This window comes from Ferrovum sp. PN-J185, from assembly GCF_001581925.1.
GTDB lineage: Bacteria > Pseudomonadota > Gammaproteobacteria > Burkholderiales > Ferrovaceae > PN-J185.
Genome location: NZ_LQZA01000001.1, coordinates 576,713 through 634,383, shown reverse-complemented (window position 1 = coordinate 634,383; position 57,671 = coordinate 576,713). Strand labels below are relative to the sequence as shown.

Sequence of the window (57,671 nt, the reverse complement as noted above, 5' to 3'; positions counted from 1 at the left end):
GAAATTTAGGTTGCGTCAGCGTTACCACTGGGCTCGTTTCAGTCATGCCCCAGCCTGGTAATACTCGGACATTACGCTTTTCAAAGTAGTGAATAATGGGTTCTGGACATGCCGATCCCCCTACCCCAAGACGCTTTAAAAAGGGTAATGATGTTTGACTGGTTTGCAAATATTGAATTAAACCATGCCAAACAGTCGGCACTCCCGCAGTAACACTTACCTCTTCTTGGTTTAACAGTTGTGATAAGTTCGCACCATCTAGCTGGTGTCCAGGTAACACGAGTTTGGCCCCAACCAGCGCTGCTGCATAGGGGATACCCCAAGCATTCGCATGAAATAAAGGTACAACAGGTAATACACTGTCACTGGCTGATAGGGCCAAGGAGTCAGGTAACGCCACCGCAAAAGCATGTAACAATGTCGAGCGATGACTATATAACACCCCCTTGGGCATACCTGTAGTGCCTGATGTGTAACACAAACTGGATGCTTGATTTTCATCAAATTGTGGCCAACACCAGATTGATTCGGCCCCTTCATTCAATAAATCTTCGTAATACAAAGTACGGTATTTAGTCGACTCAGAGGATCTATCTTGATCCATTACGATAATAGTTAACTCATTGACATATAAGGTTAATTCATCCAACAAAGGAATGAATTGTTGCTCCGTAAAAATGATCTTATCCTCTGCATGATTGATAATACTGGCTATTTGTTCTTTGAATAAGCGGGGGTTAATGGTGTGACAAATGGCTCCCATACCTGAAATGGCATAATAGGCCTCGAGATGTCGATGGGTATTCCAAGCAAGAGTTGCAACTCTATCCCCCGTTTTAATACCAAAACGAATTAAAAACTGTGCTAACCATTTTGCACGTTGGTTTACCTGCGCCCAATTGGTACGATAAATTGACCCGTCAGACTCACGCGACACAATAGGCGTGTTGCCATGGTGTTTTTCTGCATGTTCTATCAAAGAACTAATTAACAAAGGTGAGCGCATCATCAAACCAAACACAAAACCTCTCCTCTAAAAGACAAATCCAATCAATTAAGCGCAATCAAGAGTTATAATACTGAACTATGAATGATAACCGTTTACCCCACACTTTGGTTGATCAATTACAACGTCCACTCCAGGATCTACGGATATCCGTAACGGATCGTTGTAATTTTCGTTGTACGTATTGTATGCCTCGGGCGGTGTTTGGCAAGGATTATGACTTTCTACCTCGCCCTGAAATTTTAACTTTCGAGGAAATTACACGTACAGCAAGAATTTTCAGTAAATTGGGTATCAAAAAAATTCGTTTGACTGGTGGCGAACCTTTATTAAGAAAAAATCTTGAGCAATTAATAGAGCAACTCTCTGCCATTCAACCCATTGAAGTTGCTCTTACAACCAACGCCTCTATTCTCGCCAAAAAAGCGCAGGCCTTGAAAAACGCTGGATTAAATCGAATTACAGTGAGCCTAGATGCGCTAGATGATCCAACATTTAAACTAATGAGCGACGCTGATTTTAGCGTCAAGGATGTGTTAGAAGGCATTGAGCAAGCGCTTCATGTTGGCTTTGAAGATATCAAGGTGAACTGTGTTATTAAACGTGGCACCAATGATCATGCATTACTTGATTTAGTCCGCTACTTTAAAGGTACAGCTGTTACTGTTCGCTTTATTGAATTCATGGATGTGGGCTCGACCAACAACTGGCAACCAGTAGCAGTGGTTCCAGCAAAAGAGATGAAAGATACCATCAATAAAGAATTCCCTCTTGAGTCATTGGAAGAATCTTATCTCGGTGAAGTGGCACGACGCTATCGCTACGCTGATGGCAGTGGTGAAATTGGCTTCATCACCTCAGTAACACAACCCTTTTGCCGTCAATGTACAAGAATACGTCTTTCCACCGATGGAAAACTTTACACTTGCCTGTTTGCCAACCAGGGTAGTGATATACGTCAATTGTTAAGACATCAAGTGAGTGATGCTGAGATCACTCAACATATCATTACCCTTTGGCAGTCACGCAATGACCGCTATTCAGAGTTACGACAAATTGAGAGTGGGCAAAAGAAAAAAATTGAAATGTCCTACATTGGCGGCTAAATATGGATATCACAGGATGTATTTTAGCAGGTGGTCAAGGCTCCAGAATGGGCGGAGTGGATAAGGGGTTAGTTACTTTTCAACAACGCCCTTTGATTGATCACGTGATCAATCGCTTACAACCGCAAGTAACAGAGATCCTTATTAATGCCAATCGCCATCTCGATACCTACTCCGCATTGGGTTACCCTGTAATACATGATTATATTGAGCTCTATTCAGGACCCTTAGCTGGAATAGAACGTGGTTTATATGCCGCAAAAACTGACTGGGTGGCCTTCGTCCCTTGTGATTCACCATTTATCCCTCTACATCTCGTAGATTCTCTGTCAAAGGCCGTAACTGAACAACAGAGTCAGTGTGCCTATGTTGTGACACAAGAAGGAGCGCAACCTGTGTTCTGCCTGATACAGCGTCAGCTTCACAACGACTTACTTGAAACGCTTAAAGCAGGAAATAAAAAACTGATCCATTGGTTACAAAAACATGCCTGTAGTGAGGTGTTTTTTGACAACAGTGAGTTATTTATTAATCTTAATACAACGACAGAATTAGAACATTACAACCGATGATACATTCACTCCCTCCCCTTAATGAAATAAACGATTATGACCCCAACTCATTGACAGTTGATAAAGCAAGAGAGCTTATTCAGCGTTATTTAACACCCGTTGCTGAACAAGAGGAGATTGCAATCTACGACGCACTGCAGCGCGTGACTGCTGATAATATATTGGCACCACACAATGTCCCAAATCACAACAATTCAGCCATGGACGGCTATGCCTTCCATAGTCGTGAACTCATTTCACCTACTGTTGAATTGAAAGTGGTAGGTAACGTATATGCAGGTCACCCCTTTACTCAAGCCGTAGCCTCTGGTGAGGCTGTTCGCATAATGACTGGTGCCGTGATTCCTGAGGGAGTGGATACTGTCATTATGCAAGAGCATGTTGTCCGAGAGGGGGACAGCATTCGTTTTGATAATAAACAAATATCAGTAGGCCAAAATATTCGCCTCGCTGGAGAAGATATCAAACAAGGCGCAGTGGCTGTTAAGACAGGGCAACTGATTACTCCAGCCCATATGGGTTTAATTGCGTCTCTTGGTATTCCAACAATCAAAGTATATCGCCGCTTAAAAGTCGCCTTCTTTTCCACTGGTGATGAATTAAGCTCAGTGGGTGAAGCACTCAAAGAAGGACAAATTTATGACAGTAATCGTTACAGTCTAAAAGGATTACTCACCTCTCTACCGGTTGAATGTAAAGATTTTGGTGTGGTACGTGATAATCCTAGCGCCTTAAAACAAGTCTTTAATGAGGCGAGCCAATGGGCTGATGTCATCATCAGTAGTGGCGGTGTATCCGTGGGAGATGCTGACTTTATAAAAACACTAATGGCTGAATTAGGACAAGTGGTATTCTGGAAAATAGCCATGAAACCGGGTCGACCTCTTGCTTACGGCAAAATCAACCACAGTCATTTCTTTGGTTTACCTGGCAACCCTGTTGCTGTAATGGTTACTTTTTATCAATTTGTGCAACATGCTCTATACCTCTTAGCTGGACAAGAAACAACCACCCACCTGCCACAAGTACGCTATCGTCTGGCACAGCCCATTAAAAAAACACCGGGGAGAATGGAGTTTCAACGCGGTATTGTGTTCAAAGATAGCGATAATGAATGGCGCGTAAAAGTCACAGGAAACCAGAGCTCAGGTGTATTAAGCTCAATGACTCAAGCAAACTGTTTTATCGTCTTATCTCAAGAGTGTGGGTCACTCAACATAGGTGACTGGGTTGAGGTAGAATTATTTAACGGCATAATGTAGTTATCACCATGGCAAAACCACAGGATTTACCCTTAGAACTCTTGCAGTTTTATCTAACAGCTCCTTACCCTTGTAGCTATTTAGATAATCAAGAGGCTCGGTCTCAAGTACTGGCACCTAATAGCCCTATTAATAGTCACATTTACAGTGAATTAGTTCGTCATGGATTTAGACGAAGTGGAAGTTTCACCTACCGTCCACATTGTGACCAATGTCAAGCATGCGTTCCTGTGCGAGTCAATGTGGAAGAGTTTATTTGGCGTCGCATAAACCGCAGAATCTATAAAAAAAACCAAGATCTCAGTATTCATCATCAGCGACTGGTTTTTAAAGAAGAACATTTTCAGTTATATCAAGCTTACCAACAGGCCCGCCACACTAGAGAGGATAGTGATACAGACAATAAAGAACAGTATGTGAATTTTTTAATTCACTCACCAGTGAATAGTGAACTCATCGAATTTCGTTTAAATAATCAAATCGTGATGGTTAGTGTAATTGATTATTTAGATGACGGGATTTCTTCTGTTTATACTTTTTTTGATCCTATTAAACATGAAAGAAGCCTTGGCCAATTTAATATACTTTGGCAACTTAATCTTTGCCGGACACTCACATTGCCATGGTTGTATCTTGGTTATTGGATAAAAGAATGTCGAAAAATGAACTATAAAATCCAATTTCAACCCTTAGAAGGATTGATTGACCATGAGTGGCAACCTTTAGCTCTTGCACAGGAATAATATTTTTATGCTCTATCAAATGATTCGCCCCTTGTTATTTTCAATGGACCCCGAAACGGCCCATCGTGTCGCCATGATGGGCCTTAATCAAGTGGCTAAATGTGATGCCACACATATACACTTTTCAAACCCTACGGATGTGATGGGTATTCGGTTTCCCAACCCCTTAGGGATTGCAGCAGGACTCGATAAAAACGCAGAATATCTACCTGGACTCTCTTCATTGGGAGTGGGTTTTATAGAAGTGGGGACGGTTACCCCACGTCCTCAACCGGGAAACCCGAAACCGCGTATGTTTCGTTTAATTGAAGAACAAGGCATTATTAATCGTTTGGGATTTAATAATACTGGTGTCGATCATTTGCTAGTCAATATAGAGCGCTCACAATATAAAGGTATTCTTGGTATTAACATTGGTAAGAATTTTGATACCCCTCTTGAAAAGGCTCATGAAGATTATATTTATGCACTTGAAAAAGTGTATAACAAAGCCCATTACATCACGATTAATATCTCCTCTCCGAATACAGCGCAGTTACGACAACTTCAGCTTGGTAATGAGCTCACTCATTTATTGTCTTCTCTCCAAGAGAGTAGAAAACAGTTAACAGAAAAACATCAACGCCTTGTTCCTATGGCGGTAAAAATTGCACCTGATTTAAGTGCTGATGAAGCCAAATTAATTGCTGATCAATTGGTGGCTTATGAGATGAATGCTATTATTGCCACCAATACTACTATCGATCACACCTCAGTTATCAATCACCCTTATGGTAAAGAACAAGGTGGTTTAAGTGGTGCCCCACTCTTTGACAAATCCCTTGCTATGGTCAGTGTTCTTAAATCCCATCTAGGCAACCAATTACCTATAATCGGTGTCGGTGGTATTACCAGCAAAGAGAGAGCACAGTCAATGCTTCAAGCAGGAGCCTCATTAATTCAATTATATAGCGGCCTCATCTATCAAGGCCCTGACCTAATCAAATCAATCCTTAGTTCACTATGAGCATCGATTCACTTGAAAAAAAACATACTGTAGAAAATCGGATTCAAACAGCCTGGATTATTGAAGACGAATGTATCGGTTGCTTTCGTTGTGTAAAAGCTTGTCCGGAAAATGCCATTGTTGGAGCCTCACGTTATATGCATACTGTCATACAATCCTTATGCACTGGTTGTGAGGAGTGCATGGCTCCCTGCCCGGTTGATTGTATAGAAATGAAAGCACTATAAATCATGAAAAAACAATCTGTAATTGATGTATTTACGCGCTTAAGAGAGGCGAACCCGCACCCTAAAACAGAATTACTCTACGGCAACTATTTTCAATTATTAATGGCCGTTATTTTGTCTGCACAAGCCACAGACAAGGGAGTTAATCGAGCGACCACACCCTTGTTTAAAATTATAAAAAAACCGCAAGATTTACTCGATTTAGGTGAAGAGAAACTAATGCAAGCCATTTCTTCTATTGGCCTATATAAAAGTAAGGGCAAACATTTAATGGCCACGGCACACCTTCTCGTTAAAGAGCATAACGGCAAAGTACCTCAAACCCGAGAAGAATTAGAACAACTTCCTGGGGTCGGAAGAAAAACAGCTAATGTTGTTCTCAATACGGCTTTTGGACAACCCACGATGGCCGTGGATACGCACATTTTTAGAGTATCCCAACGTATCGGTCTTGCTAAAGGGACAACTCCTCTTGAAATCGAAAAAAAATTATTAAAAGTGATTCCACAAGAATTTATTATGAACGCTCATCATTGGTTAATTCTACATGGTCGTTATACCTGTACCGCACAAAAACCCAAATGTGGACAATGCTTGATTGTTGATTTATGTCGTTATGGGGCAAAACATGTTTGATGTCTCGCGCGATCAAGCACGACAATTCTTTTTTGATGTGAGAAAAAAAAGCCAACAGTCTATTCCTCTGACACCTATTGAAGATATTGCATTAACAATCATACAACACCATCCTGAATATCACGCAATGCTAGATAATCCCCAACGCTATCTTGATAAAGACTGGCGTGGTGAGGAAGGTGTCACCAATCCTTTTTTACATCTAGGCTTACATTTGGCTATCGAGGAGCAACTCTCCATTGATCAGCCTCCTGGAATTAAAAGTCACTATGAAAGATTATGTTATGCACTCAAAGACGAACATCAGGCACGTCACATTCTTCTCGAGTCACTGACTGAAATGATCTGGCAGGCCCAAGTTAATCAAGAGCCCTTCAACAATCATAACTATTTACTGATTATTGAAGAGCGTCTTAAGCAATTAGGTATTGAGTTTCGCCCATAAACAGGCGCCTTTACTTTCTTTATCAATTTTACTTAATTGTTGTTGATGTAAATCCAATTCATCAACATTAGCGTAAACTACCTTTAATGCACTACGATCAGAGCGCGTGACTGATCCATTGTCTTCTATGCTAACCATATGGTCATCGATGATCAACGCTTCTTGCCCTCGTGTCATAGCAAGATAGACATCTCCTAATAACTTAGCATCTAATAATGCGCCATGATAAGTTCGATGCCCATTATCAATGCCATAGCGTTCGCACAATGCATCTAACGTATTTCTTTTGCCAGGATGCATTTCTCGAGCTAATAGCAATGTATCAATTACTTGATGAAAATGAGTTTTAAGTGGTTCTTGTTTTACTCTCTGTAATTCATAATCAAGAAAACCAATATCAAAAACCGCATTGTGAATAACCAGTGTTGAGCCTTCGATAAACGCTAAAAATTCATCAACTATTTGCGGAAAGCGAGGTTTATCCGCTAAAAATTCTGTGGTTAGTCCATGTTTTTCTAAGGCACCAGGCTCACTATCGCGATCGGGATTCAAGTACTGATGGAAGGTGCGTCCGGTTAATTGGCGATTGATAATTTCCACAAGACCAATCTCAATCACACGGTTACCCTTTGCTGTTTCCAGACCCGTTGTTTCCGTATCTAAAACCACATATCTCATTGTGTTAACCTGTCTATACCAAGATTGGCTAATTGATCAGCTCTTTCGTTACCAGGGTGCCCTGAATGACCTTTAACCCACAACCATTGCACAGTATGTTGTTGTACTAATTGGTCAAGTTGTTGCCATAGGTCAGCATTTTTAACAGGTTTTCTATCAGCCGTTTTCCAGCCGTTTTTTTTCCAATTAAAAATCCATTGTGTCATGCCATTTTTAACATATTGCGAATCGGTATGGATTGTCACATCACATCCTCTTTGTAAGGCTTGCAGTGCCTGTATCACTGCCATTAATTCCATACGGTTATTGGTTGTTTGGTTTTCTCCGCCAGATAATGCCTTTTCATGACCCTGATAGGTCAATAATGCTCCCCAACCTCCAGGTCCGGGATTGCCACGACAGGCTCCGTCGGTATAAATCTCGACTTTATCCATGATGTACTACTATCCTTAATTATGTATTTTTTGCTTGGGAAAGAGTGGAATAACCTTAGAGGACATTTCCTGATGACTTGACGCAGATTGTACCGCAGGAACCAATACTTTTTCTTTAACACTAGACTGCCAACGTGGTGTAATTAAACGTACTCCCTGTACCCGTTTTATTGCTTCCAGAAAATATACCCCTCCACCAACTCCCCACCAGCGATCACCTGCTAACTCCATAAAACGAAAACGTTGTCGTAATTGTTCACTACGAAAAGGTGGCGCATAAGCGAAGAATCTTCCCGCATTTAATTCAAATCCTAATAACGATAACCAATCCTTAATACGATTTAATGAAATAAAATCACCACTCCAAGGAAAAGTCTTGGGATGCCAAGAGAAGAACTGTCTTACACCCCATAAGCTTAAGGGATTAAAGCCGGTAATAATGATGCGTCCCTCAGGTACCACAATACGGTCAATTTCACGTAACAAGGCATGGGGATATTGCGAAAATTCCAATTGGTGTGGGAGTACCACGAGATCAACACTTTGGCTCGCTATAGGTAAAAACAGTGGATCAGCTTGTAATTGACACTGTTTAGACGTACCAATACGAATACGATTTGGAATGCGATTAGCACGTAATGCATCAAGCCCTGGTAAGCATAGTTGCAGTGCATGAAAACCAAAAATATTGGCCACAGCCTCATCTAAGATGAGCTGTTCTTGGTTTAGAATATATTGTCCTAGGGTAGAATCTAACCAAGGAATCATGTGCTCTGTATTCATGGCTTTATTTTAACGGAAAATCACTCGATAATGGCAACAAACATAAACTCTCCTATTCGCATTCACGGCATTGCTGCATTTCAGGATAATTACATTTGGGCAATCGATAATGGTGAGTATGCGCTAGTGGTTGATCCTGGTGAGGCCCAACCGGTACTTGACTATTTAGCACGCCAACACCTTACATTAAGTACTATTCTTATTACTCACCATCATGGTGACCATACCGGTGGCATTAACGACTTATCGCAATACTTTTCCCCTACGGTGTATGGGCCAGAGAAAGAACATATTAAGGGAGTGAGTGTTTCAGTGCATCCTCGAGATACGATTCATATACCGCAATTAGATCTTGATTTTACAATTCTCGATTTTGCAGGCCATACCCGAGGACATATAGGCTACTATGCACCGGGAATGCTTTTTTGTGGCGATACGCTATTTAGTGCTGGATGTGGCAGAATTTTTGAAGGCAGTCCCACTGATCTCTTTCAAGCGTTAAATACCATAAAGCAATTACCTCTAGAGACGGAAATTTATTGTGCTCATGAGTACACCCAAAATAACCTTCAGTTTGCCCTGGATGTGGAACCTAACAACTTACTACTGCATAACTATGCCAAACAAGTGGCTGAGCTTCGCGTTAATAATCACTCCACTATTCCGACACGCTTGAGTCAAGAATTACTCATTAACCCTTTTTTACGTACAGATCAAGAGAGCCTTCAACACACTCTCAAGCAACGTTTTAACCATATTGACTGTACTCCTTTAGCGTTATTTACCTTTTTAAGGGCTTGGAAAAATATCTACCCTTCCCCCCTTCACTATTGAAATAAAGTCACTTAATATATAGTTTGTGTTCAAACTAATTAGTGGGGTCGCTATGAAAATCAAACCTCTTGGTAAACAGGGTTTACAAGTAAGTGAAATCGGATTGGGTTGTATGGGGATGTCTGAGTTTTATGGTAAGAAAAATGATGACCAATCTATTGCCACGATCCACCGTGCTCTCGATTTAGGTGTCAATTTTCTTGATACAGCTGATATGTATGGTCCATTTATCAATGAAGAATTGGTTGGTAAAGCCATTCGTGGTAAACGAGATCAGTTTATTATCGCAACTAAATTTGCTAATGTCAGGGGGCCTAATGGTGAGTTTTTGGGGGTGCGTGGTGACCCGGAATATGTTAGACAATGTTGTGATGCCTCACTAAAACGCTTAGGAATAGAGACCATTGATTTATATTATCAGCACCGCGTTGATCCCAATGTACCTATAGAAGAAACTGTGGGAGCGATGGCTGATCTGGTCAAGGCAGGCAAAGTACGTTACTTAGGACTATCAGAAGCGGGAGCCCATACCATTCGTCGGGCACATCATGTTCATCCAATCAGCGCGCTACAGACTGAGTACTCGCTATGGAGCCGTGATGCGGAGGATGATATCCTTCCTACAATCCGCGAGTTAGGTATTGGTTACGTTGCTTACAGTCCTCTTGGACGAGGGTTTTTAACCGGCCAATTTAAATCGTTAAATGATTTGGATGAGGATGATTATCGCCGTCGTTCACCCCGTTTTCAAGCAGATAACTTTAATAAAAATCTGGATCTTGTGCGGGTTATCGAAAATATGGCAAAACAAAAAGGGTGTTCTCCTGCACAGCTTGCTATCAGTTGGGTGATGGCACAAGGTGAAGATATTATCCCTATTCCAGGTTCAAAGAGCATTAATCACTTAGAGGATAATATAGGTGCTAGTAAAGTACAATTAAGCGCACAAGAATTAGACTTTATTAATCAACATATCCCTCAAGGTGCTGCTGTGGGGGATAGATATGCTGCACCACAAATGCTCGCTCTTAATCGTTAGTATGTTTTTAACTAAAAAACTCTGTTCCCGGCTTAAACTGCCGGGAATAAAATGTAATTTATATTGCTTGTCTTAACAGCCTGTTTATTTCTATTTTTAATTATCTGGCTATTTACTCTTGCAGCGTAGTGTTATTTTAAAAAAGTGAGCACACTATGTTGATTTGCTCAAGGCATATGATTACGCGTCCAATCAGCTGATTTCTCAATATCCTTACCTAATCCTTCCACCGTATTACAAGCACTTAATACACTTGCGCACAGAACCAGTAAAATTATCCTCTTAACAATCATTTTCCACCTCTTTCTTCTAAAAAAGCTTATATTGACCTTAGTATCCACATCAAGATAGTATCACTTGTTTAGGTAGTGAGTAACGCATGGTAAAGTCTCCTCTCGTTCATGTCGGGTTATGTACTGGTTTATTGTTGTGGCTTAGCATTGCTCAAGCCGCTAATGAACCCATACCTGTTAATGAGGAAGGAGGCGCCCTTATATCTGTCCCTGATGCCATTGCTAGCGTTAAGAAGGAAAAGTCAACGCCGACGACAACCGATACAATCAATATTAATTCAGAGAATATTGATAACCCATCAACTGTTATTGCTCAACCATTAAATATAGATACCACATCAGATGATTTATGGGATCGCATTCGCGCAGGCTTTGCCATGCCAGAATTAAACGATGCCAAACGTATACAAAGACAAATTGATTGGTATGCGGCACGTCCTGATTATGTTGAGCGTACCGTGGACCGTAGTCGAAAATACCTATTCTTTATCGTTGAAGAAGTACAACGAAGAAAGATGCCGACAGAAATCGCTTTATTACCTATTGTAGAAAGTGCGTTTAATCCGCATGCTTTATCAATTAGTCAGGCTTCTGGTATTTGGCAATTCATTCCAGCCACAGGGCGCCATTATGGTATGGAACAGAGTTGGTGGTATGACGGACGTCGTGATGTGGTTGCTGCCACTAATAGTGCCTTGGACTATATCCAACGTCTACATGATGAGTTTGGCTCATGGGAATTGGCTTTAGCAGGATATAACTGTGGCGAGGGTAAGGTTCGTCGAGAGATCGCTTATAATCGAGCACGTAATTTACCGACAGACTACTTAAGTCTTAACTTACCTGACGAAACTAGAAATTATGTACCCAAACTATTGGCTGCTAAAGCCATCGTATTAGATCCCAAACGCTACGGTTTAACACTTGACTCCATCCCTAATGAACCTTATTTTGCAGTGGTAACAACTAAAAAAAGAATTGATACTAAACTGGCTGCGCAGTTTGCTGGGATGAGTTTATCTGACTTTATCATGCTCAACCCCGCTTTCAATCACTCAATTATTACTCTGAACTTTAATCATGAGCAAAATATTTTAGTCCCAGCGGCTATGGCGGATAGTTTTGTTGCTAAATTAGAAGACCCTCAAGTCAAGTTACAAACCTGGAAAACAGAACACTTAAAACGTGGCGAATCTCTCGAACAGGTGGCAAATCGCTTTGGCATATCACCAGAGGAATTGAAACAGGTAAATGGTATTGCCAATAATAAAAAAGTTGCTGGCGGAGGAACCGTTTTAGTGCCTGATGATAGCGGGGCTGATGATCAGAGTTCAGAGGACAACGGCAAGCCTGAAGGGGCGATACCCTCCCCTTCCATGAATAAAAAACCTGTAAAGGTCAAAATTCAAAAACATGACAGTCTTGAAAGTCTTGCTCAAAAATACAATACAACTGCAGCACAACTCGCTCAATGGAATCACCTTAAAGTTAACAGCAAGCTTAAGCCAGGGTATTGGTTAATCGTTGAATTGAGTACAGGCTCAACAAGTACCACAACCAAACACTACGCCCAATCCTCTTCTCGTCATTCCCTACCAAGCAAAGCTTCTCACAATCACAGTCACACGCACAAACATCATCATCACCGACAAAACACTAAAGCAAGTAACCCTTAGGAATTGCTGAAATCAGATTTTGGGTATAGGGCATTTGGGGCGATTGAATAAGCTGATCACTCTGTCCTATTTCAACAACTTGTCCTTGATGCATTACCATGATTTCATCTGACATATAACGTACCACTGATAAGTCATGAGAAATGAAAATCAAACTAATTTGTAACTGATCTTGTAAATCTTGAAGAAGATTTAATACCTGAGCTTGTACTGATACATCTAGGGCAGAGACAGATTCATCACAAACTAGAATATGTGGTTTCAATGCAAGACAACGGGCAATGGCAATACGCTGACGCTGCCCTCCTGAAAACTCATGAGGGTAACGCGCAAGCATTGCTGGACTGAGCCCCACTAATCCTACTAAACACTCAACCTCTGCTCTTCTCTGTTGCCTATTCATATTGGGAAAATGCAGTATTAATGGTTCTTCTAAAATCTGAAATATGGTGAAACGAGGGTTTAAGGATGCATAAGGATTTTGAAAGATAATCTGAATGAGTTGTGCTGTACCAATCACAGATTGAAGATCTTGGTGGTAATCAATATGTCCCTGTGTCATGGGAATAATACCCGCCAACATTAAACCTAAAGTCGTTTTACCTGAACCTGACTCACCAACAATACCTAAAGTTTTTCCTCGATAAATAGTACAAGACACCTCCTTTACTGCATCAAAATAGGTACGAGAAAACAATCCCTGGCTAAGTGGAAAACGTTTTGACACTTTTTTCACATTCATTAACACCTGATCCAAGGCATTGATGCCACGCTCCCTGTCTTGAGGATGTTCCATCATCTGCTCAGGATGGTTGAGTAATTCCTCAACTACCGGTAAATGTAACGGCCGATGCTCTAAAGAGGGACGGCAGAGAAGTAACGCTCTGGTATAAGGATCATGAGCTTCTTTAAAAATAGAATGAGTACTTCCTAGTTCACGTACACTACCATGGCGCATAACAACCACCTGATCAGCAAATTCACCTACTAGAGCAAGGTCGTGCGTAATAAATAACACAGCCATATGTCGCTCGCGCGTTAGACGCTTTATTAATTCCAATATTTGTCTTTGTATAGTGACATCCAAAGCGGTTGTTGGCTCATCTGCAATTAACAACTGTGGCTCACCACATATTGCTATGGCAATCATGATCCGCTGTTGTTGACCACCAGAGAGTTCATGGGGATAAGCATCAAAACGTCTATTGGGTTCTGGAATACCCACCTCAGACAACAACTCAAGAGCACGAGCGCGTGCCTCTCTATAGCCCATACTCAAGTGTAGCGTAATTCCTTCCACCAACTGTTCACCCACCGTCATCACAGGGTTCAACGATGACATGGGATCTTGAAATATCATACCTATCTCTTTACCACGTAAACGACGATGCTGTTGGCGATTCAAATGAAGTAGATTGTGATCGTACCAATTGATAACACTGTGTTGTTCAATTACTGCCAAGTCTGGCGGTAACAAACCCATAATGGCTAATGCCGTAACCGATTTACCACTACCGGATTCACCAACTAAGGCTAGTGTTTGGCCTTTTTGAATATCAAATGAAATATCATTTAATACTTGTTTTGATGTATCGCCTTGCCTAAAAAAAACAGACAGATGTTGAACAGATAAAAGTGGTTTATTCATATTATGCAACCACCTTGGGATCAAGCGCGTCACGTAAAGTATCTGTTAATACACTAAATGCCGTCACTAAAATCGCCATCGCCGCCCCAGCGCCCAGCAATTGCCACCAAATACCAAGTACCAATTCATTTTGAGCTTCATTGAGCATACTTCCCCAAGAAACTACATCCACAGGCACACCAAACCCCAAGAAACTTAAAATCACTTCCGATTTAATAAAGCCAACGACATTAATGGATAACTGAACCAAAATCACGTGAAGAGTGTTAGGAAGAATATGAATAAACATTCGTCTATAGTGAGACGCACCCATCGCTTTCGCTGCTAAGACATATTCACGCTGACGGTGTTTTAGATATTCAGCACGTATTAAACGAAAAACACCTGTCCAACCTGTGAGTCCTAATATTAAGATAATCGTCGTTACTCCCTTTTGATTGAGCACAGCAGCAATAGCAAATATCAATAATAAATAAGGAATAGCTGTAAATACGTTATAAAACCAGTTAAGTAAATCATCAATCCAACCACCAAAGTAACCAGCGAGCGCGCCTAAAACTGTACCAATACAAGTAGCAACTATGGCTGCGATTAACCCTACCATAATAGATGTTTCACTTCCCTTGATGGTTTTTAAAACGATACTCCTACCCCACTTATCCGCACCTAATAATAAATGAGTTAATTTCTTTTTATCTCGAGGAGGCGTTATGTCTTCTGGATGGGTTAATTCAATTTGATCTAATATGACAGACAAGGGGTCATGTAAGCCGTATAAATTAATTTGCTGACGGATAATCATCGGTTGTGAAATAGGCTCAATAGGCTCATCACTGCTGTGCACAAAAGAAGGGGGGGCATAATTAATCGCTACTTCTTGATCCCAGTTTTGAGCGATCACACCCATAAAAGAACCCACACTCAGAACAATAAAAAAAAGCACCATCACTAAAGAAAGCATACTTATCTTATCTCTCACCAAACGGGCTCTGGCTAAATTCCATAAATTTGGTGAAAAGGATGAAGTGGTTTCTGTGTGAATCATTTTAAACTTACTCGTGGATCTAAATAACGGTAAAGCAAGTCAGCTGCTAAATTAGCAAACATAGTGGCAATCGCCACGTAGACCGTGGCAGCCTTAATAATCGGAAAATCACTGCGCTCCACGGCTAAAATAATTTCGCGCCCAATCCCTGGAATAGCAAAAAAGCGTTCCAACAAAAATGCTCCCGTTAATAAACCAGGAAGACTCATTAGTAAATTTGTGAGGATAGGGATAGCAGCATTTTTCAATACATGTTTGAATAAAACAGTACTCTCTGTTAACCCTTTAGCGCGCGCTGTTCTGACATAATCTTGATTGATTTCGTCTAATATAAAGGTACGATAAAGACGTAATGAGGGAGCGATACTTACCATGAGTCCCAAGAAAATCGGTAGTGGTGCATAATAAGTTAAATTACGCCATAGTGAATCACCCCATCCCTTAACAGGAAACCATCCCAACCATGAGGCAAATACATACTGCCCTACGATAATATAGACCAATAAACTTATCGACATCATTACGGTGCTAAGTACCATTAGAGATTGATCTAACAATGAGCGTCGAAACACTGATACCAATAAAGCAAAACACACTGCAGTTAATGTTTCAATAACCATCATAGGGATGAGTAACACCATTGAGGGACCAAGACGAGTTGCAAAAATATGAGACACACTTTCATGCGTAGCCCAACTATCGCCAAAGTTTCCTGACACAATCTGTTGAATAAAAATCCATAACTGTACGTACCAAGGTTGATCAATACCCAATTGATGACGAATATTGGCAATATCCTCTGGACTGGCCATTTTACCGGCCAATATATACGCAGGATCTCCCCCTACCCAATTAAATAAAAAAAACACCATGAGAATTACCCCTAGCAGAGTAGGGATCATTTGTACTAATCGGCGTATGAAAAAAGCCCACATTTAATGTACTTCCTGTTCTGTATTAATGTCTAAATAAGACCATGTTGAAGGTAAAATAGGATGGGCTTTGTATCCTATTACCCACGGTTGAACGAGTACATTTCTAATATGACTGGTACTCACTTTGGTTACGCCATCAATTTCTAATAATCTTGCTAATTGTTTATAGATGGCATCGCGCTCTGGTGAATCTGGTAGCATTTCTGTTTTCTCATATAACCTATCCCATTGTGAATTTTGATAACAGGACGCGTTATTTTCATGCGTATGTGGCCCATACCAAAGCTGCATAAAATTGTCTCCATCAGGATAATCCGCAATCCATGATGATAAACGCATAGCCACTCTACATTGTCTTTCTGCTCTAATAATTTCAGGAAACTTCAGTTTTTCACTAGCAAAATGAATGCCAATACGATCCAATGATTTTTTCATAATCTCTTCTAAATCACGGTCTTGTGAAGTTAAACTTGTGGTGTATTTAACATACAAAGGGCCTCCATCGGGTTGCCTACGATAGCCGTCAGATCCTCTCATAAAGCCCATTTTATCAAGCAAATCGTTGGCCTCTTTCGGATTGTATTGAATGAGACTCTGATAATGTTGATCGTGCCCGTTTACGCCTTCAGGAATAGGAAAAGCTTCTCTAAATGCCTGTCCTTTATAAATCACACTGATCATTTCCTCATCATTAATTGACATTAATATGGCTCGTCTTAGGGCAATGCGTTGTAGTGACATACCACCTAAGATTGGATCTTCTATATTAATAAAATAATAGGTAATTGCAGGATCCACTAAACGAGTTAAGCGTATACCTCGCTTAGCAAGTTTTGGTTTTAAATGATTGCCAGTCAATACAATAGGTGCAAACTGCCCTGGTACACCAAAAACATCCAGTTCACCTTTCAAGAAACTAAGGTAAGCTGACTGGGACTCTTCCACAATCTGAAGATCAACTTCATCAATTTGCGGAATTTTTTTCCCTGTCATAGTGTGAATAATGTCTTGATCAGCAGGATCAGTTGAAGTGAAATGCCAAACTTCATCTCTATAGTTAGGATTTTTTACCAGCGAAATGCTTGCTGAACGAATCCATTTACCAATCATATAAGGACCTGTTCCGACAGGATGAGAGGCCGTATCACCAGCGTAATGTTCAATTACTTCGCGCGCTACAATACCGAACATAGGCTGTGCCATAGCATGTCCAAAATTATAATCTGTTCCTGTTAGATGAATTTTTAATTGATAAGGACCCACCAACTCAAGTCCCGGCACAGTGGCATCATAATTAAAATGGCCTGTTTTTTTTGCACTCTCTCCTAACTGGTCTAAACCAACAATTTTATGATCCACTAAAAACTTATAGGGAGAACGATTTTTAGGATCCATAAAACGCATAATAGTGTAAACCACATCTTGCGCTCTCACTTCTCGTGGTTTTCCTTTAAACACTGGGTCTGGAGAAAAATACACCCCTTTTTTAAGAGTAAACAACCAGGTTTTACCATGGTCAGTGATCACGGGCATACCTTGGGCTAGGCGGGGAACAAGTTTGACAGGACGAGCCAAGTAATCATAGGTTAGCAGTGGCTCAAAGATCTGTTCTTCTATGGCTGCGGTATTTAAATCTGAAGTCATCACAGGATCAAAGCCCGTTTCAGCAGCAGATAAGGAGAGATGCAACACTTTTAGTGGTGCAGCTTCAGCATAACTAATAGCAAATAATGAAATGAATAAGATACTGCTATTGATAACTAATTGTCTTAAATGGTTTATCATAACCTCTATTGTATAAGGAGGTTTCATGGGATTTCTACAAAATAAAAAAGTTTTAATTACTGGTCTATTAAGTAATCGCTCAATTGCTTGGGGTATTGCTAAATCCATGCAACGTGAAGGCGCTGAAATAGCCCTTACCTATCAAGGTGATGCTGTACGTGAGCGTGTTGAAAAACTCGCTAAAGAGTTAAATATTTCCATCGTTCTACCCTGTGATGTGTCACAAGATCAAGATATTGAAAACATGTTCAGCACACTCAGTACGCATTGGGATGGTTTAGATGTGATTGTCCACTCCATCGCCTTTGCCCCTCGTGAATCATTATCTGGTGATTACTTAGAATGCGTCAATCGAGAAAGTTTCCGTATTGCTCATGATATTAGCTCCTACAGTTTTACGGCTTTAGCAAAAGCAGGACTTCCTCTCATGAAAAATCGTCAAGGTGCGCTGGTCACCCTCTCCTATCTCGGCGCTGAAAAATCCATTGTGAATTACAATGTGATGGGGCTCGCTAAAGCAAGTTTAGAAGCCAATGTACGCTACATGGCACACAGTCTTGGTGCACATGGAATACGCGTTAATGCCATTTCTGCCGGACCAATCAAGACCTTAGCTGCTGCGGGTATTGGCGACTTTAATAAAATCCTCAACTATGTGGAAGCCAATGCACCATTGAAACGTAACGTTACCATTGAGGATGTAGGCAATACCGCTGCCTTTTTATGCAGCGATCTCGCCTTAGGGATTACAGGAGAAGTTGTTCACGTTGATGGGGGATTCTTCTCAACCATACCTGGTATGGCTGAATAAAGAACCTTATCTAAGACGGATTACGCTGCGTATTTAAAATGGTTTTGTTGATAATACGCAGTGGTTTCTTGCTTTCCACCCCATCAATAAAGGATTCTACAATACCTTCTGAATAATTTTTGTCTAACGCAGCAGTAGTTTGTTCAATTTGCTGTTTTGTTGGCGTCTCTTCATACTTCACACCATTTAATTGAACAATTGTATATCCCTTGTCTGTGGCTGCACCAAAATAATAAGGAAAGTGATTCACAGGGGCTGAGTAGATCAACTTAACAACATTACTGGGGAGATTGTTTACTGCCTCAGCTCTGGTTAAAGTTGAAGCAGATGACCATTTTATATTCACTGTTTGCCCTTTGTTTAACTGCTCTACGTAGCTTTGCCCCAATTGAGCTAAAGACTTCTGCGTTTCATCTCGTTCTAACATGGCTTTTATAGTGCTTTTAAGCTCATCTAAAGAACGATCATGAGCGTTTTGATGGGCAGTGACTCTTGCTGCAACCAACACGTTAGGAGCCACCTCAATAGCTTGGGTATTACGGGCATCTTTAACACTTTCTGAATTAAAGATTGCTTTAAGTAATTTGGGATTATTGAGATACTGTGGAGCATCTTTAGCACCAAAAGGGCTTAGCCAGTCAGATGACATAACTTTTAATTTAAACTTATCAACCACCGGTTTAAGAGTAGTGGATTGTTCATAGACCAAATTACTAAATTGATCTGCCATTTCACTAAATTGTTTTTGCGCGTGTTCTTTTTTTAGCTCTTCTGTCAGTACAGGGGTCGCTTCGGCCAACGATTCAATCTTCTGTGGTTTGATAGCAGTCACTTCAAGAATATGAAAACCATAAGGTGTTTCAACAGGATCAGAGATGGTATTCAGTTTTAGGCTAAATGCAGCTTTATCAAACTGTGCCACCATTGTGCCCTGACTAAAAAAGCCAAGATCGCCACCTTGCTTTGCGGAGATAGGGTCCTGTGACTGCTCCTTAGCAATTTTACCAAACTCTTTAGGATGCGCTCTTAAAAAAGCCACCATTTTTTTGGCTTTATCGAGTTGCTTTTCTTTTTCAGTGGCACTGGCTCCTTGGGGAACAGCAAAAAGAATATGACTCACTCTTCTACTCTCTTTAGTTTGCCATCGTTGTTGATTTGCTGGGTCATGATAAGCGCGCTCAATGTCTTGATTAGAGACAGGAATGTCATGTTCCGCATCAGCCAGTGATAACACCACATAATCAACTTTCACTTGCTCTGGAACTTGAAACTGTTCTTTATGTGAGTCATAGTATTTTTTTACTTGCTCATCGGAGACTTGCGGAACTTTGTCCAACTGATTAACTGTTAATTCTGTTGTAGAAAAAATGCGTTGTTGTCCTGTCAGACGTATAAAAGCTGCAACTGAGGTTTGTGGCACCCATTGAGTTGCACTAAAGGTATCTTTGACCAAACCAACAGCAAGATCGCCACGAAGAGCATTCTCAAATGTGACAGGGGTCATGCCTCTCTGTGCAAGTAATGATTCATATTTTTTTTGAGAAAACCGACCGTTATCCTGGAAATAAGGAATTTGTGCAATTTCATTGGCAAGCATCTGATTAGGTGCCTCAAGATGAATGTCTTTAGCATAACCTTGCATCACATGTCTGACTGCTAATGCTTGTAACACTGAGAATCTCAGTTGTTGACTATCCGCATCGGTAGCATTTTGTCCTAATTGTTCAATTTGATTTTTTAGCGTTTGATTAAATTCTGTGAGCGTGATGGATTGACCAGCTACTTTTGCCACAACATCTGCACCAGAGCTTCCTTGGTTAAAGTAATAATTAATTCCAAACAAAGCAAAAGGGACCATAATAAGGGCAAGTAACACTTTAGCAACCCAAGTTTGAGACAAGTCTCTAAATTTTTCTAACAACATGATTTATCCAATCTAATAGTATTTGGTCAGCATTTTAACCGAGTTAGTATAACGTTAGATATGAGTACTAGCAATGTACCTTCAATGAGTAGCGCTGACTGTATGATAGTTATCAATTAACTAATAACTATCAATTGACACTCAATTACTAGACTGACTTTTTTCTGTATTAAAACGAATTTCTCACAGAATGATCACTGTCGTAGCCAGTTGATCTGCCATATACCGTGAATAACGTTTTCAGATTATTGGTAGATAGTATTTTTCTACCTTGATACCAATGGACTTCGTATGATAATTCCTAAGAGGCTATTACAAGTATTAGTACTACAAACCATGGGAACACCCTAATGCTTTTTTACCAAGAGGAATCACTACGTTAGATAACTGTAAAAAGAAAAAAGGTCCGCATATGCGAACCTTTTAAATTTTGGCGGAGTGGACGGGACTCGAACCCGCGACCCCCGGCGTGACAGGCCGGTATTCTAACCAACTGAACTACCACTCCTTAAAATTTGCTGGTGGGTGCTGAGGGACTCGAACCCCCGACATTCGCCTTGTAAGGGCGACGCTCTACCAACTGAGCTAAGCACCCAGCAAAGTCTACTAGTTTAACGCATCTTTGAGCGCTTTACCAGCCCTAAACTTAGGAACTTTTGCAGCTTTGATTTTAATTGCTGCACCAGTACGTGGATTACGACCTGTACGAGCAGCACGTTTTCCTACATAAAAGGTTCCAAAACCAACTAAAGTAACCTGTCCACCTTTTTTCAATGAAGTTCTAATAGCAGCAATAGCGCCATCTAACGCGCGTCCAGCAGCAGCTTTAGAAATATCAGCAGCATCTGCAATGTGATCGATTAATTCTGTCTTATTCACCTGATTTCCCCTTCTTGTTTAAAATTTTAGAGATTAATAAAAATTAATACTATTTAAATCATTTTTTATATACGTATTGAGCGTACCCCTACTTTATAAAAGGGTATTGAAATATTGTCAATTGATTTTTAAAAAAAGTAGCTTAAATTGCGCATAAATACGTAATTTTAAAAAAAACATATAGTACACATACAACAAATAATTGATTTTTCCTTTGAAAGTACTTATTTATCTAGCAATTTAATAATAGATTTTAGAAAAATATAAAAACAAAATAAGAGCTACTTATATGAAGCAATTCGATAGAAAAGAAAAAATAATTGTACTAATTGAGAAAACAGGGTGAACAAAAAAACTTTACTTTTCAGAGGAAGGATTCAAATTAAGCCAAGCAAGCCATAATTCATGCCCAGGCAGAGACACAGTATTAATACTAGCTTGTTGATCAAACTGGGCGGTATTTATTTCTTTAACATCTAAAGACATCATGAAGCTCAGTAGCATCACCATGTAGAGTGAATAAATAAATGACTTTTTAGCCCAACTACGGTGAGGAAGTAATTCACGCTTAACAACACTAGCCCTAACCCACAAGACAGACATAAAAAGAACACTAACTAAGTAAATAACGCCAACACGATGAGTGAAGAATAATGAAATACTCAATAAGCAAAACAAAGCAACGTACCAGGGAGTCATGTATTTAATTCGATTTATCCCCCACTCGCCTTCAGACACCACTGGAATCTTAGCTTTTTGATAATCCTTTAAATGCAGAATACCTAAAGCTTGTGCGTGTGGAATTTGCCATAAGCAATACATTAGAAATAAAACTAAAGCGGTAATGTCTAGCGAACGCGTTGCACATGCATAGGCTATAAGTGGTGGCATGGCACCTGAAATACTACCACCCCAAGTACCCCATTGAGTTCTTTTTAGCCATAAGCTGTATAACACAACGTAGGCTAATAAACCAAACAATGCAAGAGCAAAACCAATCAGACCTGCAAGACTATATAAAATATAAAGTCCTAAAGAACTTAATACAGTAGCAAAAATCAACGCTGTAAAAAGTGATACCCTACCTTGTACCAAAGGACGATTTTTAGTTCGCTCCATTAGTGAGTCAATATCACGATCTATACAGTTGTTGTAAACGCAACCACCTGCAATTAACAAGGACAATCCTAATAGGGTCAAACAAAACAACAGGGGGTGCATTGTCCCCCCTGTTCCTAGAAAAAAAGCCCCTGTAGCTGAGACAAGATTACCTAAAATAATCCCAGGTTTGGTGAGGGTTAATAGGTCTTTTAGTAACACCGTGTTTCCTTAAGCGCCGGGCATCATAAGATTATGCATGTTGTACATAATCCATAAGGATCCAACTACCAGTAAGGCAATAATAACTAGGGTGTAGATAAAAGACATCACATTCCAACGTTGTTCTGAGCTGCCATCTAAATGAAGGAAGTAGCGTAACTGTACATATATTTGTAACACTGCACAAATGACGACAGTAACAATCTCCGCTACACCTTTAAGTGCACCAGACATCACTGCACCAAAGGCAGCGAAAGTTAACAGCATTGATAAGCTAAATCCAACCACATAGGACTTAGCGGATAAGTGATGAACTTCGTGATGTGTATCGCTATGAGACATTTCACATTACTCCCATTAAATAAACCACGGTAAATACACCGATCCAAACCACATCAAGAAAGTGCCAAAAGAGGCTTAAACGTAAAAGTCTTGAGCGAACACCGGGGGTAATCCCTTTCTGGAGCAACTGAACAATCATTACTGTCATCCAGATCAGTCCTACTGATACGTGTAAACCGTGGGTACCAACCAAACCAAAAAAGCCTGATAGAAAACCACTGCGATCTGGCCCGTTACCCTCAATAACCAAGCGGCTAAATTCATTGATTTCCATTAAGACAAACCCCAAACCAAAAATAGCCGTTGGGATTAGCCATTGAACAGTTTGCCGAACTTTGTTCTGTGACAAATTAATCATGGCAAAGCCATTAAAAAAGCTGGAGAACAAAAGCAACATTGTTTCTAGGAAAACGTAACGTAGTTCAAAGATTTCATGCCCAGTTGGGCCACCTGCATTGTTGTTTCTCAACACAACGAAGGTAGCAAACAAAGAGGCAAACAAAATACAGTCCGTCATAAGATATAACCAGAAACCAAATAATTGGTTATCTAGAGGACTATGGCCATGCTCTGCATGGCCGTGATGGTTTTCTAAAGTAGTATCTGACATAACATTATCCTTGAGTTGCTAGATCAGCTGAATGCTGCTCTGTGGCTTGATTTGCTGATTGATATGCCTCAGCTTCATAGACAGCAACTTGCTGTGGAGAAAGTTCATAATCCACATTGTCATCACTTGAACGCATTACTAGTAAGGACAAAATAGCGAACAATGAACCAACCACAAGCCACCACATATGCCAGACCAGACCAAAACCTAAAGTAAAGGTAAATAAGCCAAGAAAGACTCCAATTGAAGAATTACGTGGCATATGGATAGGTGCAAAAGGAGCGGTTGCACGTGGATTAATTCCATTTTCTTTCATGTAGGTGAAAGCATACAAATCTTCAACAACTGGCGTTTTAGCAAAGTTGTAAAAGGCAGGTGGTGATGGAATAGACCATTCTAATGAATGACTGCCCCAAATATCCCCAGTTCTATCACGTAAAGCGTGTCTCTGACGAATACTAACTGCCAGCTGCATGATTTGACTGAAAATACCAAAGGCAATGAGGAATGTTCCTAATAAAGCCACAATCAAGTAAGGCTGCCAGTATGGGTTATCGTAATGAGACATACGGCGTGGCATACCCATGAAACCTAAGGCGTACAAGGGCATGAAAGCCAAGTAAAAACCAACTAACCATGACCAGAAAGAACGTTTACCCCATTTCTCATCCAAACGGAAACCGAACATTTTGGGAAACCAGAAATTATAACCTGCAAAATAACCAAATAATGCACCTGGTATTAACATGTTATGGAAGTGGGCAACTAAAAACTCACTGTTGTGTAACATAAAGTCCGCACCAGGAACTGCCAGTAAAACACCGGTCATCCCGCCAACAGCAAAAGTAATAATGAATCCAATACTCCACATCATGGCTGTAGTGAACTCAATACGTCCACGATACATAGTAAATAACCAGTTAAATACTTTTACTCCTGTTGGCACTGCAATGATCATCGTCGCGATACCAAAAAACGCATTTACGTTAGCTCCAGAACCCATGGTAAAGAAGTGGTGTAGCCACACTACGAAAGAAAGAATTGCAATGGCAATAGTGGCGTAAACCATTGACGCATAGCCAAATAGTCTTTTCTTGGAGAAAGTAGACACCACCTCTGAAAAAATACCAAAAGCAGGTAATACAACGATATACACTTCAGGATGGCCCCAAATCCAGAAAAGATTAGCGAACATCATTTGATTACCACCAAAATCATTGGTAAAGAAATGCATATCAAAATAACGATCCATTGCTAACAGTGCCAGTGTGACTGTCAGTACGGGGAAAGAGAACATAATTAATACTGTGGTCACGAAAATAGTCCAAGTAAAAATGGGCATTTTCATTAAGGACATTCCAGGCGCACGCATTCTTAGAATAGTGACGAAGAAATTAATCCCAGTAACCAACGTACCAATACCGCCCAACTGAAGGCTCCACATCCAATAATCAACCCCAGTGGAGGGACTGAATTTTAATTCAGAGTAAGGAGGATAACCTGACCAGCCAGCTTGGGAAAAATCACCGACAGCCAAAGAAACCATAACTAATAACCCGCTTGCTACAGTCAGCCAGAAACTCACTGAATTTAGAAACGGATAGGCTACGTCGCGCGCACCAATCTGTAGGGGTACCACGAAATTCATCAAGCCGATAAAAAATGGCATGGCAACAAAGATAATCATAATAGTGCCGTGTGCACTAAAGATTTGGTCATAGTGTTCGGGTGGCAAATAGCCCTGCCCCATACCTTGGGCAAGAGCCTGGTGAGTTCTCATCATGATCGCGTCAGCAAAACCGCGAAGCATCATAATCACTGAAAAAATAATGTACATAACACCAATACGTTTGTGGTCTACGCTAGTAAACCATTCATTCCATAGGTAAGCCCAGCGACGTTGATATGTCAGCCACGCCACCAGTAACACTCCAAGAACTGTTACTGTTCCTACAGTACCCATAATAATAGGGTTTTGATAGGGTATAGCATCAAGAGTTAAGCGTCCAAATAAAGCAGATGTTGTCATAGTTTTATTTCCTTTAGTGACCTTGTGCCAAATTCACCAAGCGGTTTGGTGAGCAATAACTTGCCATAGCTTTTAATGTAGAAGCGTCATTACCCATGTATTTCATAATGACACTCTCAAAAAGATAAGGCGTTACAGTTGCAAAATGAATGGGTTTAACGTGATCGCTAGGCACTTCTAGTGAGCGCAACTGAGTCACGTTTAAATCGGTTTTCTCAGCATGAACTTGGTTAATCCAGTTGTTAAACTGATCGTTGGTGGCGACTGTGACGGGGAAACTCATACCGGAGAAGCCCTCACCATTAAACATCGCATCCATTCCTCGATATACCCCTGTTTCATTAGCAAACAAGTTTAAATTGGTCTGCATACCAGCCATAGCGTAAATCTGACCGCCTAGCTGGGGAATGAAGAAAGAATTCATCACTGAATCTGAGGTGATTTTGAAGTGAACCGGTGTGTTAGCAGGAATAACCAAATCATTCACCGAAGCCACACCCTGTTCTGGATAAATAAATAGCCACTTCCAGTCCATGGATACCACTTCAACTTCTAGGGTTTTATTGGTACTAGCAATAGGTTTTTCAGGACTTAATTCATGGCTTGTTTGCCAAACAATCGTGCCTAAAACCAGAATAATGACCGCAGGTACACTCCAAACAATCCACTCAATAGTGTGAGAATTGTCCCACTTAGGGTCATATTTTGCCGCCTTATTGTCAGCTCTATAGTGCCAAGCAAAGGCAATTGTCATGACAATAACAGGAATGACAACAATCAGCATTAAGCCAAAGGCCGTGAGAATTAAATGTTTTTCAGCCGCAGCAACAGGTCCCTTTGGATCTAAAACAGCCCAGTTACTCCCCCAAAAACCACCTTGATCTGCAAAGGCAGAGGTGTAAAGCAGGTTAATGACTAACCCCATCATCCAAGGAATCAATTTTCTCATTTTCTTACACATCCTTTAGGCAAAATTAAACTTATTCTAATCCCGCAGCGCAAAATAATGGGTAACAATTTGTGAATGAATATTCTTTTTTTCTTAAGAAAAACTTATACATCCATTATTTCGCCTATCAAATCCAATAAAAAAGGGGTAGTTAAACTACCCCCTTGAAAGTACTACCTAACCACTTATTGTTGTTGTTATAAGTGAATGCTGTAATTTATCTAACGCAGTGCATATCGCATCCTGTTACACCTACCACATCCTCTAAATTAAAAGGTGAGGAATGAGGTAATAGTTGATAAGCAGGCATCGAGTTTTTCCAAAACGCCACTACTTTATGTTGCTGCGCAGCATCTAAGTCACCTAAAAACAACTGGGTCCTGGCGAGAGCATAATGCGCTCTTCTTTCAAAATCATCCAACACATCAATCTGTGTTTGAATTAAATGGGAGTTATCAACCTTTAACTTGTTGTCTTGATTGACTTGCGGAACTTGACTAAGTTCAATCATACTTTGTGACCACATGTCCCACATGGCATTTTGATAAGGTCTTAGATGAAGGTCTTGCTTGAGATTGTTGATGGATTGCTGCAGAGCAACTTGATTAGGATCCTGATTAAAAACTTGCTGACTAGCGGACGCTGCATTTACAGCTGAATAAAAACACAAACCTAAAAGAGCAGAAACTGAAGTTTTCACAATTCTGTTCATAATTTTCACTCCGAAAGACTAAACCATGTCTAATAGATAGTATTATTGATTTTTTGTTCCAATATTTCAATATTAAATTGAATATTTATTTGATTTTTTACTTGAAGCGCGCCTGAGAGTACTGAGAATGGTTTGATTCCAAACTGAGTTTGCGTCAATACTGCCTCTCCTGTTATGTGAATATGACCATTTTGCTTGATTTTCTGGTAGGCAATTATTTTCTTTTGCGTTACGCCATGCAAATTAATCGTTAAGCCCACATAACCAGGATTGTCTTTAAGTATCTGTGCGTGAAGTGTTACAACAGGATACTGATCAGCGAACAGTACCTTATTAAGCATATTATTGCGCGTCCCTTCTCTTGCGCTCTTTGAAATACCTGGGGGTAAATGCATAAGCTGTCTGTAGTAAGGTTCATCTACAGCCATATTAGTAAGCAAAAAGCTAAAATCGCCAATTCCTTTGCTTTCGTCTATCGCCCCTTTTAAATCATGAACCACAACCACGTGGTCATGCCCTATTCTTGCTAGAGTTCCCGCCTTAAATACACTAATGATGATTGTTGAATGAGTGGCATCAACCCACAATACATGGTCCCAAGATTGCTGCCACCGTTTATAAGGCTGAGCGGAAAACTCTTGTTTTCCCTGACCTTGATAACCTGATGAGTGCGACGTATCAGTATTATTGTTAACAGAGCCGCATCCCGACAAAACAAACACAACAACAAATAGTAAAAAGCGCATAATTCCTAACCTCTAAATTAGCGTATTATGATTTTATCTTTCTAATCATAAGCTCATTAATCCTATTATGAATGATAATCATCATTACGAAGAAAAATTGAAAGAATTACAAATAGAGCTGGTTAAGTTTCAACGCCATCTTATAAAAAGCAATGAAAAAATATTGGTTATCCTAGAAGGTCGCGATGCAGCAGGTAAAGACGGCGCCATTAAGCGTATTATTGAGCACTTAAGTCCTCGCGATACGCGGGTGGTAGCCCTACCTAAACCTTCAGATCGCGAAGAAAAACAATGGTATTTCCAGCGTTATGTGTCGCATTTACCGGGACCGGCAGAATTTGTCATCTTTAATCGTAGTTGGTATAACCGTGCGGGAGTAGAACCTGTAATGGGCTTTTGTACCGATCAACAGTATGAAGAGTTTCTTAAAACCGCCCCCGAATTTGAAACCATGTTAGTTCGCTCTGGAATAAAAATCTTAAAATACTATTTAAATATTTCCAAAGAAGAGCAAGAGAGAAGAATGAAGGAAAGGCACACTAATCCATTAAAACAATGGAAAGTGAGTCCTATTGATGATATTGCCATTAGTAAGTGGAAAGAATACAGTAAAGCACGCGACATCATGCTCTCACGCACTCATCATGAAATGGCTCCTTGGACTGTTATTGACTCTGATGACAAAAAAAGCGCACGACTTAATCTGATTCGCCATATCTTAAGGACGTTAGATTACCCAGGTAAAGCGCATGCACTCCTTTTAACAGATCCGAATGTTGTTAAAGAGTGGACAATTGGACAACCACTAATACTCAACAACTAATACGCAGTATCATGCTTGTCTGCGAGAAGTTAACCAACCAATAAAAGACAATAAAGATAATCCAATGCCAATCATGAGTATGCCTGTAATTTCCACTACTTTGAATGCCTCATTCAAAATGAAACGTGATGAAAGAATAGCAATCACTGGGGTACCTAGCACTGAAAGACTTGCCTCCCATGCCGGTACACGATCTAAAATATAAATCCATAACCACCAACACAGTCCAGTACTAGTAACTGACATAAACACCAACAAATAAATATAATGTGCCGACCACTGCGTTGATCCTTCAGGCACAAGTACTGCTAAAAGAGTTAATGGAACCGCCCCTACAACCATCTGCCAGGTGGTCAAATTAATTAAATCCACTTGACTTTTTTGTCTTAAAAGTTTGACCTGTATCGTTCCCACAGACCAGCACACCGCTGCAAGAATGCCTAATAATTTACTTAGTGCAGAGGCATGCATATTCCAAGGTTCAATAATAAAAATCAGACCCACTAGAGTCAGTATGGCTGCAACCCACTGCACTCCTTTAACCACTTCACCTAAAAACACGCGGGCCAACAACAATGTCCAAATTGGCATGGTAAAAATCAGCACTGATGTTTTTCCAGGTCCTCCCTCAACTAAAGCCCAAGTTTGTAGTGCCATAAAACCCGCCACTTGTACCAAACCAATCCACATTGTGGCCTTGGGTTCTGCACATTTTAGCGGTCTATTGGTTAATTTGAGTAAAACAAATAAAGCGAGAGCCCCACCAATACAACGTTGTGCAGCAAAAGCAAAAGGAGGGGCAAGACTCAATGCTTGTTTTGCTAAAACCCATGTATAGCCCCAAATACTTGATAGCAAAACCAGAGCCAAAATAGGGAACCAAGAACGTTGTGTCATAGTCGGATACTGTAGAAAATAAAAAATATTAACATTTTTTTGTTTTGTTAATGTCATTAATTTGTCACAAAAGTTTGAAAAAATAAAAATTATGAAAAAAGAGATACAAACTAATAATATGTTGCTCAGTGGAGCAGAGAGTCAAACAATTACCCTCAATCCGGACATTGCTCCTAGTGAGGAACGTTACGATACAGATGACGATTCACTGGATGAGATGTACGCCATAGAAGATACCGAGTTAGATGATTTTTCTCGTGGCGGCAAGTAATCAAACTGCTTTTTTCTCGGCCCATAGTTTAAAGTACTTTTAAAACACCTGGGACAACGATAGGTCCCAAGTCGTTTGAGTCCGACAATATAAATACCGCGACACACTCGGCATGCTTGCCCTTTTATTAAATCAGATCGAATTAATTTAATTAACCACCATGCTCTATCGAAACTCAATGTACTTTTTAATTGAGTTAAAGCCCAGCTGGAACGCCACATTTGGTAAGCCAACAGTAAGTAGCTTGCATTCACTTCACCCTCATCGACTTGTACACTTTGGTAATACTGTAAAAATAAAGAAGATTGTAAGTGGTTAATTCCTGTTAAATACCACTCTACTGAGGAAGGAATAGGACCTCGTGATGGTTTTTCACCTGTTGTATCTACATAAAACTTACGCAATAACCAGGGAGAAAGTTGAGTGAGCTCTCTGACTATCGGAACACGAGCACCCACAGAAAATAATTGCTGCGCTGTTTGATAACGGCCCAATTCTATGTTTAATTCTCGATTAGAAGCCATGACGCATCTCCTTTTCACCGATTAACATGGCTTGTGCCAATGCAATGGACTCACCTGATGCATAGAGACTTAATTCCTGCCAAACTTTGGGGTTTTTCCAACGTAAACCCACTAGCAATACGGGAGTTGAGGTTAATTGACGAATCTCTTTCACTGACAACTTTAGAATAGTACTGGCAACATCTCGATGAATTCCTAATTCATATAAAGCCCGTTCATAATTCTGGCGTAGCATTTCACGAGCAAGACTTAGCATCTCTGTATTGAGTTCTACCATTGAACGTTCATGACCATCCATGTCTCTCTCCTCATTGTTATAGTGTTCAATGACTCTAACAATTACTGATTAAGAAAAAACAACAAATTGTCGATATAAAAAAGAAAACTAAAGAAAAGAAGTCTAAGAGCGACAAGAGAATACAAAAATAGGATTGTTATCAGTGTAAGTCACGACAACAATCCTATAGAGATATGACATTAAAGACAAAACTCAAATCTTAGGCAAAGTAACACCACGTTGACCTTGGTATTTTCCACCGCGATCTTTATAAGATACTTCACATACTTCATCGGATTCAAAAAAGAGAACCTGAGCCACCCCTTCGTTTGCATATATTTTTGCTGGCAGTGGAGTGGTATTTGAAAATTCTAGAGTGACATATCCCTCCCATTCAGGCTCAAAGGGCGTAACATTAACAATAATGCCGCACCGCGCATAGGTCGACTTTCCTAAACAGACAGTTAAGACATTTCTGGGGATTCTAAAATATTCAACTGTTCTTGCTAAAGCAAAAGAGTTTGGCGGAATAATACACACAGGCGCTTTGACGTCGACGAATGAGTTAGCATCAAAGTTCTTAGGATCTACTATAGTTGAGTTGATATTTGTAAACAGTTTAAATTCATCTGAACAACGAATATCATAGCCATAGCTTGATGTGCCATAAGAAACAATTCTCTGGCCATTTACTTCTTTTACTTGATTCGGTTCATATGGTTCAATCATGCCATGATCTTCAGCCATGCGTTTGATCCAACGATCTGATTTAATACTCATCACTCAGTACTCTCTTTAGGTTTTTTGAATCACAATTTTAGGAAATTTAGCACTGCGATCTTCGGCTTTTTGGGCAATTTTAACTGCAATTTTTCTTGCTATCGCACGATAATTTTGAGCAATATCTCCCAGTGGGTCAGCCACTACTGAAGGTTTACCTGCATCAGTTTGCTGACGGATACGAATATCAAGCGGCAATGAACCTAATAACTCAGTACCAAAATCCTTTACCATTTTATCAGCACCACCGGCTCCAAAGATATGTTCTTCATGACCACATTGACTACAACGGTGTGTGCTCATGTTTTCTACCACACCAAAAATAGGTACCCCTACTTTTTCAAACATACGATACCCCTTTCTGGCATCTAATAGAGCAATATCTTGGGGAGTAGTAACAATTACCGCTCCTGTGACGGGTACTTTTTGCGCTAGAGTCAATTGCACATCACCCGTACCAGGAGGCATATCAACAATAAGATAATCAACATTATCCCAAGCTGTATCACGAATGAGTTGCTCTAATGCCTGAGTCACCATCGGACCACGCCACACCATGGGCTGATCTGAGTCGATTAAATAGCCCACAGACATTGTTTGTAAGCCATAATTCTCTAACGGGCGCATACGACGTCCATCTTCACTACTTGAGGGTTTGTCATCAATACCCAGCATCATTGGCTGCGATGGGCCATAAATATCAGCATCAAGTATAGCCACGCGCGCTCCTTCATCTTGCAGAGCTAAAGCAATATTAACGGCCGTGGTGGACTTACCTACCCCACCCTTACCTGAGGCAATAGCAATAATATTTTTAATACCTTCCAATGGCTTTAACGCCCCTTGAACAGTATGAGCAGCGATTTTCCAGGTCACATTAATATGCGCTTGTGGCAACTCTGGAAGGGTTTTTAGCGCAGTTGCTACTAATTGGGTTAACTGCTCTGTTAAGTGTTTAGCAGGATAGCCAACTTCTAAAGTAATTTTGACAGCTTGATCAGTTAACTCAATCAATTTAATGGCTTTTTCTTGGCCAAATGTTTTTAAAGTAAAGGGGTCTGTTAAACCATTTAAGAGTGTCTCAATACGCTGTTTATCCATGGAACATTACCTAATAATCACGTTTAAAAGAGGACTATTATAGTCCTAATATGGCAAATATTCAGGACCTTGTTAAACTATAGGTTTTAATTAACGCAGAAATCGATATTTTTATGCCTAGAACCATTATTGTTACCAGCGCCCTACCCTATGCCAATGGCAGTATTCATTTAGGTCATATGGTAGAACATATCCAAACAGACATCTGGGTAAGACATCAACGCATGAATGGACAGACTGTGCATTATATTTGCGCAGATGACACACATGGTACCCCAGTCATGCTTGCCGCAAGCCAACAAGGTATTACTCCTGAACAAATGATTGAAAAAGCTCGCCAAGAACACATGAAAGATTTTGCTGGCTTTTTCATTGATCACGATCTCTACTACAGCACGCACACTCCTGAAACAGAGCATTATGCGAAAGATATCTATACACGCTTAAAAAATGCAGGATTAATTGCAGTGCGATCTATAGAACAACTGTTTGATCCAGAAAAATCCATGTTTTTGCCAGACCGCTTTATTAAAGGTGAGTGCCCACGCTGTCATGCAAAAGATCAATATGGAGATAACTGTGAAGTATGTGGTGCCTCCTATACGCCAACTGAATTAATTAATCCAGTATCAGCCATTTCTGGTGCCACGCCAATTAAAAAGACCTCTGAACACTATTTCTTCAAACTAAAAGAATGTGAGAACTTTCTGCGCGAGTGGACACACTCTGGCACCATTCCTGAGGAAGCCGCCAATAAACTTAATGAATGGTTTAAAAGTGGCTTAACCGATTGGGACATATCACGTGATAAGCCTTACTTCGGTTTTGAAATACCCGATGCCCCTGGTAAATACTTTTATGTGTGGTTAGATGCACCAATTGGATACATTGGTACATTTAAAAAACTGGCTGACACTAAGGGGTTGGATTTTGAACAGTATTGGAAAAAAGATACTGACACAGAGCTTTATCATTTCATTGGCAAAGACATTCTCTACTTTCACTCACTCTTTTGGCCAGCTATGCTGCATGCGGCTAATTTACGTACTCCAACAAAATTGTTTGTTCATGGCTTTTTAACAGTTAATGGCCAAAAAATGTCGAAAAGCCGTGGTTCATTCATTACAGCACAGAGTTATTTAAAACATCTTAATGCCGAGTATCTACGCTATTATTTTGCTGCAAAAATGAATAGCTCTATGGATGATATCGATTTAAACCTTGATGACTTTATGAATCGGGTAAACAGTGACTTGGTTGGAAAGTTTATCAATATCGCGAGCCGTACCTCTGGTTTTATTACTAAACGTTTTGACGGTAAATTAGCTCTGCAATTTGATGAAACGGCATTACCCATTATTGAACGACTATATGCTGAAGCTACTCACATTAAAGAATTATACGAAGAACGAGAGTTTGCTAAGGCAATCAGGGAGATTATGGCTTTAGCAGATCTTGCTAACCAATATGTTGATCAACAAAAACCCTGGGATCTGGCAAAGGACGAGTCTCGACTCGCCACACTTCATCAAGTATCCAGTTCGTGTATAGAGATGTTTCGCTGTTTAAGCATCTATTTAAAGCCTGTATTACCCAAATTGATTCAACAGATTGAAGTCTTTTTAAAACTCTCACCTTTGAGTTGGAAACATCTTGATAAGAAATATGCACTCACAGCTCATGAAATTCTTCCATATCATCATTTGATAGCGCGCATTGATACTAAACAAATTGAAGCTTTGGTTGATGAGAGTAAAAATAATTTAACAGAAAAGAAAAACCAACAAGCACAGTATGCCGCTTTATCTGAAACCATTGGTATTGATGACTTTAGTAAAATTGATTTAAGGGTAGCTAAAATTCTTGACGCTGTGGAGATCCCTGAGGCTGATAAATTACTGAAACTTACTCTTGATTTAGGTTTTGAACAACGTACAGTGTTTGCCGGAATAAAAAGCCAATACCAAATTGACCAATTAATTGGTCGATTAACGGTGATGGTTGCTAATTTGGCGCCACGAAAAATGCGTTTTGGTGAATCTCAAGGAATGGTCCTTGCAGCAGGTGATGGCAACTCTATTTATCTGTTGAGTCCAGACAGTGGCGCGAAACCTGGCATGAAAATCAAGTAGCCATTATCGATAACGAATATGGACCCGCCCTTCACTCAAGGGACGTACAAAGTGACTTAATAAGTCATCCGTTAGGGTCACAGGAGGCAAGTGGATTTCAGCGCTTGCCTTACTGTTGTTATAGCGAACTACCACTGGAGTAGCACCAGAATGGGTCGGATTGTTAAGTATTTTAATGATGTCAAAATCCTGTTTATGCTGTAATTCGACAATTAACTCTTTGGCATGCATTTGACGTGCTTCACTTAACGTAAATACCGCTTCTGCAGTCAGTCTCACTCCTTGAGTATAATTATCAAGGGAGGGTTTACCGTGAATGACTAAGATTTGATCCTCTTTTAATAGAGCTCTCGCCTCTTCAAACACTTCATTAAAAAAAGTCACTTCCACTTTTGCTGTCGCGTCATCCAACACCACAATACCCATTCGTCCACGTCGTGTTTGCTGAATACGTGTACTCACTACAATACCTGCAACCTTGACTAATTCATTATGGGGCACCAAGTCCGCTAACGAACGATCGACTAACTGAGACAATTCTTGACGATAGGGTGTAAAAGGATGGCCACTAAAATAAAAACCTAACACAGCCTTTTCATGAGCCAATTGCTCATTAACCGGCCAAGGAGGGGCAGGTTCCATCGCCAGTGTGTCAACAATCACACTCTCATCTACAGCACCAAACAGAGCACCTTGATGACTATTATTGGCGGCCTGCTCTGCTAATTCAAAAGCCGGTTCAATGGCTTTAAATAATGTTGAGCGTTGCTCCCCTGTAAAATCAAAGGCGCCTGATTTAACGAGCGCTTCCACCACGCGACGGTTAACAATTCTTTTATCGGTTCTTAAACAAAAATCGAGTAAGCTTGTAAACGGTCCACCTTCAACTCGTGCTCGCTCAATCTCAATGGCAGCGGATTCACCTGTTCCTTTAATAGAGCCCAATCCGTAACGAATTTGTTTTTTATTAATAGGAACAAATCGATACACAGAGTAATTCACATCAGGAGGAAGAATTTCAAGATGATTCTCTCGCGCATCCTCAACAAAAGTGGCGACTTTGTCTGTGTCATCTAAATCACCCGACAGAGTGGCTGCCATAAACGCTGCTGTATGGTGTGCTTTTAACCATGCTGTTTGATAGGAAATTAATGCGTAAGCAGCTGAGTGAGACTTGTTAAAGCCATATTCAGCAAATTTTTCCATTAAATCAAAAAGCTGAGTCGCCAGTTTTACTGGAATACCACGGACACTGGCCCCTTCAATAAATTGACTTCGTTGCTTTGCCATTTCTTCAGGTAATTTTTTACCCATAGCCCGGCGCAGTAAATCCGCAGCACCCAGAGTATAGCCTGCAAGAATCTGGGCGATTTGCATCACCTGCTCTTGATAGACAATTACCCCATATGTGGGAGTAAGAATTGGCTCAAGTAATTGATGGAAGTAATCAACTCGCGCTTTACCGTGTTTACGATTAATAAAGTCATCCACCATCCCTGACTGAAGAGGACCAGGACGGTTAAGTGCCATCAAGGCGATGATGTCTTCAAATTGATCTGGTTGAAGTCTTTTTTCAAGATCTTTTGCTGTCCGCGATTCCTGCTGAAAAACCGCAGTCGTATTTCCTGATCCAAACAGTTTATAAGTGATAGGGTCATCTAATGGAATGTGGTCGATTTTAAAACTTTTTTCTTCCTCATTTTCCGCGATGAGATGGATGAAACGCTCTGCCCAATCTAAAATAGTAAGTGTGCGTAGTCCTAAAAAGTCAAACTTCACCAAGCCGACTTTTTCAACATCGTCTTTGTCAAATTGACTAACAACAGCCTGTGAGCCTTCAGCAGCATAAAGTGGTGTAAAGTCAGTCAACTTCCCTGGCGCTATTAACACCCCACCGGCATGCATACCCACATTACGTGTCACTCCCTCAAGAATTTCTCCTAAATGAAGTACTTCCGCCACTTCCTCTTCCTCTGCGGCACGTTGAAGCAATTGAGGTTCCTGAGCCTTGGCTTTTTCTAGAGTGATACCAATTTCAAAGGGGATAAGTTTTGCTAATTGATCAACAAAACTATAGGGTAATTCCAACACTCTACCCACATCACGAATTACAGCTTTAGCTGCCATGGTACCAAAAGTGGCAATTTGCGATACACACTGCGGTCCGTATTTTTCTCGCACATATTCAATAACACGATCACGCCCATCTTGACAAAAATCCACGTCAAAGTCTGGCATAGACACACGCTCTGGATTAAGAAAACGCTCAAATAGCAGATCGTAACGCAGTGGATCTAAATCTGTAATGCCTAAACAGTAAGCCACTAAGGATCCCGCACCAGAACCCCGTCCTGGACCCACAGGTACACCGTTATTTTTGGCCCAATTAATAAAATCAGCCACAATTAAAAAATAGCCAGAAAAGCCCATTTGAATAATGGTATTGAGTTCAAACTCAAGCCTAGCTTGATACGTGGAATATTCTTTTTCTCGCAGCTCTAGGTCGGGATAAAGTTTTTCTAAACGCTGCCCTAATCCCTCTTTAGAGAGTGAAGTCAGATAATCATCTAACGTCATTCCAGGTGGAGTGGGAAAGTCAGGAAGCTTAGGTTTACCTAAGGTTAGCTCCAAATTACATCGTTTAGCAATTTCTACGCTATTGACTAAGGCCTGAGGGACATCAGCAAATAGTTGATTCATCTCTCGCTGATTCTTAAAATATTGTTCACGAGTAAATTCGTTAGGGCGTTTAGGGTCAGCCAACTGATAACCCCCTGCAATACACACTCGAGCCTCATGGGCCATATAGTCATCAGCTGAGAGAAATTGAATCGGATGAGTAGCAACCAGTGCTATATCAAGGTCTACTGCTAAATCGATAGTGTGTTCAACCCATAGTTTCTCTTGGGCTCTACCGACTCGATGAATTTCTAAATAAAAGTTATTACCAAAAACTGTTTGCCAACGTAGCGCACGCTGTTTTGCTAGATTTTTATTATTTTGTAATAACGCCTGCCCAATATCACCGCGCTCTCCGCCTGATAAAACGATTAATCCGTCACAAGCCTGTTCAAGCCATGAGCGTTGAATATGCGCAATACCGTGATGTTGACCAGTTAAATAAGCGCGACTTAATAAGTCACATAAGGCAAAGTAACCTTGATTATTTTTAACTAATAGTACAACTTTGAAAGAGCCTCCCCCTTCCTCATCAGACTCAATCGTTACCTCACAACCGACAATGGGTTTAATCCCTTTGGCGCGCGCAGCGCTATAAAATTTAATTAAGCCAAATAAATTATTGTTATCAGTTATAGCCATGGCTACCATTTGATTATCCACGGCAGCTTTAAGTAAATCACTAATCCTGACGATGCCATCAGTAATGGAATACTCTGTATGGACACGCAAATGAACGAATGGATGGATTATTGACTCAGACATAACTTAACCTACTTAATACGTCTTTCACTAAAAAAAGATTTTAATAACTGACTTGATTGGCTCGCTAATACCCCACCTTGTACCTCAGTATGGTGATTCAATTTAGTCTCTGAAAACACATTGATGACACTCCCGCAGGCTCCTGTTTTAGGGTCTGCAGCGGCATATACCAAACGGGGAATGCGTGCATGCATAATAGCACCGGCACACATAACACAAGGCTCTAATGTGACATATAACGTGCAATCAAGTAAGCGATAGTTGTTTAACTGTTGCCCAGCCATACGTAATACCTGAATCTCGGCATGAGCGCTAGGGTCATGTTGGTTGATGGGTTGATTAAACCCTTGAGCGATAATTTCATTGTTATACACAACTATCGCACCTACCGGCACTTCACCGTGCTGCCCTCCCAACTCAGCCTGATGGAGGGCATGCTGCATATAAAATTCATCAAGTGACTTGCCTGGCAGGGTCATTTTTATAACGTAATTATTTTAATTGGTCATTTTACCATGTGAGATTTAATCATTTTGTCCCAAATACTAAAAAATAATTGTGTTATGTTAAACATCAATAGCTTGCCTTGAACCTATTTTTTTCCGTAATTCAAACTTCTGAATTTTTCCCGTGGAGGTTTTCGGTATAACATCAAAAATTATTTCTTTAGGTACTTTAAAACCAGCTAACGTTTGTCGGCAATGGTCTATTAACTGCGCTTCAGACACATCTACTCCCGTTTTAATCTCAACAAACGCACAAGGAACTTCTCCCCATTTCGGATCCGGTTTAGCAACCACAGCAACCGCTAGCACAGCCGGATGCCTGTAGAGTACATCTTCAATCTCAATTGAAGAAATATTTTCGCCCCCTGAAATAATGATATCTTTACTGCGATCTTTGATTTTAATATAGCCATCAGGATTAACCACTGCCAAGTCACCTGTATGAAACCAACCACCACTAAAAGATTCTTCTGTGGCTTTGGCATTTTTAAGGTATCCCTTCATGGTGATGTTGCCGCGAAACATAATTTCGCCAATGGTTTCACCGTCATGGGGGACAGCTGTCAGTGTCAAAGGATCAAGGACTGTTACTGCTTCTTGTAAATGGTAACGCACACCTTGTCTGGCATTTAATACCGCTCTCTCGCCAATTGGTAAATTCTGCCAATTAGTGTGTTTTACACATACCGCTGCAGGACCATAGGTTTCTGTTAAACCATAGACATGGGTTAAATCAATCCCCATGGTCTCCATCCCCTCAATCATCGCAGCAGGAGGTGCTGCTCCTGCCACCATAGCCTTAATATTAGTGGGCAGTCCAACTTTTAAATGAGTATCAGCATTAATCAGCATGCTGTGAACTATAGGTGCAGCACAATAATGTGTTACCCCTTCTGTTTTCATTAGATTGAGAATGTCTTTGGCATCAATACGCCTGAGACAGATATTAACCCCAGCGCGCGCTGCCACAGTCCAGGCAAAGCACCAACCGTTACAATGAAATAAAGGAAGCGTCCATAAGTACACAGGATGTTTTGGCATGTCCCATTCAAGAATATTTGACAGGGCATTCAACGCAGCGCCGCGATGATGGTATACCACTCCCTTAGGGTTACCCGTTGTCCCTGAAGTATAGTTTAAACAAATAGCATCCCATTCATTGTTGGGTAATGACCAGTTAAATTGAGGATCACCTAACTTTAACAAGGACTCATAATCAATTTGTCCTAATCCTGTTTTATCCCCAGTAAAATTATCATCAGCCACATCAACAATGATTAAATTATCCGTAGAAAAACCATATTTCTCTTCAGCAATATCAAGAGCCTGCTTCATTACCTTGGCATATTCGTGATCCAATAAAATCATCCGTGCTTCACCGTGTTGCAAAATAAAGGCAATGGTGTCCGGTTCAAGTCGTGTATTAATTGTATTTAATACAGCGCCAGACATGGGTACGCCAAAATGCGCTTCAACCATGGCAGGAGTATTAGGTAACATAGCAGCAACAGTATCACCTGGCTTAATACCATACTGGATCAGTGCACTTGCTAAACGCCGGCAACGCTGATAGGTGTCACTCCAATCACGTCTTAATGCACCATAAACTATTGCCGTATGATGGGGGTAGACTTGGGCTGCGCGTTCGATAAATGACAAAGGTGATATTGGGGTAAAGTTGGCCTGGTTTTGATCCAACCCTTGGTTATACATGATGAAACCTCCTCACTGTTTTTTATTTTTTTATTGCATCATATTTTCAGTGTAACCCAATATTTATTCACTGTGAAAAGTGAATATAATTGATCTCATCAGAAAAAGGATAATATAGCGATATGGACAATATAAAAAAACAAGCAATTAAATCAATTATTGTCGCCTCATCAGGTAATTTAGTTGAATGGTTTGATTTTTACATTTTCGCCTTTACCGCCGTCTATTTTGCTAGCGACTTCTTTCCTAAATCAAACCCCACCGTACAGTTATTAAACGTTGCTGGAATCTATGCAGTTGGCTTTTTTATGCGCCCTATTGGTAGTTGGTTTTTTGGCCGACTCGCTGACCGCCACGGGCGTCGACGAGCACTCATCGTTTCAGTCACAATGATGTGTGCAGGCTCCCTCATGGTTGCCATTGTGCCAACCTATTCATCAGTCGGGTATTTTGCTCCTATCTTGTTATTAATGGCACGCCTAATTCAGGGGTTTTCAGTAGGTGGTGAATATGGTGCAACTGCCACTTATATGAGCGAAGTTGCACTAAGTCATCAACGTGGTTTTCTCTCATCTTTTCAGTACGTGACGCTTATTGGTGGACAACTCTTAGCCGTACTCACCATCGTCATTCTCGAAATGATTTTTACTGACGTCCAATTAAAAACGTGGGCATGGCGTATCCCATTTATTATTGGCGCACTCACTGCTATTGCTTCTTTAAAACTACGTAAGTCGATGACAGAAACGCTTACTCATGAATCTCGTACTCATCCCCATGCAGGGAGCATTCACGCACTATTTCGTTATCATAAAAAAGCCTTTATGGTGGTTTTTGGTTTCACTGCAGGCGGATCACTGAGTTTTTATACCTTCACCACCTACATGCATAAGTTTCTAGTCAATACCTCTCACTTACCCATTAAAACAGCAAGCCATGTCATGACTGCAACGTTGTTTGTCTATATGTTAATTCAGCCTGTATTTGGCGCACTATCTGACCGTATTGGTACACGTAAAAGTATGATGCTATTTAGCGGTTTAGGGGCTTTACTGACCTACCCCATTATGACGTTATTGGTGCATGTATCAGACCCATTGAGTGCATTCATACTCATCACCTGCGCCATGGTCATCATCAGCTTCTATACTTCAATTGCAGGAGTTGTAAAGGCTCAATTATTTCCTATTGAATTGCGAGCTCTCGGTGTTGGATTATCCTACGCTGTAGCTAATTCCGTTTTCGGTGGAACCGCTGAGTTTATTGCTTTGTATCTTAAAAATATCAATTTACAAAGTTATTTTTATATTTATGTGACCGTCATACTTTTTATCAGTTTTCTGATCAGCACTATTAGCCTACCTAAACTTAACCTTTACTTATCTAATAAAGATGAATCATGACATTTAATTGGACCAATCCCTATTTAAGTACCAGAGCACCGATTTTCGCTAGAAATATTGTCTCTACCTCACATCCTCTCGCTGCTCAAGCGGGTTTACGTATTTTGCAACAAGGAGGCAATGCTGTGGATGCAACCATTGCTGCCGCCGCCGTGATGACCATCGTGGAACCCGTCTCAAATGGGCTTGGCAGCGATTGTTTTGCTCTCGTATGGGATGGCCAATCATTACAAGGACTCAATGCATCAGGTAGCGCCCCACAGGCTTGGGATCTTAATTACTTCAACCAAAAATATACACCAGGCACGCGCCCCAAACGTGGCTTTGATACTGTGACTATCCCAGGAATGGTAAAGGGGTGGTCATTATTACATGAGCGTTTTGGACGACTTCCTTGGCAAGATCTGTTCTCAAGCGCCATTGATATTGCCAAACGTGGCTTTATGGTCACTCCAGTAGTGGCTAAAAAATGGCAACTCGCTGTCCCAGAACTTCATAACCAACCTGGATTTAAAGAGCATTTCATGCCTTTTGGTCGAGCCCCTCAAACGGGAGAACGCTTTACTATTCCCAGTATTGCTAAGACACTGGATTTAATAGCAAAAGAAGGTGCTGATTGCTTTTATCAAGGAGAAATCGCTCAGCATATCGCTCGTTTTGCTAGAGAGCATGGTGGTGCCATGACTCTTGATGATTTAAGCAACTATTCTGCACTCTGGGTAGAACCCATTCATACCTCCTATGAGGGCTATGAAGTTCATGAAATCCCTCCCAATGGGCAAGGCATTGCAGCTCTCATGGCTCTAGGTATATTGAAACATTGCCCAATAAAAGACTATGCAGTGGATTCAGTAGAAAGCCTTCATCTTCAGATTGAAGCCATGAAACTCGCATTTTTTGACGTTTATCAGCATGTGGCTGATCCCTCTAGCATGACGGTCAGTGTTGAACAGTTATTAGATGAGAATTATCTTAAAGAGCGTGCAAAATTAATCTCTCTTGATAAAGCCTCTACTCTCAAGGGAAGTGTTCCTGCTTTAGGGGGCACAATCTATCTCACAGTGGCAGTTGACATCCTCTCCGACCTAAAGAGCGGAGATTCCCTCAGCAGGGGTTCGATGTCCCGAACCGAAACCAGACTTATACAGGATATTTAACGCAGCATTCACATCACGATCATGTTCAACACCGCAATCAAGACAAGTCCAGCTTCTCATTCCAAGGTCTGCCCTACCTTTCGGACTGCTTTGGGATACGCTCCCGCAGCACGAACAAACCTGGGTGGTGAACCTTTCATTGACTTCCTCAAACCATGCCCCGTGCCTAACGGCTTTGTACGCGAGCGTGTTGCGAAAGAACGACCAGCTTGCATCGAGAACGGACTTGGCCATGCTGGTTTTGGCAAGTCCGGCGGCGTTGACATTCCCTACCGCGATGTAATCAAACTCACGCACGATGCGGGTCGAGAGTTTGTGGTTGAAGTCCTTGCGTCGGTTGGCGATCTTGGCGTGGATTCGTGCAGCGGTTCGCTTTTTTCTGGCTCGTTGCGCGATTCCAAGACGGCTTTCGAGTTTTCGGTATTGCCTTTCGCTGGCGATCTTCTCGCCCGTGGAAAGCGTGGCAAAGTCTTTCAGGCCAAGATCAATGCCAACACCGGATTGGATTGGTCTTGCCTCGGTCTCAGGAATGTCGATCACGATGTTCAGATACCAGTTGCCCAGTCTGTCCTGACTGAAGTTTGTTCCGTCCTTGATTTTGCCTTCAGGGATAGCGCGGGAATTGAAGACGCGAAAGGTGTTGCTGGAAAACCGGAAAGCGTTGCCCTCACGTTTCAGATCACGCCCTTTCAGCGGCACCCATCCGAGAGATCGCTTGTTGCTGCGCCAGCGAAGGTACGGACGATTATGCTGTTTTCTGGACTTGGCATACTGCTCGCAAACAGCGTTGATAGTACCGGCGTGCAGGCCAAGCTCCTTACTGCTCCCAGTGGTCAGTTTGTTCAGATCAAACCCGGTCGGCCAGCGTTTGTTCCACTTGAGCGCCTGCTTCTGAATGTCGTTGCAGTAATTCCAAACCATGTTCACAGCCCGCGACTGCTTGTTCAGCAAACCATTGAGAGACTTTACGCGGTAACGGTAAACGAGGATCACTTTTCGCGTTCCTTGCGTTTCAGATACTCCTCGACGGCCCGCCGGATATGCTCCGACATAGTAATCCCGGTCTTGTCTGCAAGCGCACGAAGACGGTCAAGAAATTGCAATGGCAGGAATATGTTAGATCGTTTCATACCTGCCGATTATACACACATCACAGCGGATTTCAAGCGTTCCACCGGGACGCCCGCTCTACCTCCTCGGCCTGAACGCCGTGGTTTCTCGCGGAGAATACGATGAACAAGGCATGATGGTATCTTTCATACAAAGTAACTATATGGGATTTGGTTCAGGGGTGGTGGTAGATAAATATGGCATTAGCTTACAAAATCGTGGCTATGGCTTTTCACTAAACAAGCACTCGCCCAATGTGGTTGTTCCAGGTAAAAGACCTTTTCACACCATTATTCCTGGCTTTGTTACCCGTCAAAACGAACAAGGAGACACTGAACCTGTCATGAGTTTTGGAGTAATGGGTGGGGATATGCAACCTCAAGGGCATGTGCAGACTTTAGTAAGGATGCTAAATTATAAACAGCAACCACAAACTGCATGTGATGCACCACGCTGGAAGGTAAATCGAGATTTTTCTCTTGATTTTGAGTCGTCTATGACACCCAGCACCATTCAATCATTAATTAACAAGGGACATCATCAACAACCCCTTTTCGATCCATATATGGATTTTGGAGCAGGACAATTTATTTGGCGCTTAAGTAACAATCCAGATGATGGTTATGTGGCAGCGAGTGACCCCAGACGCGACGGCCAAGCGGTGGGTTTTTAACACGCTAATGTACGTATAGCTATACTAATTAGTCCATCAGATAATCTAAATTAGATTATTTTTGATGAGGTGTAATATGTTGCGCTGCTTATTTCATGGTTGCCGATCCACTAACCTCAACCATATTGGCAAAGATAAATACCAATGTAATGATTGTCATCGAGTGTTTATAATCAAAGCTGAAGAAAGAAAATCCTCTAATAGCGGATTTCGCGATAGGTTACATAAACACCCAAATCGCCCATTAACTCGTTGATGACTCTATTTTAAGGAAGATGAATGCTAAATTGGTTTACTGAGGGCGGTAAAAACTACGCTCATTATCGACCTCACTATCCAGTAGCGCTTAGCCATTATTTGTCAACCTTAACGCCTCATCATGAATGCGCTATTGATGTGGGGTGTGGGAGCGGTCAATTAACTCAATTACTGTCATCTCATTTTCAATCAGTATTAGGAATGGATCCCAGCTTTGATCAGTTACAGCATGCTATTAAACACCCCAGCATTCAATATCAGACCGCTTCAGCAGAACAATTACCTCTCAAACATCACTGCGCTGATTTACTGACTGCTGCACAGGCTGCTCATTGGTTTAATCTAGATCTGTTCTACTCTGAAGTAAAAAGAGTACTGAAACCCAGTGGTGTGTTGGCTTTAATTAGTTATGGGGTATTACGAATTGACTCTGCGGACATAAATGAACTATTCCAACAGTTCTACTATGAAGATATCGCCACCTTTTGGCCACCCGAGAGACGTTTAGTAGATGAAGGATACAAAACACTTCCCTTCCCTTTTACAGAGGTTACCACGCCTATTTTACATATTGAGCTTGAATGGAATCTGATGGAGTTGGTTGGCTATATTAGTACGTGGTCTGCTACAAAAAGAATACTTGCAGAAAACAAAGACCATCTACTTAATGACTTTTTTACTTCTCTTCAACACTACTGGCCAGAACAAGAAGCCAAATTATCAGTCAGTTGGCCCATTAATCTACGTGTTGGAAAATTAGTTTAGTAACCCATAAGTCACAAACAATCTATTAGTTGTTGATCCAGAATGGGATAGCTTAAAAAAGCTTTTCTTTTTACACCACATTCTGGATCTTAATCTCAACCTTTTTCACTATCTCTGAGACACTAATCTTCAAAGTCTGAGGTATCACGTACCGCACCCTTATCAGCTGAGGTCGCAAATTTGGCATACACTTTGAGAGCAGTAGACACTTTACGGGGTCTTGGCTTCACTGGCTTCCATCCCAACTGATTTTGTTCAATACGGCGTTGGTTTAATTCATCATCACTCACTAGTACATTAATACTACGCTGAGGGATATCGATACGAATTCGATCGCCGTTTCTAACCAAACCAATCGCACCCCCTGCGGCAGCCTCAGGAGAACAATGCCCAATAGATAATCCTGATGTGCCACCGGAAAAACGTCCGTCGGTAAGTAATGCGCAGGCTTTACCTAATCCTTTTGATTTTATATAACTTGTTGGATAAAGCATCTCTTGCATGCCAGGCCCACCCTTAGGTCCTTCATAACGAACCACCACAACATCACCCGCTTTCACTTTATCATTTAAAATATTCTCAACCGCCTCCTCCTGCGACTCCACCACATGTGCGGGGCCTTCGAATACGAGCAAACTGTCATCAACACCAGCGGTTTTCACCACACATCCGTCAAGAGCAATATTGCCACGTAAGACTGCTAATCCCCCCTCACTACTGAAAGCATGCTCGACAGAACGGATACATCCTTGAGCACGATCGGTATCAAGAGTCGGCCAGCGAGTATTTTGACTAAAAGCAACTTGACTTGGGATGCCTGCAGGGCCTGCTTTATAAAAAGTTTGTACCGTCTCAGATACATGCCCCATAATGTCCCACTCTTTTAATGCTTCCCCCATGGTTGTTGCATGGATCGTTGGTACATCAGTATGTAATTTTCCGGCACGGTTGAGTTCAGCCAATATAGCCATAATGCCACCTGCCCGATGGACATCTTCAATATGGTATTTATTGGTATTGGGTGCCACTTTACAGAGTTGTGGGACCACTCTAGACATACGATCAATATCTGCCATGGTGAATGGAATTTGCGCTTCTTGAGCAATGGCCAGCAAATGTAATATGGTATTAGTAGAACCACCCATAGCAATATCTAGCGCAATGGCATTTTCAAAAGCCTTAAATCCAATTGATCGTGGAAGAACTGTACTATCTTCTCGTTCATAGTAACGTTTAGCAAGTTCTACAATATGTTGCCCCGCTCTTTTGAAAAGTTGTTCACGATCAGCGTGGGTCGCAACCACTGTCCCGTTACCAGGAAAAGATAAACCCAATGCTTCTGTGAGGCAGTTCATGGAGTTGGCAGTGAACATACCAGAACATGATCCACAAGTTGGACAGGCAGAGCGTTCCACTTCGGCAAGATCTGTGTCAGAGACTTTACTATCAGCTGCCATTACCATGGCATCAATTAAATCAAGTTTTTTGATTTCAACGGTATTAGTCGTTGGATTGGCAAGACGTACGCGCCCTGCTTCCATTGGACCACCCGATACAAAAATAACAGGGATGTTAAGGCGCATAGCTGCCATCAACATGCCTGGTGTAATTTTATCGCAATTAGAAATACAAACTAATGCATCAGCACAGTGAGCATTAACCATATATTCAACGCTATCGGCGATTAACTCACGACTTGGGAGGCTATAGAGCATGCCATCGTGTCCCATAGCAATACCGTCATCCACTGCAATTGTATTAAACTCTTTAGCTACCCCACCTGCTTTCTCAATCTCGCGAGCTACTAACTGCCCTAAGTCTTTTAAATGCACATGACCAGGTACGAACTGAGTAAAAGAATTAGCTACAGCAATAATAGGTTTATTAAAATCACCATCTTTCATGCCTGTTGCACGCCACAAGGAACGTGCTCCAGCCATATTACGGCCATGCGTGGAGGTATGAGAACGATATTTAGGCATAACACTATCCGCTTAATGAATATGAACTATTAAATAGTAAAAGATATCACGAAAACTATCTTCTATGGGAAATCGAATACAACGACACTAATTGGTTTTGATGAGTTGATTACTAGAAATTATCAATATCGCTTCTCATGACTTAGTATATGAAAAGTAATTATATTCAACTATCCTGAAAGATACCGCCCCGACCAGCGGATTCGCATCGATCCAATCGATGAAGGCCAGTCGATCGTAATCTGACCACAACTTCACGGTATGCTTCTGGAATGTTGGAGACTCGATTACGGTGCTATGAATCATGATTAAACGTGTTTCCCGTAGTTTATCAAATCCTACCGCAACGAGTAGACAAAACTGATGAGTTAACAGCCGCAAAATCAATTGGCTAGGAAACTAATCCCGGGTAAGTACGTCAATGATAGGCGCAGGGTTAGGTCGAAGCCTGCGTCGCATTGACTAATTAGATCGCCTATAAATACACGTAACAACTACCCTGAAAGATACCTGCTTATCCCTTCCTTGAGAGATAAAATTAAAACAGGATAGATCATTTGCTACAACCCCGGACAGATTACTTGTTCTCTAAAGGCTATTTGGGGTCAATTGACATTTGTATCTAAATGGATACAATGATCATATGCCTTACATCATCCAACAAACCGAGTCATTTGAAGCATGGCACGATGCCGTTTAAGATATCCGCGCCAAAGTAGCAATCGCTAGGCGTATTGAGCGCGCAGAAAATGGCAATTTGGGTGATGTGAAGTCTGTAGGTGATGGTGTGTCAGAGATGCGTATTGATGTGGGTGCTGGTTATCGGGTGTACTACATAATGAGAGAGCGGGTCATGGTGATCTTGTTGGCAGGTGGAACCAAAAGTACACAGCAATCAGATATTAAAAAGGCTATTGAATTGGCTAAGGAGTTTTAATTATCAAAAAAACACAAAAACTAAAAGCATTTGATATCACTCGCCATCTAGATAGCGAAGAGGCCATTGCAGAATATTTGTCCCAAGTATTGGAAGATGGTGACAATGATGAGCTTATTCGCTCACTAGGCCATATTGCTAAAGCTAAAGGTATGGCTGTAGTTGCTAAAGACTCTGGCTTAGGCCGTGAAAGTCTCTACAAAGCATTAAGTCCAGGCTCACAACCTCGTTTTGAAACTATCACTAAAGTTATTAATGCTTTGGGCTTAAAGATCAGCATTCACACTTAATTTGATTTTGAATACATCAACATAGATAGTTTTGGTCCGCATTCGATGCCATGAAAAGTATCACGTTCAGAAAATTTCATGCGGTGCTCAACTCTTGAGACAACTCGGGATGCTTGATGATCAGCCGAAGCAGGCACAGCACCCCTCCCGGAGGGGAGAACCGACCTTGCTCCCAGTCACGCAACGTTGCCACGGGGGTCTCAATGCGCTCGGCGAACGCGGATTGCGTCAACCCGGTCTTCTCCCGCGCTTGACGCACGATGATCTGCTCCGGAGTTGTGACACGCCCAAGTCCTGCCTTCGCCTCTGCAAGTGCTTGCCGCAAATCAAGAAATGCCTCACCGGCATCGGCCTCGATAGCCGTCGCCACCTTCTCTACGTCGATTTTCTTGATACCCATTTCACACCACCTTTTTGATTTCGGCGGGAAGCATGTTGGCGCGTTCAGCTTTGGCATACACCGCTACCAGCAACACCACTTCCTGCTCAGTCAGATTAAAGTAGATCACCCGCGCACCGCTTGACTTGCCAGATCCTGCACGGCTCCAGCGAACCTTGCGTGCGCCATCCGCACCTGGGATCACATCCCCGGCCAGCGGGTTCGCTGCAATCCAGTCGATGAAGACCAGCCGCTCGTCCTCTGACCACAGCTTCTCGGCCTGCTTCTGAAATGTCGGGGTTTCGATCACTGTTCACATGTATAATTTTATACTGGATTCCCGTATCTTGTCAAGCAGCCATCCTGTCTTTCAAGGATTGCCACCGTACCTCGCGATACCATGAGGGCCGTCCAGTCCGATTAGTGGTATCCCCCCGCATACTGCCGATTGCTTTGCTACCACCATGAAAAATGCCATTGATGACGCAAGCGCAATCATCAATGGCATTAGATATATTCAACAACATCAATACGTTAAAAAACGACTTCACTCCCACTCAATAGTAACGTAAGTAATTTCATGTTTATTTTCAATCACTTACGACTCCGTTAATAGTGCTGTGTAACTTTTGTGCAAGTTACCTTGGTTAATGCGTCCTTAGAAAAAATAAAAACGCTTACAGAATCAACATTTTACACTTTGAGGGGTTACACGGTGTGCAGGAGCACAAAACTTAGTGACGCACTATAGCCCTACTCTAACCATTTAAGCTATCTCTCATCAACGTGTGCAAGGATGACATGCGATCATCCACAACCAACCAAAACCATGCGATTTTGATTCGTTTGGTGGAGTTTCGGCAGTCTCTAGTATTCGCTAGTCAGCATCACAATCCACATGCTTCCATCCCAAACGCCGTAAAGCGTAACGCTTGCAAGCGGAAAGTCTGTGTACTCAATATGCTGCTGTGCCAACTGATTGCCGTTGCCATCTTCGATAACGACTTTTGCACCTGCACCCACACGAGTCAGCTTCAGTACGGTGAAGCTTTCCTGCTCGCCGTGAACGCCAATTAAGTGCGAAGCATAAAGATCAAGCAGCCAATAGCATTTAGCTTCATCGGCAAGGAACTTCACGCCGTCTGTGACGACAAGATTGCCGTTCGTTCTGTAATAGTGCTCCGTACCAGTGAACTGACGCAGTGCCGATTCAATTTCAAGCGATGCTTTATTTGTCATGGTTGTGCCATCACTTGAGCTAGACGCTGTTGATCGTTTCTAAGCTTGAGTCGCAAAGCCGCTTCTTTTGCACGTTTTTGTGCCGCCTTAGCTTGTTGCTTCATAGCTGTCACATTCTGTTGTGCAGTGTTCGTAAATTCCATAGCTCGCATAGCAAGTCCTCCTTGTTTATTTATGGATATGACGAGCTGACAGTTTTGAGATTGCCAGCTCGTACAGCAATTCACTTAACAAACAAGTTACGGATTTGTCCCGACACAGCTTCAATCTGAGCGTCTAGCTCTCCTGCTAGAACAGCAGCGTTGACCGTTTCAAGTGCTTCGATTAAGCCTGCCGGACTAGTCACTTCGATAGCCGTTTTGCCTTTACTCAATTCGATGACTTTTGCTCCGTATCGAATGGCAATGCAGACCTTGCCGTTTTCACCAACAAACCACCAAGGCTTGATGCGTTTTAGCTGAGTCACAACAACACGTTCACCGTCGGCGTTCGTGACAGTCTTAGTGCGTGTCGGAGCGTATGTACCGCCTTCGCTTTGTGCTGTAGCGAGCTGGATTTGCTCGAACAGCTTGCTGCTGAGTTTGTTGCGACGATGTACAACAGGCGGTTGATTTGTAGGTTTTTTAGCTGCTACGAGTTTGAGTGATGCAAGCGTTGCCATTGTTTTTCCTTTCGTTATTTACAGGGCAACACAACTTTATTTTCTGATCGCCAGCATGGACAACCGAAAAGATAGGCTTTGAATAGATCAGATTCAGAAATAAAGCGTATTCATATCAGCGAGACTAAATAAAAATACAAGCAAGGCTAAGGTTGGCACGCCGATTGTCATAGTGCTGCGTAATCCGTTCTGATGTGTGACGGTAAGCAAACGAACTTCTTGCTGTTCGCCTCATCGCACTACCCAGCTGATGGCTGGCTGCCTTAAACGACGCTCCTCTGTAGCAGTCTCGTTTGCGATGTTGGAATGGTTGGTAATGCAGCAATGCATGAATATAGGCTTATAAATTTAGGCTGAAAGTGAGTGGGAACGCCAATGAAATAAACCCACAAGCCGTCTGCAACGGTTCCTGATATAGACCGCAGATTGGCTGTGTAAGACGGCACGTAATAGGAGATAGCAATACCTGCCTTCCTTGTAATCAAGGTTGTGTGTTATCAGTTGTTCGAAAGACCTCGGTGAAAGGTTTGAACATGAGTCAAGCCCTTTAGCAGGGCTTGGCTTGTGCTTCCTAGTGAAAGAAGAAAAAAGACGGAATGTATTTCGATGCGAACGAATGTGAGTGTGAGAAATACAGAACGTTGATTGCACGAAGTGCGATCATTAAAGTACCGTGACACGATGACACAACGAACAAGTGAACGATGACACGCTTAAGCGTATAAAGTTCGTGCATAATTTAAAAAATGCACGATTTTTTTACGCCTAATGAAAGATCGCAATGAACGCCAAAAACAAGCCAAAGACGCTCAACGATATTAGAAAAGCCATAGCTAAAGCCAACAATCAACGAAAGCTTCGTAAGCTGTCACTTGCTGAAAGCAAAACAGCCGAAAAGCTCAAAACAATGATCGCTTCCCTAAAGTCGGGAAAAAATGTTCAAAACAGGCAGTTGAAAACTTGGCTGACAGCCACTCAATATCAAGACATGCTCTACAACTGGGACGCTCAAAGGTCTTTACGTCAAGAATCGAAGGAAAAGCCCGAGCCAATCAAAAAATATGAAAAATTGCTTCGTGTTGCTATCTTCTCGTACAACAAAGCAGATGCATTTAGCAGGCACGGCAAACACAGCACAGCAAAAAAGCTAGTCAACCAAACGGATGGCCACTTTGAGCGTGTTTTAGAGCATCTTGAAGAAATAATTCAGATTGACCCTAGCCTAAAAGCTTGGTTTGATCGTCCAATTAGTTTTGGTCATAAAAGCGACCTAGGACTTGATTTTGATAGCGTGCCTCGTGTCATCGTGTCACGGAGTCACTTCGGTCAGTCAACTAAATCGTCCGTGCTTTCATTTCAAAGCAAGCAAGATGTAAAGCTTCAATCCGTAGAAGCAGCGTTGAATGAGTTGCTGTATGAAACGCCCGAAAAAGACGTTTCATCCAGCACAAAATTAGCCAAGCTTCTCGAAGTAATGAACGAGCAAGATGATGATTAGCCAACAATCTCCATCAGCTTGCCGTAGCTATCAACCACGTCATATTTGACCTTGGAAGCGTCAACCGTCTTGTTTATTTCCTCAAAAAACTTACGGGCACAGTTGATCTTAGATTTTTCAATCTCGCTTAGCTGCATGGTCGACATTGAGCCTTTAGTCTCGGCGACAAAGTAAATGTGCTTGACGCTGCCTTGCTTGAACGAAATAGCCCAATCGGGGTTGTACGAGCCTACAGGTGTAGGAATGAAAAATCCCCTAGGCAGCTTGGCATAGACAACAACTTCATCACTTGTATCCAGTTCGGTCACAAAGCGACGCTCAACGTCAGAATCTGTAACAACGTAGTCATAAATATGTCGCTTGAGCTGTGCCCCTGCTTTTGAAAAGTCCTGCTTGCTCTGAGAGCTAGTGAAAATATCAATGTCATGCGTTTCAGCAATCGGATCGTAGGTCAGATGCTCAATGATGCATGTTGCCTTTTGTTCATTTATCAGACGACTAGCTTCAGCAATAAAGTGTTCGGGATTCGTCTTGAACTGTGCAAAGACAGCCACAGAAACGCCCTTAAGAATATTGGCAATGGTAGATCGCGTAAGCTGTGTCGCTTCTGCAATTTTCCCAACCAAGTCATACTTGACCGACGAATGCACTGACACACGCTCTGTAGCCGTTTCAGTCTCAGTCAGCTTAAATGCATCCCCACGTTTCACATCTTCATAGGTAGCCACAGCTTCCTGTTCGCCACGATGTACGGTGTACTGCAATGGTGCAACTCGAAGCTCAGTATCAAGAGTAGCAACACTCTTGGAAACAAGCTCGGCACTGTCAAAGTGAACGCTGTAAGCAGCTTTACGATTGATCCTGTTCCAAAGCTCTTTAAATTCCTTCTTCTCAAAGTTTGAATTTAAAGGGTTCGTTTTAGCTCCCCTGTCGTTTTCAGGTAAAGGAATTTGAGCCTCATTGAATACGCTGTCGATCAATGCAAAAACTTGCTCGGCATACGGCTTTAGTTCATCAGGCAAAGCTGCAACAGTGCCATTACGCTTGTCTTCGTGGTACTTCTCAGCAACACGATCTGCATCGTCTGTGTAGTCATTTTTCAGAAGGTACTTGTAGATTTGCTTGGCGATCTGAGGTGTTACCTCAACGTCACCACTTTCAAGCTTAAGCACCTTGCCTGCGAAATATGACTCACTAGCAACGCGAGGCCGCTCAGACAGAGAATCGCTAATGTCACGCTGTAAAGCAGTTACAAAGTCTTTGTAGCTCTCGCTAGCAACCACTGTCAGCACGTTCACTTGGTGAACGGTTGCAGGATTGTCCATGCGATCACCATGCTGGTTTACAGACAAACGCAGCCCTCGACCAACTTCTTGACGACGTGAAATTGTGTTGTCGCTGTGCTTCAAGGTGCAGATTACAAAGACGTTGGGATTGTCCCAACCTTCACGCAAAGCAGAATGAGAGAAGATAAAACGCACAGGCTCAGCAAACGACAGAAGACGCTCTTTGTCCTTAAGAATCAAGTCATACGCATCAACGTCGTCTGCCTCAGTCGATTTCTTGCTTGTCTCAGGATCAACAAGCCGCTTAGTCTTTTTATCAATCGAAAAGTAGCCGCTGTGTGTTTGATCTGTATGAATGCCCTTAAGGTATGCGTTGTATGCAGTGTCCTCAAGCGTTAGAACCTCGTTCAACGCAAGGTTGTACTCTTCTTCAAAAATGCGGGCGTAGTCGCCCTTCTCATCGTCTTGGCTGTAGTCACGGTACTTCACAACCTCGTCGATAAAGAACAAGCTCAAAACCTTAATGCCTTGATGGAAGAGCACCTGCTCTTTCTCGAAGTGAGCTTTGATTGCTTCACGGATCTGAATACGACGTAAAGATGACTCACTCACATCACCTACAGCTTCGCCTGCCAGTAGCTCAACGCCGTTCGTAAAGCTCACAGTGTCAGTGTTCGCGTTAATGTCTGAAATTACATAGCCGTCACGGTATTGGTCTAACTCATTTGATTCATCGAAAAGGTTTTGCCCCTTAGTCAGCTTTCGAACGACACGCTTAATGCCGTTGTTCTGCTTTACTTCAAATTCAATGCGAGCTTCGGGCGGCTTGCTTGCACTTACCTGAATGCTTTCAAGGTAAAGATAGCTGTTTGTTCCCGACAAACCTTTTACTGAAATGCCACGTACCGCAATTTTCTTAACTAGTTTTTGGTTGTACGCATCCAGTGCATCAAGACGATGAATCTTGTTATGCGTTGTTTTGTGTGTCGCAGAGTAGCGAAGCAGCATCAAGGGATTAAATTCTTTCAAAGAATCTAGAGTCTTAGCACCCTCCATCTTCTGCGGCTCATCCAATATCATGATCGGCCTATTGCCTTTGATCACATCAATCGGTCTGCGTGACTGAAATTCATCTAGCTCTTCGTAAATCCTACGAGCATCCTTGCCTGTTGCATTGAAGGCTTGAACGTTGATGACCATTACGTTAATCCCTGCATCAGACGAATAGCTCTCAAGGTTGTGAAGCTGCTTAGAGTTGTAGATAAAGAAACGTGCCTTCTTGCCGTAGCTTTCTAGGAAATGGTCTGCTGTAATTTGAAGAGACTTGTACACACCCTCCCGAATCGCAATGCTCGGCACGACGATGATGAACTTGCTCCATCCGTAGAGCTTGTTCAGCTCAAAAATTGTCTTGATGTAGCAATAGGTCTTGCCAGTACCCGTCTCCATTTCAATGTCCAAATTGATGGGACAGACCTTGGTAGTCGCAAGATTTGGAGAAATTGCAAGGTTCTGACTACGCTGAACCTGCGTAATGTTTTCTAAGACTTTGCTTTGGGGAATAGACAGTTCAGCATTCTTAAAGCCCATCTCAAAGAGCCTTGCCTGCTCTGTACCAGCAGGAGCTTGCCCCGGATCGACACGATACTGAACACCGCTTCCATTAGATTGCCCTGCAAAGCAATCTACAACAGATTGCACTGCCTGCGTCTGATAGCCCTGTACTTTGAATTTAAGCTTCATCGTCAGGCCTTAGATGCACTTAACTTCTGTGCTTGGTGAAAGCAGCTTGAAGATTTGCTCGACGTTAATCTTCACGCTATCGGACTTAAAGCCAGCATCACGGAAAACAACTCGCAAGGGTTGACGCTTTGCAAGCTCTTTAACAAAGTCTTCATCAACACCACCCTGCTTGTCAAAACAAGCTACAAGTGCATTCTGATCCACAAAAAATACTGACTTACCTTGAATCATCTCGCTGGAAATTGGTAAAGAAAGATCTACACCCCAATCGAGCAGCACTTGAAAAAGCAAGTCCTCAGCAGTTCTATCACTACGAACGTTGTCTTCTTGCTCACTCAACAAATCCTGTGAAACAGCATCAGGGTTGTAATATATTTCTGAAAAATTAGATGCATCAAGTTTTAGAACGCGAAATCCGATATCTTTACTCCATTCAATAAGAGGTGCACTTTCTAAAATTGCCTTACCCGCCCGACGGATACGTTCCCTAGAAATGTCAGTTATAAATTTATATCCCGCTTTCGCAGCATCGCTTTTCTCGGTGCATGGCTCAGGAATCTGAATCAAAATAAAGCGACGACTGCCATTTGTCTCTGCATTTAATTGCATTACAGCATGTGCGGTAGTCCCCGAACCAGCAAAAAAATCCAAGACTATGTCATCATTATCTACACCACATATTTTCTGCAGCCAAATGATTAGATTTTTTGGCTTTGAAAAGTCAAAAGGAATATCAAGTTTGATTAAATCTTTTGACGCCTCTGAATTTGGGTATCTATCTAAAAATGTTACAGGCCGCATACCACTAACCAGCCTATCCTTTAGATAAATTTTTGTATAGATATTCCACTTTGACTGCTTTCCATCTTCATCAATTAATGGTGAAGTTTTAGTCTCTTTGAATACAACAAGATCTTTGCTAACCATTTCATGAAATGAAGGTTCAATTACTCTCCAGCGTTTATTTTCAGGTGGAATGCATTTCGATCCATCTGGACATGTAATGAAATAACGTGCATTCCTACTTCGCTCTAAAGTCAAAGACGGTTGATAAAGTCCAACTATATTGTATTTGCTGTAAGAGTCTTCGTGCTTAAATAGTTTGATGTAGTCTTCGTCTTCCTGAGACTCTTGATCACTAAAGCCATTTAAATCTTCCTTAGATTTAGCATATACAAGTATGTATTCATGGGAAGGAGAGAAAAATTCTCCGCTATTGCTAGTTAATTTGGATTTTTTAGCAACAACACCAACCAAATTAGATTCGCCGAATATTTCATCACACAATTTTTTTAAGTTTGCTTGCTCATTATCATCAATAGATATGCAAATAACACCATCATCCCT

General features: G+C 41.6%; 55 protein-coding genes, 2 tRNA genes and 3 pseudogenes (2 of these 60 running past the window's edge). 21 read left to right on the top strand and 39 right to left on the bottom strand.

Annotation, left to right across the window (positions count from 1 at the left end):
- A protein-coding gene (locus FV185_RS03115) for a long-chain-fatty-acid--CoA ligase (protein WP_197457734.1) crosses the window boundary here: on the bottom strand, positions 1 to 1,021 show its 5' portion. The gene continues 614 nt to the left of window position 1, outside the view; 1,021 of the gene's 1,635 nt are visible here — the first part of the coding sequence; its start codon is at positions 1,019 to 1,021; its stop codon lies beyond the left edge, outside the window.
- Positions 1,022 to 1,086: 65 nt separating this feature from the next.
- On the opposite strand from FV185_RS03115, the gene moaA reads away from it, so the two are divergent.
- Genes moaA through FV185_RS03080 form a run of 8 tightly spaced genes read left to right on the top strand, consistent with a single transcriptional unit; the run spans position 1,087 to position 7,003 of the window.
- Positions 1,087 to 2,112: a GTP 3',8-cyclase MoaA gene (gene moaA, locus FV185_RS03110; protein ID WP_067493443.1), complete on the top strand. Its 1,026-nt coding sequence runs from the start codon at positions 1,087 to 1,089 to the stop codon at positions 2,110 to 2,112.
- Between the two features lie 2 nt (positions 2,113 to 2,114).
- Positions 2,115 to 2,684 carry a molybdenum cofactor guanylyltransferase MobA gene (mobA, locus tag FV185_RS03105; protein ID WP_067493441.1) on the top strand — a complete coding sequence of 190 codons (570 nt, stop codon included), beginning with the start codon at positions 2,115 to 2,117 and terminating at the stop codon, positions 2,682 to 2,684.
- Positions 2,681 to 3,946, top strand: a complete 1,266-nt coding sequence (gene moeA / locus FV185_RS03100) for a molybdopterin molybdotransferase MoeA (RefSeq protein ID WP_067493439.1) — start codon at positions 2,681 to 2,683, stop codon at positions 3,944 to 3,946. The genes mobA and moeA overlap by 4 nt, the downstream gene beginning before the upstream one ends.
- Before the next feature lie 8 nt (positions 3,947 to 3,954).
- Positions 3,955 to 4,689 (top strand): arginyltransferase, encoded by a 735-nt coding sequence (locus FV185_RS03095; RefSeq protein WP_067493437.1) that lies wholly within the window; start codon positions 3,955 to 3,957, stop codon positions 4,687 to 4,689.
- A 7-nt stretch (positions 4,690 to 4,696) separates the two neighbouring features.
- A complete protein-coding gene (locus FV185_RS03090) occupies positions 4,697 to 5,695 on the top strand; it encodes a quinone-dependent dihydroorotate dehydrogenase (protein ID WP_067493435.1) in 999 nt (332 codons plus the stop codon).
- Positions 5,692 to 5,922: an RnfABCDGE type electron transport complex subunit B gene (locus FV185_RS09395; protein WP_082787003.1), complete on the top strand. Its 231-nt coding sequence runs from the start codon at positions 5,692 to 5,694 to the stop codon at positions 5,920 to 5,922. The genes FV185_RS03090 and FV185_RS09395 overlap by 4 nt, the downstream gene beginning before the upstream one ends.
- Before the next feature lie 3 nt (positions 5,923 to 5,925).
- Positions 5,926 to 6,558 carry an endonuclease III gene (nth, locus tag FV185_RS03085; protein ID WP_067493433.1) on the top strand — a complete coding sequence of 211 codons (633 nt, stop codon included), beginning with the start codon at positions 5,926 to 5,928 and terminating at the stop codon, positions 6,556 to 6,558.
- Positions 6,551 to 7,003 (top strand): DUF1841 family protein, encoded by a 453-nt coding sequence (locus tag FV185_RS03080; RefSeq protein WP_067493431.1) that lies wholly within the window; start codon positions 6,551 to 6,553, stop codon positions 7,001 to 7,003. Before nth ends, FV185_RS03080 begins: the two co-directional genes overlap by 8 nt.
- On the opposite strand, the gene dnaQ is transcribed toward FV185_RS03080, so the two are convergent.
- From dnaQ to FV185_RS03065, 3 genes are read right to left on the bottom strand one after another with little or no spacing between them, the layout of a single operon-like run.
- Positions 6,980 to 7,681: a DNA polymerase III subunit epsilon gene (dnaQ, locus tag FV185_RS03075; RefSeq protein ID WP_067493429.1), complete on the bottom strand. Its 702-nt coding sequence runs from the start codon at positions 7,679 to 7,681 to the stop codon at positions 6,980 to 6,982. The two genes, FV185_RS03080 and dnaQ, sit on opposite strands and share 24 nt — an antisense overlap.
- Entirely contained in the window at positions 7,678 to 8,115 is a 438-nt protein-coding gene (gene rnhA, locus FV185_RS03070) for a ribonuclease HI (RefSeq protein WP_067493427.1), read from the bottom strand. The genes dnaQ and rnhA overlap by 4 nt, the downstream gene beginning before the upstream one ends.
- 15 nt (positions 8,116 to 8,130) lie before the next feature.
- The gene (locus FV185_RS03065; protein ID WP_067493424.1) at positions 8,131 to 8,898 is read right to left on the bottom strand and encodes a methyltransferase domain-containing protein; all 768 of its coding nucleotides are present in this window, start codon (positions 8,896 to 8,898) and stop codon (positions 8,131 to 8,133) included.
- 30 nt (positions 8,899 to 8,928) lie between these two features.
- Between FV185_RS03065 and gloB the strand changes: the two genes are divergently transcribed.
- The 3 genes from gloB (at position 8,929) to FV185_RS03050 (ending at position 12,740) form a co-directional block, all read left to right on the top strand.
- Positions 8,929 to 9,732, top strand: a complete 804-nt coding sequence (gene gloB / locus FV185_RS03060; RefSeq protein WP_067494231.1) for a hydroxyacylglutathione hydrolase — start codon at positions 8,929 to 8,931, stop codon at positions 9,730 to 9,732.
- A gap of 52 nt (positions 9,733 to 9,784) precedes the next feature.
- Positions 9,785 to 10,771: an aldo/keto reductase gene (locus tag FV185_RS03055; RefSeq protein WP_067493422.1), complete on the top strand. Its 987-nt coding sequence runs from the start codon at positions 9,785 to 9,787 to the stop codon at positions 10,769 to 10,771.
- A gap of 379 nt (positions 10,772 to 11,150) precedes the next feature.
- A complete protein-coding gene (locus FV185_RS03050; RefSeq protein ID WP_067493420.1) occupies positions 11,151 to 12,740 on the top strand; it encodes a transglycosylase SLT domain-containing protein in 1,590 nt (529 codons plus the stop codon).
- Here the strand turns inward: FV185_RS03050 and FV185_RS09860 are convergent.
- From FV185_RS09860 to FV185_RS03030, 5 genes and pseudogenes are all read right to left on the bottom strand, one after another.
- The gene (locus FV185_RS09860; RefSeq protein WP_442856304.1) at positions 12,721 to 13,482 is read right to left on the bottom strand and encodes an ATP-binding cassette domain-containing protein; all 762 of its coding nucleotides are present in this window, start codon (positions 13,480 to 13,482) and stop codon (positions 12,721 to 12,723) included. The two genes, FV185_RS03050 and FV185_RS09860, sit on opposite strands and share 20 nt — an antisense overlap.
- 114 nt (positions 13,483 to 13,596) lie before the next feature.
- Positions 13,597 to 14,421: pseudogene (locus tag FV185_RS09855) on the bottom strand (ATP-binding cassette domain-containing protein); the annotation flags it as partial.
- Positions 14,390 to 15,433 (bottom strand): ABC transporter permease, encoded by a 1,044-nt coding sequence (locus FV185_RS03040; RefSeq protein WP_067493416.1) that lies wholly within the window; start codon positions 15,431 to 15,433, stop codon positions 14,390 to 14,392. The pseudogene FV185_RS09855 and the gene FV185_RS03040, both read right to left, overlap by 32 nt.
- Complete coding sequence (locus tag FV185_RS03035; protein ID WP_067493414.1) at positions 15,430 to 16,368, bottom strand: ABC transporter permease; 939 nt, start codon at positions 16,366 to 16,368, stop codon at positions 15,430 to 15,432. Before FV185_RS03035 ends, FV185_RS03040 begins: the two co-directional genes overlap by 4 nt.
- The gene (locus FV185_RS03030) at positions 16,369 to 18,153 is read right to left on the bottom strand and encodes an ABC transporter substrate-binding protein (RefSeq protein ID WP_197457733.1); all 1,785 of its coding nucleotides are present in this window, start codon (positions 18,151 to 18,153) and stop codon (positions 16,369 to 16,371) included.
- 25 nt (positions 18,154 to 18,178) lie between these two features.
- Between FV185_RS03030 and FV185_RS03025 the strand changes: the two genes are divergently transcribed.
- The gene (locus tag FV185_RS03025; RefSeq protein ID WP_067493410.1) at positions 18,179 to 18,964 is read left to right on the top strand and encodes an enoyl-ACP reductase FabI; all 786 of its coding nucleotides are present in this window, start codon (positions 18,179 to 18,181) and stop codon (positions 18,962 to 18,964) included.
- 10 nt (positions 18,965 to 18,974) lie between these two features.
- On the opposite strand, the gene FV185_RS03020 is transcribed toward FV185_RS03025, so the two are convergent.
- From FV185_RS03020 to FV185_RS02970, 11 genes are all read right to left on the bottom strand, one after another.
- Positions 18,975 to 20,888: a SurA N-terminal domain-containing protein gene (locus FV185_RS03020; protein ID WP_067493409.1), complete on the bottom strand. Its 1,914-nt coding sequence runs from the start codon at positions 20,886 to 20,888 to the stop codon at positions 18,975 to 18,977.
- Positions 20,889 to 21,319: 431 nt separating this feature from the next.
- Positions 21,320 to 21,396: transfer RNA gene (locus FV185_RS03015), tRNA-Asp, on the bottom strand.
- A gap of 11 nt (positions 21,397 to 21,407) precedes the next feature.
- Positions 21,408 to 21,483, bottom strand: a tRNA-Val gene (locus FV185_RS03010).
- Between the two features lie 11 nt (positions 21,484 to 21,494).
- On the bottom strand, positions 21,495 to 21,767 hold the full coding sequence (locus FV185_RS03005; protein WP_067493407.1) for an HU family DNA-binding protein: 273 nt from the start codon (positions 21,765 to 21,767) through the stop codon (positions 21,495 to 21,497).
- 357 nt (positions 21,768 to 22,124) lie between these two features.
- Positions 22,125 to 23,087: a heme o synthase gene (cyoE, locus tag FV185_RS03000; RefSeq protein WP_067493405.1), complete on the bottom strand. Its 963-nt coding sequence runs from the start codon at positions 23,085 to 23,087 to the stop codon at positions 22,125 to 22,127.
- A 9-nt stretch (positions 23,088 to 23,096) separates the two neighbouring features.
- Positions 23,097 to 23,429 carry a cytochrome o ubiquinol oxidase subunit IV gene (gene cyoD, locus FV185_RS02995; RefSeq protein WP_067493402.1) on the bottom strand — a complete coding sequence of 111 codons (333 nt, stop codon included), beginning with the start codon at positions 23,427 to 23,429 and terminating at the stop codon, positions 23,097 to 23,099.
- A 1-nt stretch (position 23,430) separates the two neighbouring features.
- The gene (cyoC, locus tag FV185_RS02990) at positions 23,431 to 24,039 is read right to left on the bottom strand and encodes a cytochrome o ubiquinol oxidase subunit III (RefSeq protein WP_067493400.1); all 609 of its coding nucleotides are present in this window, start codon (positions 24,037 to 24,039) and stop codon (positions 23,431 to 23,433) included.
- A gap of 4 nt (positions 24,040 to 24,043) precedes the next feature.
- Positions 24,044 to 26,068, bottom strand: a complete 2,025-nt coding sequence (gene cyoB, locus FV185_RS02985) for a cytochrome o ubiquinol oxidase subunit I (RefSeq protein WP_067493398.1) — start codon at positions 26,066 to 26,068, stop codon at positions 24,044 to 24,046.
- A gap of 13 nt (positions 26,069 to 26,081) precedes the next feature.
- A complete protein-coding gene (gene cyoA, locus FV185_RS02980) occupies positions 26,082 to 27,017 on the bottom strand; it encodes a ubiquinol oxidase subunit II (protein WP_067493396.1) in 936 nt (311 codons plus the stop codon).
- Between the two features lie 217 nt (positions 27,018 to 27,234).
- The gene (locus tag FV185_RS02975; RefSeq protein ID WP_067493394.1) at positions 27,235 to 27,729 is read right to left on the bottom strand and encodes a hypothetical protein; all 495 of its coding nucleotides are present in this window, start codon (positions 27,727 to 27,729) and stop codon (positions 27,235 to 27,237) included.
- Positions 27,730 to 27,758: 29 nt separating this feature from the next.
- Positions 27,759 to 28,475, bottom strand: a complete 717-nt coding sequence (locus tag FV185_RS02970) for a YceI family protein (RefSeq protein WP_067493392.1) — start codon at positions 28,473 to 28,475, stop codon at positions 27,759 to 27,761.
- 67 nt (positions 28,476 to 28,542) lie between these two features.
- Here FV185_RS02970 and ppk2 point away from each other — a divergent pair, with 67 nt between their 5' ends.
- A complete protein-coding gene (gene ppk2, locus FV185_RS02965) occupies positions 28,543 to 29,298 on the top strand; it encodes a polyphosphate kinase 2 (protein ID WP_067493390.1) in 756 nt (251 codons plus the stop codon).
- 9 nt (positions 29,299 to 29,307) lie between these two features.
- Here the strand turns inward: ppk2 and FV185_RS02960 are convergent, their stop codons facing one another.
- The 5 genes from FV185_RS02960 to apbC form a co-directional block, all read right to left on the bottom strand.
- Positions 29,308 to 30,195 carry a DMT family transporter gene (locus tag FV185_RS02960; RefSeq protein ID WP_067494228.1) on the bottom strand — a complete coding sequence of 296 codons (888 nt, stop codon included), beginning with the start codon at positions 30,193 to 30,195 and terminating at the stop codon, positions 29,308 to 29,310.
- Positions 30,196 to 30,381: 186 nt separating this feature from the next.
- Positions 30,382 to 30,990, bottom strand: a complete 609-nt coding sequence (locus tag FV185_RS02955) for a FlhC family transcriptional regulator (protein WP_067493388.1) — start codon at positions 30,988 to 30,990, stop codon at positions 30,382 to 30,384.
- Positions 30,980 to 31,288 (bottom strand): flagellar transcriptional regulator FlhD, encoded by a 309-nt coding sequence (locus FV185_RS02950; RefSeq protein WP_067493387.1) that lies wholly within the window; start codon positions 31,286 to 31,288, stop codon positions 30,980 to 30,982. Before FV185_RS02950 ends, FV185_RS02955 begins: the two co-directional genes overlap by 11 nt.
- Before the next feature lie 192 nt (positions 31,289 to 31,480).
- Positions 31,481 to 32,047, bottom strand: coding sequence for a dCTP deaminase (dcd, locus tag FV185_RS02945; protein ID WP_067493385.1), 567 nt, complete (start codon positions 32,045 to 32,047; stop codon positions 31,481 to 31,483).
- Positions 32,048 to 32,062: 15 nt separating this feature from the next.
- Positions 32,063 to 33,148: an iron-sulfur cluster carrier protein ApbC gene (gene apbC / locus FV185_RS02940; protein WP_067493383.1), complete on the bottom strand. Its 1,086-nt coding sequence runs from the start codon at positions 33,146 to 33,148 to the stop codon at positions 32,063 to 32,065.
- Positions 33,149 to 33,261: 113 nt separating this feature from the next.
- Between apbC and metG the strand changes: the two genes are divergently transcribed.
- Positions 33,262 to 35,280, top strand: a complete 2,019-nt coding sequence (gene metG / locus FV185_RS02935; RefSeq protein ID WP_067493381.1) for a methionine--tRNA ligase — start codon at positions 33,262 to 33,264, stop codon at positions 35,278 to 35,280.
- Between the two features lie 3 nt (positions 35,281 to 35,283).
- Here the strand turns inward: metG and dnaE are convergent, their stop codons facing one another.
- The 3 genes from dnaE to FV185_RS02920 all read right to left on the bottom strand — a co-directional run bounded on the left by dnaE (position 35,284) and on the right by FV185_RS02920 (position 40,943).
- Entirely contained in the window at positions 35,284 to 38,724 is a 3,441-nt protein-coding gene (gene dnaE, locus FV185_RS02930; RefSeq protein WP_067493379.1) for a DNA polymerase III subunit alpha, read from the bottom strand.
- A gap of 8 nt (positions 38,725 to 38,732) precedes the next feature.
- A complete protein-coding gene (tadA, locus tag FV185_RS02925) occupies positions 38,733 to 39,203 on the bottom strand; it encodes a tRNA adenosine(34) deaminase TadA (RefSeq protein WP_067493377.1) in 471 nt (156 codons plus the stop codon).
- Positions 39,204 to 39,290: 87 nt separating this feature from the next.
- Positions 39,291 to 40,943, bottom strand: coding sequence for an acyl-CoA synthetase (locus FV185_RS02920; protein WP_067493376.1), 1,653 nt, complete (start codon positions 40,941 to 40,943; stop codon positions 39,291 to 39,293).
- Positions 40,944 to 41,065: 122 nt separating this feature from the next.
- Here FV185_RS02920 and FV185_RS02915 point away from each other — a divergent pair, with 122 nt between their 5' ends.
- Together FV185_RS02915 and FV185_RS02910 are read left to right on the top strand one after the other, a co-directional pair.
- Positions 41,066 to 42,346 (top strand): MFS family transporter, encoded by a 1,281-nt coding sequence (locus tag FV185_RS02915; RefSeq protein ID WP_067493374.1) that lies wholly within the window; start codon positions 41,066 to 41,068, stop codon positions 42,344 to 42,346.
- Positions 42,340 to 43,413 (top strand): annotated as a pseudogene (locus tag FV185_RS02910) (gamma-glutamyltransferase family protein); the annotation flags it as partial. The gene FV185_RS02915 and the pseudogene FV185_RS02910, both read left to right, overlap by 7 nt.
- A gap of 18 nt (positions 43,414 to 43,431) precedes the next feature.
- On the opposite strand, the gene FV185_RS09390 reads toward FV185_RS02910, so the two are convergent.
- Complete coding sequence (locus FV185_RS09390; RefSeq protein WP_082786999.1) at positions 43,432 to 44,496, bottom strand: RNA-guided endonuclease InsQ/TnpB family protein; 1,065 nt, start codon at positions 44,494 to 44,496, stop codon at positions 43,432 to 43,434.
- Positions 44,493 to 44,633, bottom strand: coding sequence for a ribbon-helix-helix domain-containing protein (locus FV185_RS09850; protein WP_082786998.1), 141 nt, complete (start codon positions 44,631 to 44,633; stop codon positions 44,493 to 44,495). Before FV185_RS09850 ends, FV185_RS09390 begins: the two co-directional genes overlap by 4 nt.
- 101 nt (positions 44,634 to 44,734) lie before the next feature.
- Between FV185_RS09850 and FV185_RS02900 the strand changes: the two are divergent.
- Together FV185_RS02900 and FV185_RS02895 are read left to right on the top strand one after the other, a co-directional pair.
- Positions 44,735 to 45,286: pseudogene (locus FV185_RS02900) on the top strand (gamma-glutamyltransferase); the annotation flags it as partial.
- A 279-nt stretch (positions 45,287 to 45,565) separates the two neighbouring features.
- Complete coding sequence (locus FV185_RS02895; protein WP_067493369.1) at positions 45,566 to 46,309, top strand: class I SAM-dependent methyltransferase; 744 nt, start codon at positions 45,566 to 45,568, stop codon at positions 46,307 to 46,309.
- Between the two features lie 122 nt (positions 46,310 to 46,431).
- Here FV185_RS02895 and ilvD read toward each other — a convergent pair whose 3' ends face one another.
- Positions 46,432 to 48,291: a dihydroxy-acid dehydratase gene (ilvD, locus tag FV185_RS02890; protein WP_067493367.1), complete on the bottom strand. Its 1,860-nt coding sequence runs from the start codon at positions 48,289 to 48,291 to the stop codon at positions 46,432 to 46,434.
- A 703-nt stretch (positions 48,292 to 48,994) separates the two neighbouring features.
- On the opposite strand from ilvD, the gene FV185_RS02885 reads away from it, so the two are divergent.
- Positions 48,995 to 49,228 (top strand): type II toxin-antitoxin system RelE/ParE family toxin, encoded by a 234-nt coding sequence (locus FV185_RS02885; RefSeq protein ID WP_197457766.1) that lies wholly within the window; start codon positions 48,995 to 48,997, stop codon positions 49,226 to 49,228.
- A gap of 2 nt (positions 49,229 to 49,230) precedes the next feature.
- On the top strand, positions 49,231 to 49,518 hold the full coding sequence (locus FV185_RS02880; RefSeq protein ID WP_067493365.1) for an addiction module antidote protein: 288 nt from the start codon (positions 49,231 to 49,233) through the stop codon (positions 49,516 to 49,518).
- A gap of 76 nt (positions 49,519 to 49,594) precedes the next feature.
- Here the strand turns inward: FV185_RS02880 and FV185_RS02875 are convergent, their stop codons facing one another.
- From FV185_RS02875 to FV185_RS02860, 6 genes are all read right to left on the bottom strand, one after another.
- Positions 49,595 to 49,918: a helix-turn-helix domain-containing protein gene (locus tag FV185_RS02875; RefSeq protein ID WP_067493363.1), complete on the bottom strand. Its 324-nt coding sequence runs from the start codon at positions 49,916 to 49,918 to the stop codon at positions 49,595 to 49,597.
- Between the two features lies 1 nt (position 49,919).
- Positions 49,920 to 50,207 carry a DNA-binding protein gene (locus FV185_RS02870; protein ID WP_197457732.1) on the bottom strand — a complete coding sequence of 96 codons (288 nt, stop codon included), beginning with the start codon at positions 50,205 to 50,207 and terminating at the stop codon, positions 49,920 to 49,922.
- A 60-nt stretch (positions 50,208 to 50,267) separates the two neighbouring features.
- The gene (locus tag FV185_RS09535; protein WP_156474159.1) at positions 50,268 to 50,405 is read right to left on the bottom strand and encodes a hypothetical protein; all 138 of its coding nucleotides are present in this window, start codon (positions 50,403 to 50,405) and stop codon (positions 50,268 to 50,270) included.
- Between the two features lie 359 nt (positions 50,406 to 50,764).
- Entirely contained in the window at positions 50,765 to 51,136 is a 372-nt protein-coding gene (locus FV185_RS02865) for a DUF6876 family protein (protein WP_067493362.1), read from the bottom strand.
- The gene (locus FV185_RS09530) at positions 51,133 to 51,288 is read right to left on the bottom strand and encodes a hypothetical protein (RefSeq protein WP_156474158.1); all 156 of its coding nucleotides are present in this window, start codon (positions 51,286 to 51,288) and stop codon (positions 51,133 to 51,135) included. Before FV185_RS09530 ends, FV185_RS02865 begins: the two co-directional genes overlap by 4 nt.
- Before the next feature lie 71 nt (positions 51,289 to 51,359).
- Complete coding sequence (locus FV185_RS02860; protein WP_067493360.1) at positions 51,360 to 51,797, bottom strand: DUF6641 family protein; 438 nt, start codon at positions 51,795 to 51,797, stop codon at positions 51,360 to 51,362.
- A 781-nt stretch (positions 51,798 to 52,578) separates the two neighbouring features.
- Here FV185_RS02860 and FV185_RS02855 point away from each other — a divergent pair.
- Entirely contained in the window at positions 52,579 to 53,295 is a 717-nt protein-coding gene (locus FV185_RS02855) for a hypothetical protein (protein WP_067493358.1), read from the top strand.
- Here the strand turns inward: FV185_RS02855 and FV185_RS02850 are convergent.
- Both FV185_RS02850 and FV185_RS02845 read right to left on the bottom strand, forming a co-directional pair.
- Positions 53,292 to 56,324, bottom strand: coding sequence for a type III restriction-modification system endonuclease (locus FV185_RS02850; protein WP_067493356.1), 3,033 nt, complete (start codon positions 56,322 to 56,324; stop codon positions 53,292 to 53,294). The two genes, FV185_RS02855 and FV185_RS02850, sit on opposite strands and share 4 nt — an antisense overlap.
- Before the next feature lie 9 nt (positions 56,325 to 56,333).
- Positions 56,334 to 57,671, bottom strand: the 3' portion of a protein-coding gene (locus FV185_RS02845) for a site-specific DNA-methyltransferase (RefSeq protein ID WP_067493354.1). 576 nt of this gene lie beyond the right edge of the window; 1,338 of the gene's 1,914 nt are visible here — the last part of the coding sequence; its start codon lies beyond the right edge, outside the window; its stop codon occupies positions 56,334 to 56,336.

Coding starts and splice junctions, on each gene's coding strand:
- moaA (WP_067493443.1), top strand. CDS start 1,087: ATGAATGATAACCGTTTACCCCACACTTTGGTTGATCAATTACAACGT.
- mobA (WP_067493441.1), top strand. CDS start 2,115: ATGGATATCACAGGATGTATTTTAGCAGGTGGTCAAGGCTCCAGAATG.
- moeA (WP_067493439.1), top strand. CDS start 2,681: ATGATACATTCACTCCCTCCCCTTAATGAAATAAACGATTATGACCCC.
- FV185_RS03095 (WP_067493437.1), top strand. CDS start 3,955: ATGGCAAAACCACAGGATTTACCCTTAGAACTCTTGCAGTTTTATCTA.
- FV185_RS03090 (WP_067493435.1), top strand. CDS start 4,697: ATGCTCTATCAAATGATTCGCCCCTTGTTATTTTCAATGGACCCCGAA.
- FV185_RS09395 (WP_082787003.1), top strand. CDS start 5,692: ATGAGCATCGATTCACTTGAAAAAAAACATACTGTAGAAAATCGGATT.
- nth (WP_067493433.1), top strand. CDS start 5,926: ATGAAAAAACAATCTGTAATTGATGTATTTACGCGCTTAAGAGAGGCG.
- FV185_RS03080 (WP_067493431.1), top strand. CDS start 6,551: ATGTTTGATGTCTCGCGCGATCAAGCACGACAATTCTTTTTTGATGTG.
- dnaQ (WP_067493429.1), bottom strand. CDS start 7,681: ATGAGATATGTGGTTTTAGATACGGAAACAACGGGTCTGGAAACAGCA.
- rnhA (WP_067493427.1), bottom strand. CDS start 8,115: ATGGATAAAGTCGAGATTTATACCGACGGAGCCTGTCGTGGCAATCCC.
- FV185_RS03065 (WP_067493424.1), bottom strand. CDS start 8,898: ATGAATACAGAGCACATGATTCCTTGGTTAGATTCTACCCTAGGACAA.
- gloB (WP_067494231.1), top strand. CDS start 8,929: ATGGCAACAAACATAAACTCTCCTATTCGCATTCACGGCATTGCTGCA.
- FV185_RS03055 (WP_067493422.1), top strand. CDS start 9,785: ATGAAAATCAAACCTCTTGGTAAACAGGGTTTACAAGTAAGTGAAATC.
- FV185_RS03050 (WP_067493420.1), top strand. CDS start 11,151: ATGGTAAAGTCTCCTCTCGTTCATGTCGGGTTATGTACTGGTTTATTG.
- FV185_RS09860 (WP_442856304.1), bottom strand. CDS start 13,482: ATGAATGTGAAAAAAGTGTCAAAACGTTTTCCACTTAGCCAGGGATTG.
- FV185_RS03040 (WP_067493416.1), bottom strand. CDS start 15,433: ATGATTCACACAGAAACCACTTCATCCTTTTCACCAAATTTATGGAAT.
- FV185_RS03035 (WP_067493414.1), bottom strand. CDS start 16,368: ATGTGGGCTTTTTTCATACGCCGATTAGTACAAATGATCCCTACTCTG.
- FV185_RS03030 (WP_197457733.1), bottom strand. CDS start 18,153: ATGATAAACCATTTAAGACAATTAGTTATCAATAGCAGTATCTTATTC.
- FV185_RS03025 (WP_067493410.1), top strand. CDS start 18,179: ATGGGATTTCTACAAAATAAAAAAGTTTTAATTACTGGTCTATTAAGT.
- FV185_RS03020 (WP_067493409.1), bottom strand. CDS start 20,888: ATGTTGTTAGAAAAATTTAGAGACTTGTCTCAAACTTGGGTTGCTAAA.
- cyoD (WP_067493402.1), bottom strand. CDS start 23,429: ATGTCTCATAGCGATACACATCACGAAGTTCATCACTTATCCGCTAAG.
- cyoC (WP_067493400.1), bottom strand. CDS start 24,039: ATGTCAGATACTACTTTAGAAAACCATCACGGCCATGCAGAGCATGGC.
- cyoB (WP_067493398.1), bottom strand. CDS start 26,068: ATGACAACATCTGCTTTATTTGGACGCTTAACTCTTGATGCTATACCC.
- cyoA (WP_067493396.1), bottom strand. CDS start 27,017: ATGAGAAAATTGATTCCTTGGATGATGGGGTTAGTCATTAACCTGCTT.
- FV185_RS02975 (WP_067493394.1), bottom strand. CDS start 27,729: ATGAACAGAATTGTGAAAACTTCAGTTTCTGCTCTTTTAGGTTTGTGT.
- FV185_RS02970 (WP_067493392.1), bottom strand. CDS start 28,475: ATGCGCTTTTTACTATTTGTTGTTGTGTTTGTTTTGTCGGGATGCGGC.
- ppk2 (WP_067493390.1), top strand. CDS start 28,543: ATGAATGATAATCATCATTACGAAGAAAAATTGAAAGAATTACAAATA.
- FV185_RS02960 (WP_067494228.1), bottom strand. CDS start 30,195: ATGACACAACGTTCTTGGTTCCCTATTTTGGCTCTGGTTTTGCTATCA.
- FV185_RS02955 (WP_067493388.1), bottom strand. CDS start 30,990: ATGGCTTCTAATCGAGAATTAAACATAGAATTGGGCCGTTATCAAACA.
- FV185_RS02950 (WP_067493387.1), bottom strand. CDS start 31,288: ATGGATGGTCATGAACGTTCAATGGTAGAACTCAATACAGAGATGCTA.
- dcd (WP_067493385.1), bottom strand. CDS start 32,047: ATGAGTATTAAATCAGATCGTTGGATCAAACGCATGGCTGAAGATCAT.
- apbC (WP_067493383.1), bottom strand. CDS start 33,148: ATGGATAAACAGCGTATTGAGACACTCTTAAATGGTTTAACAGACCCC.
- metG (WP_067493381.1), top strand. CDS start 33,262: ATGCCTAGAACCATTATTGTTACCAGCGCCCTACCCTATGCCAATGGC.
- dnaE (WP_067493379.1), bottom strand. CDS start 38,724: ATGTCTGAGTCAATAATCCATCCATTCGTTCATTTGCGTGTCCATACA.
- tadA (WP_067493377.1), bottom strand. CDS start 39,203: ATGACCCTGCCAGGCAAGTCACTTGATGAATTTTATATGCAGCATGCC.
- FV185_RS02920 (WP_067493376.1), bottom strand. CDS start 40,943: ATGTATAACCAAGGGTTGGATCAAAACCAGGCCAACTTTACCCCAATA.
- FV185_RS02915 (WP_067493374.1), top strand. CDS start 41,066: ATGGACAATATAAAAAAACAAGCAATTAAATCAATTATTGTCGCCTCA.
- FV185_RS09850 (WP_082786998.1), bottom strand. CDS start 44,633: ATGAAACGATCTAACATATTCCTGCCATTGCAATTTCTTGACCGTCTT.
- FV185_RS02895 (WP_067493369.1), top strand. CDS start 45,566: ATGCTAAATTGGTTTACTGAGGGCGGTAAAAACTACGCTCATTATCGA.
- ilvD (WP_067493367.1), bottom strand. CDS start 48,291: ATGCCTAAATATCGTTCTCATACCTCCACGCATGGCCGTAATATGGCT.
- FV185_RS02875 (WP_067493363.1), bottom strand. CDS start 49,918: ATGGGTATCAAGAAAATCGACGTAGAGAAGGTGGCGACGGCTATCGAG.
- FV185_RS09535 (WP_156474159.1), bottom strand. CDS start 50,405: ATGCCATTGATGATTGCGCTTGCGTCATCAATGGCATTTTTCATGGTG.
- FV185_RS02865 (WP_067493362.1), bottom strand. CDS start 51,136: ATGACAAATAAAGCATCGCTTGAAATTGAATCGGCACTGCGTCAGTTC.
- FV185_RS09530 (WP_156474158.1), bottom strand. CDS start 51,288: ATGCGAGCTATGGAATTTACGAACACTGCACAACAGAATGTGACAGCT.
- FV185_RS02860 (WP_067493360.1), bottom strand. CDS start 51,797: ATGGCAACGCTTGCATCACTCAAACTCGTAGCAGCTAAAAAACCTACA.
- FV185_RS02855 (WP_067493358.1), top strand. CDS start 52,579: ATGAACGCCAAAAACAAGCCAAAGACGCTCAACGATATTAGAAAAGCC.
- FV185_RS02850 (WP_067493356.1), bottom strand. CDS start 56,324: ATGAAGCTTAAATTCAAAGTACAGGGCTATCAGACGCAGGCAGTGCAA.